The following is a 57,671-nucleotide window of genomic DNA, read 5'->3' as shown; positions in this document are numbered from 1 at the left end:
CCGGAGCGCGCGCCACCATGTTCAACACCGGCGCGAACGTGACCGCGAACCCCGGCCTGACCCGCGCCCAGCTGGCGGCCGGCATGTGGATCGGCAACCACAGCTGGGACCACCCGCACCTGACCACGCTGACCGCCGACGAGCAGGCCGCGCAGATCTCCCGGACCCAGGACGCCGTCAAGCAGGTCACCGGGGTGACACCTGCCCTGTTCCGGCCGCCCTACCTGGAGACCGACGACGCGCTGCGCGCGGTGGAACGCCGATACGGTCTGCGCGAGATCAACGCCGATGTCGACTCGCGGGACTGGGACGGCACGACAGTGGACCAGATCGTCACGAACGCCCGGGCGCTGCAGTCCGGCGGCGTGATCCTGATGCACGACTGGCCGCCGAACACCCTCGAGGCGGTGCCGCGGATCGTCGCCGAGCTGCGCGCCCGCGGGCTGTGCCCGGGACAGATCTCGCCCAGCACCGGCCGGGCCGTCGCGCCGGGGCCGGTCACCCCGGTGCTGCGCCAGGTGCACACCGCCGGGCGGGTGGCCGAGATCGGCACCGGGGTCGGCTACACCTGGCCCGGGGTGTACTTCGAGGGCCGATTCCGGGGCGACAGCGTCGGGCTCGCGCTCGACGACGCCGTCAACGACTACGACGTGCAGATCGACGGCGGGGCGCCGATCACCCTGGTGACTCCGGGCACAACCGTGCGCTGGATCGGCGGGCTGGGTCGGGGCGATCACACCGTACGCCTGGTGAAACGCACCGAAAGCCCCGCGAACCTCGCCGGTTTCGGCGGTCTCGTCGCCGGACCCGGCGGCCGGATCCTCACCGCACCCGCCGCCCGCGACCGGCAGATCGAGTTCATCGGTGATTCCTGGACCGCCGGGTACGGCGACATGTCCGGCAGCCGCGACTGCTCCGCGCCCGGCGCCCTGACCCGCGCCAGCAACGCCGACCAGGGATTCGCCGCGCGCACCGGGCGGGCGCTGAACGCCGACTACCGGATCAACGCGTGGTCCGGGATCGGCATGGTGCGCAACTACGCGGGGTCCAGCCCCGGCACCGACTACCGCACCTACTACGACCGCACCCTGCAGGCGGTGGACACCTCGACGCGCGATCGGCCCGCGTCGTGGCATCCGCGCACGGTGGTGATCGGGCTCGGCATCAACGACTTCTCCACACCGGTCGGCCCGGGCGAGAAGTGGGCCGGCGAGGCGGCGCTGGTCGCTGATTTCCAGGCCGGCTACCAGGGCTTCATCGACAAACTGCGCCAACGGTACGGTCCGGGGGCCGAACTGGTGCTGACCTATCCGGATCTGAGTTACACCACCACCGCGCTGGCCGAGTCGATCCAGCAGATCGTCCACGATCGGCAGGCGCGGGGGGATCGGCGGGTGCGGGCGTTGTACTACGACAACGGTGCGCTGGGACTGGACCTCCTCGGCTGCGACTGGCACCCGTCGCTGCACGACCACGAGATCCTGGCCGGCGTGCTGACGGCGTTCGTGCGGGGCCTCCGGCCTTGAGCCGGCCTTTTCTTCCCGCAACCCTGCGGCCTTGAGCCGGCCCCCGCCATCACCGCAACCCTGCGGGCTCCCGGCCTTGAGTCGGGCGCCTGCTCGGCGGGGCCGGGAGGGCAACCTTTTTCGTCGTCGCTCGGATCTTCGTCGTCGCTCGGATCTTTGCCGTCGCTCGGATCTTTGCCGTCGCTCGGATCTTTGCCGTCGTCCGGATCTTTGCCGTCGGCTCGCGGCCGCGGGTCGGCGGCGGCGGGTCGGCGGGTCGGCGGGTCAGGGCTGGATGTTCTCCAGGTCGGCCAGCAGGCTCGGGTGCTTCGGCTCCCAGCCGAGCGTCTCCCGGGTGTAGGCACTCGACGACGGCTGGTCGGCCGCGAAGATCACGCCGAGCGGACCATACGTCTCGGTCGGCACCGCCGCGACCGGCAAGCCCAGCCGGCGACCGATCACCGCGGCGATCTCGCGCACCTGGTCGCCCTCGTCGGCCACCGCGTGCCAGGCGGTGCCGGCCGGCGCCGTCTCCAGAACCAGCCGGAACAGCACGGCGGCGTCGAGCGCGTGCACGGCCGGCCAGCGCTGCGTGCCGTCGCCCGCATACCCGGACACGCCGGACTGACGCGCGATGCCGGTCAGCAGGCCGGCGAACCCGCCGTCACCCTCGTTGTGCACCGTGCGCGGCAGGCGCACGGACGCGGCCCGCACCCCACGCGCGGCCAGCTCGAGCACCGCGTTGACCGTGCGGCTGCGGCCACCGACCGGGCCGTCGGTCGGCAGCGGGTCGGTCTCGACGGAGAACCGGCCGGCGATCCACGGCGTGCCGGAAACCGTGACGAACGGCCGGTCGCTGCCGATCAGTGCGTCGCCCAGTGCCAGCTGGGCGGCGCTCTCCTCGGCGACCGCGTTCGCGACGGCCTCGGCGCTGCTGAAGTCGTTGCTGAAGGCCAGGTGGATCACGCCGTCGGCCTGGGCGGCGCCGGCGCGCAGGACGTCGAGGTCGGCGAGGCCGCCCCGGATCGTCTCGGCGCCGGCCTTCCCGGCCACCGCCGCGGAGGCGTCGGAACGGGCGAGCGCAAGGACGGTGTGACCGTTGCTGATCAGCTCAGCGACGACCGCGGAACCGATCAGACCGGTGCCGCCGGTGACGAAAACACGCATGGAACTCTCCCGCAAGTGATGGGACTCTTGTCCCATCACCGTAGCACTCTGACGGGACAAAAGTCCCGTCACCTATGATGAACCCATGGCACGGTGGGAACCAGGAGCACGCGAACGCCTCGTCTTGGCCGCTGTCGACCTCTTCACCGAGTTGGGCTACGACGCCACCACCGTCGCCCAGATCGCCGAGCGCGCCGGCGTCGGCAAGAGCACCTTCTTCCGGCACTTCGCCGACAAACGCGAGCTGCTGGTCGCCGGGCAGGAGACGCTGAGCCTGCTGCTCGCCGAGGGCATCGCCGAGGCACCCGCCGGCGCCAGCCCGCTCGAGGCCGTCGCGGCCGGGCTGGAGCGCGCGGCGGGCACGATGGGCCCGATGAACCGCGAGCTGGCCCCCCGGCTGAAGGCGGCCGTCGCGGCCAGCACCGAGCTGCAGGAACGGGACGCCCTCAAGAGCGTCGGCCTGGCGCACGCGATGACCACCGCACTGGTCGCCCGGGGCGTGCCCGGTGCGACCGCGGCGCTCGCCGGGGAGATGGGTGTGCTCGCGTTCAAGCGCGGCTTCGCCGAGTGGTCCGAGGGCGACCGCGACACCTCGGACGACCTCGCGCGGCTCACCCTGGCCGCCCTGAACGACCTACGAGCCGCCAGCGCCACACTGGGCTGACCGCGCGCCCCGCGCCACCCGTGTTGACCGCGCCGCCCGCGCGTCCCGTGGCTGAGCGCGCCGCCCGTCCTGAGCACGCTGAGCGCGCGCCCCGCGCTGAGCGCGCGCCCCGCGCTGAGCGCGCGCCCCGCGCTGAGCGCGCGCTGCTTGCTGAGCGCGCCGCTTGCGGACCGCTGGCCGCGCGCCGGGTGCCTGGCTGGGTCTCAGGGGTGTGTCGGGGGTGTTGAGACACCCCTGAGACCCAGCCGCCCCGCGCGCCTCGGGTGGCGGTTGGGCGTGGCAGCCGCACCGGGATGCGGAACCGGGGCGGCGTCGGGCGGTCCCGGCGGATTTTGTCGTACCGCTCCGGTATCAAGGTCATAGCAACAGCGATACCGACGAAACGAGTGCCTGATGTCTACCCAGCCCGAGATCGCCCCCGTCGTCGACGCGGCCCACGCCGAGCCGTTCGACGCCGCCGAGCACTATCACGCGGCGATCGAGCAGATCCGGGCTGCCGCGTCGGCTTATTACCAGGGCACCGACCTCGCCATGGACGACGCGACCTACGACGCACTGCTCGCCCGGCTCACCGCGACCGAAAGTGCACAGCCCAGCTGGGTGGCGGCCGACTCACCCACCGAGGTGGTCGCGGCCGGCGGCGGCGTGGTCGGCGACGTCGAGCACAGCACCCCGATGCTGAGCCTGGCAAACGTGTTCGACGAGGAGGAGCTGCGCACCTGGGCGGCCCGCCTCGACAAGGTGCTCGGCCGGCCCGCCGCGGGCTACACGGTCGAGCCGAAGATCGACGGCATGGCCATCGCCGCACGGTATGTGGACGGCGAGCTGGTCCAGGTCGCGACGCGCGGTGACGGGCGCGCCGGTGAGGACGTGACCGCGCAGGCGCGGTCGGTCGCCGGGCTGCCGGCCGCGCTGGGACGGCCGGTGACGGTCGAGGTGCGCGGCGAGGTCTTCATGACCGACGAGGACTTCGCGCGGGCGAACGAGCTGCGGACCGGTCACGGCGGCGCGCCGTTCGCCAACCCCCGCAACGCCGCTGCCGGTACTCTCCGCGCGCAGGACCGGGCTTATGTCGCCCCATTGTCCTTCCTTGCGTACGCGGTGCACGACCTCCCCGACGGCGAGGGCCTGACGCACAGTGCCGCGATGGCCGCGATCGCCGAGCTGGGCGTCTCCACCACCGGTGGCTCGGCGGCCGGCATGGCGAGCTGCACGACGGTCGACGAGCTGGTCGCCGCGATCACCGGGCTGGGCACGCTGCGCGACAAGCTCGGCTTCGACATCGACGGCGTGGTGATCAAGGCGGATTCCCCTGCGGATCGGGACGCGGCCGGGTCGTCCAGCCGGGCGCCGCGCTGGGCCATCGCGTACAAATTCCCCGCCGACACCCGCACCAGCAAACTGCTCGGCATCGACGTGCAGGTGGGCCGTACCGGGGTGATCACACCGGTCGCGGTGATCCAGGCGGTGCAGGTCGGCGGCGTGACGGTCACCTCCGCCACCCTGCACAACTTCGACGACCTGGTCCGGCGGGACGTCCGGGTCGGCGACACGGTGTTCGTCCGGCGGGCCGGCGAGGTGATCCCGGAGATCACCGGGGCGAAACTCGACGAGCGGGCGGAGGATTCCGTGCCGTTCGAGGCACCGTCGCACTGCCCGCGCTGCGGTGGCGAGATCGACCGCAGCCAGAAGCGCTGGCGCTGTGTGCAGGGCCGGGCGTGCGGCGCGACCGAGTCGCTCGCCTATTTCGCGGCTCGCGACTCGATGGACATCGAAGGCCTCGGCGACAAGGTGATCCGTGCCCTGGTCACGGCCGGCATGGTCACCGACCCGGCCGACCTCTACTCCCTGGACCTGGAGGCAGTCACCCAGCTCGACCGGATGGGCGCGACCTCGGCCACGAAGTTGCTCGCCAACATCGAGGGCTCGAAGACGCAGGCGCTGTCCCGGGTGCTGACCGGTCTCGGCGTCCGGATGACCGGCCGGTCGATGTCGCGCCGGCTGGCCCGGCACTTCGCCTCGATGGAGGCGCTCTGCACGGCGACCGTCGAGCAGCTGCAGGAGGTCGAAGCGGTCGGGCCAGAGCGAGCCGCGACCATCGCCGCCGAACTGGCCGACCTGGCGCCGGTGATCGCCAAGCTGACCGAGCGCGGGATCAACATGCTCGAGCCCGGCGTGGTGCCCTACGCCGAGCGGATGGCAGCGGCCGCCGACGCGGCAGCTGTCGCCATCGGGGAGCTGCTGCCGTTGCAGAAACCGGACGGCGCGCCGATGACCGTGGTGGTCACCGGTTCGGTGCCGGGCTTGACCCGCAACGAGGGCAACGAGGCGGTCGAGAAACTCGGCGGCAAGTCCTCCGGCTCGGTGTCCAAGCGGACCGACCTGGTGGTGGTCGGCGACGGCGCCGGTTCCAAGGCGGCCAAGGCCGAGGAGCTGGGCCTGCGCATCATGCCGTCGGACCGCTTCGCGGCGCTGCTGGCCGCCCACGAAGCCGGCGACTCCCCCACCCTCGACAACTTCTGACCGCCCAGCCGCAATCCGCGCACGGCCACGGGCGGGGCCGCGGGCGGGGCCGCCACCCACGCACCCACGCACCCACGCACCCACGCACCCACGCACCCACGCACCCACGCACCCACGCACCCACGCACCCACGCACCGGCTCAGGATCGGTCACCCTCCGGCCCTACCGTCACCGGCCCGGGACCACCGTTCACCGAACGGCAACCGCCCGCCTCAAGCCCCCGGCTGGCGCTCACGGTCGCCTCAGCCCCTCCCCGCCCCGCCCCGCCCCGCCCCGACAGCCTTCACCACCAGCCACCGCCCGAACCCAGCCGGCGCCATCTGGCCGCCCGGACTTCAGCTGGCGCTGAGGGCTGTCTCCCCACCGCCGAGACAACCCTCACCACCAGCCCACCGCACCCAGCTGGCGCTGAGGGCTGCCTCCCGCCGTTTTGACAGCCCTCACCGCCAGCCGACCGCACCCAGCTGGCGCTGAGGGTCGCCTCCCGCCCGTTTTGACAGCCCTCACCCCCAGCTGGGCGGCGCGATCGCGTGCGGGCCGTTGCGGCCGGGGGGGTGCGGCGGGGCGGGGGCTGGTCCGCAAAGGCGGATCGAGCGAGGCTGCCGTCCCGGGGCGGGCGGCGCGAGCACGCAATCCGGGACCGCGGACCACCACCGCCCCCAGACGGGCGGCGCGAGCACGCAAACCCGGACCGCGGACCACCACCGCCCCAGACGGGCGACACGAACACGCAAACCCGGACCGCGGACCACCACCGCCCCCAGACGGGCGCGGTCGGGCGGTGCGGCGATGCGGGCGCGGTGCGGGCGGGCGCGGTGCGGGCGGGCGCGGCGCGGGCAGCGCGGTGCGGGCATCCGCGGGCGGGCGCGGTGCGGGCGGGCATCCGCGGGCGGCAGCGGTGCAGGCGGGCATGGGCGGGCGGCGCGGTGGGGGCGGGCATGGGCGGGCGGGTGCGGTGTGGGTGGGGGGCTGGTGGGGGTCAGGCTGTGGCGCGGAGGAGGAAGTAGCGGCCCAGGGAGCGGCGGCCCTGGGAACGGCCGGTCTCCGTGGGGGAGGACAGGCCGGCTTCGCGCATCGTGGTGATGAGGTGCTCCGGGGTGTGGCCGGCCAGCCGGGGGTGGTGGTGGCGGGACGAGCCCTGGCCCGGTGACCCGTCGGCGTCGAGGACGTGCAGTTCGCCGCCGGGGCGGAGGACGCGGCGGGCCTCGCGCATCGCGGCGAGCTGTTGGGCCGGGTCGAGGTGGTGCAGCATGTAGGACGAGAGGACCCGGTCGACGGACGCGTCCGGGACCGGCAGCTCGTCGGCGTACGCAAGATCCCACCGCGCCTCGACGCCCCGCCTCGCGCCCTTGCGGCGGGCCTTGCGCAGCGCGGCCGGATCGGGGTCGATGCCCTGCAGGATCGCGCCGGGGACGCGGCGGCCGAGCGCCAGCAACAGGTCGCCGGGGCCGCAGCCGATCTCGAGGACCCGGTGGCCGGGTTGCACGGCGGCCCGGTCCAGCAGCTCACCGTGCACGCGTCGCAGGCCGGCGACGCGGGTGAAGGGCTCGTAGAGGAACAGCATCCAGTGCCGGCCCATCGCCGGGATGTACGGGCGGGCGGTCTCGGTCACGACAGGCTCCCTAAACAGACGAGGTTGATCGGACGAAATTCGGTCGTACGCTCAGCGTCATGCAGGACGGCAGCGCGGACATCGCCGGATCCGTGGCAGGGATAGGACATTCTTCGGTGCCGCATGCCCGCCCGACGCGGATGGCGCGGCGCACCGCGCAGGGCGTGCCGGTGGCGGTCTTCCAGCGCGGGCCCGGTGTCCCGCCGGTGGCCGTCTCGCACCTGCCCGACGAGCCGCTGACCGCGGAGGTGCTGCCCGGGCGGCAGACGCACACCCACGACTTCCTGGTGCTCTACTACGCGCACCGGGCCACCGGCACGTTCCTCATCGATGACCGGATCTGGTCAGTCACCGACGGCGACCTGTTCGTGATCGCGCCCGGTCAGGTGCTGTCGTTCCCGGCCGGCCCGGCGAACGTCGTCGCGGACGGCTGGGTGGTGTTCTTCCCGGCCGACGCGCTCCGGACCGGCGCGTACGCGTCCTGGCGCGCCCATCCGCTGCTGTTCCCGTTCGCTCGGGGCGCCGACCGGGCGCAGCGGCTGCGCATCCCGCCCGCGGCCCGGGCCGCCTGGGTGGCGCGGCTCGTCGAGTTCGACGCCGAGCTGCGGGCCCGCCGGGACGGCTACCGGGAGGCCGCGCTCGCGCACCTGACGCTGCTGCTGGTCGCGGTCGCCCGGATGTCCACCGACGTGGCCGGTGAGCTGCGCTCGGCCGACGAGCCGCTGCTCGCCGCGGTCTTCGACGTGATCGAGCAACGCTTTTCCGAGCCGATCTCGCTGGCCGACGTCGCCGGTGCGCTCGCGCTCACCCCGGGGCATCTGACCACCGTGGTGCGCCGGAAGACCGGCCGGACCGTGCAGCAGTGGCTCAGCGAGCGCCGCATGCAGGAGGCAAGGCGCCTGCTGACCGAAACTGATCTAACCGTGGCGGCGGTCGGCCGGCGGGTCGGCTATCCGGACGCCAGTTACTTCATCAGGCGTTTCCGGGCCGATCACGAGGCGACTCCGGCTCAGTGGCGCCAGGCGGCCGACTGACCGGGCGCGAGTCGCGCTCCAGGCCGCCCACCGGGCGCGAGCCGCGCTCCAAGCCGCTCACCGGGCGCGCCTCACGCTCCGGGTCGCTGACCGGGCGCGAGTCGCCGGCCGGAGCGCCGGGCCGCCGAGTGAGCTGCCGCAGCTCACGCAGCTCACGCTCGGTGGTGGCCGGCTGCTGGACCAGCCGGCGCACCTCGCGCAGCTCGCGCCGGACCTCCCGCAGTTCGCGGGCGATCTCCCGGCGGCCACGACCGCGGCGACGGGACCGCAGGAAGCCGCGGATGCCCTCACGGAAGACCGAGACCGTGACGAACGTCGGGATCGCCGCGAAGACCAGGGCGGCGATCGCCGGGATCACCATCGTCCAGTCGTCGGTGGTCCAGGCGACCTCGGCGTCCGGTCCGCTGACGATCGCCGGGACCCGGAAGCCGGGTTTCTCCGCCAGATGGGGTTCGATACGGACGTTGTCGACGCGCAGCCCGCCACCGGTGAAGACACCGTGGCACTCCCAGCCGGAGTCCCTGGCCTTGTGCTCCTCGACCCAGCGGCAGCCGGCCAGCGGCGCCACCGTGCCGCGCTCACCGGCCAGGTACGCCTCGGCCCGGTCGAGAGCACTGCCGCCGATCAGGATCGCGACCGCCCCGCCGGCCATCAGCAGCCAGAACCCGGCGAAGAACAGGGTCCACCACGAGAACCATCGACTCACGTCGACACGATAGCGGGGCGGCGCACGGACGCTAGGCCTCGGTGAGCACCCCGTCGGTCTCGGAGTACTCGCTGCCGGTCTGCGGGCAGACCCAGACCCCGTCGCCCTTCGCCGCCAGCGGGTGACCGGCCTTGCCCACCCAGCCGATCCGCCGGGCCGGGACCCCCACGACCAGGGCGAAGTCCGGTACGTCCTTGGTCACCACGGCACCGGCCGCGACCAGCGCCCACCGGCCCACGGTCACCGGCGCGATGCAGACCGCCCGCGCGCCGATCGACGCGCCGTCACCGATGGTCACGCCGACCGCGGTCCAGTCGTCGCCGGACTTGAGCCGCCCGTCCGGGGTGACCGCGCGCGGGTACTCGTCGTTGGTGAGCACCGCGGCCGGGCCGACGAAGACACCGTCGCCGAGCCTGGCCGGCTCGTAGACCAGCGCGTGGTTCTGCAGCTTGACGTTGTCGCCGATGGTCACGCCGGGGCCGACGTACGCGCCGCGGCCGATGTTGCAGTTGCGGCCGAGCTGGGCGTCCTCGCGGATCTGGGCGAGGTGCCAGACCCGGGTGCCGGCGCCGACGGTGGCACGCGGGTCGAGGTCGGCGGTGGGCGCCACGGTCACGCCGTCGGGTGTTGCGTCGGTCATCGGTAGCCTTTCACCGGTCGCCACGGACGTGGCGATGAGAGATCCGGGCCAGGGTAGACACAAACCGCACCGGGCGATGTCAGCTAGACGACCTGGTCGCTCGAAGTGACCACTCGTCGGCCCGAACCTTGACCGTCAGGGGGACCGGAGCGTCCGAACGGATCGCGTTGCCCTTCGCCTCCGCCGGAAATCTGTCTGTGATCTAGCGGTCTTCCTAAGGGGATCGATAGCTTCCCAGGGGTTTGTGAAGCCGAGCTCGCTTCACACACTGCTGAACGCCCGCTCACCCGCACAGAAGAAACGGAAGTCTGTTGACTCCCTCGCCGAACGCGTCCGAGCCGATCGGGATCGCCGTCATCGGGGCCGGCTACTGGGGCCCCAACCTCGTCCGCAACTTCCAGGGCAGCCCGCAGTTCCGGCTGCGGTGGCTCTGCGACCTCGACGTCGAACGGGCCAAGAAGGTCCTCGGCGGTTACTCGACCGTGCAGGTCACGGCCGACCTGGAGCAGGTGCTCGCCGACCCGGAGGTCCAGGCCGTCGCGATCGCCACCCCGGCCGGCACCCACCTGAAGGTGGCGCTCGCCGCGCTGCGGGCCGGCAAGCACGTGCTCGTCGAGAAGCCCCTGGCGGCCACCTACGAGGAGGGCCGCCAGCTCGTCGAGGAGGCCGACGCCCGCGGCCTGACCCTGATGTGCGACCACACCTACTGCTACACCCCGGCCGTGCTGCGGGTCCGGGAGCTGCTGCACTCCGGGGAACTCGGCGAATTGCTGTTCCTCGATTCCGTACGCATCAATCTCGGTCTGGTGCAGCGCGACATCGACGTGCTCTGGGACCTCGCGCCGCACGATCTCTCGATCCTCGATTTTGTGCTGCCCGAAGGGGTCACGCCGGTGGCCGTTGCGGCGCACGGCGCGGACGGGATCGGCGCCGGGCGGGCCTGCGTGGCCTATCTCACTCTGCAGTTGAGCAACGGCGCGATCGCGCACATCCACGTGAACTGGCTGTCCCCGGTCAAGATCCGCACGGCCATCTTCGGTGGGTCGAAACGGACACTGGTCTGGGACGACCTGAACCCCAGCCAGCGGCTGGCCGTCTACGACCGCGGTGTCGACGTCTCGTCACCGGAGGAGCTCGGCGACGAGCAGCGCCGGGACGCGATGATCTCCTACCGGTCCGGTGACATGGTCGCGCCGGCGCTGGCCGAGCGTGAGGCCCTGCGCACCATGGTCGACGAATATGCTCGGGCGATCACCACCAAGACGCCCGCCCTCACCGACGGCCGCTCCGGCCTGCGCGTGCTGGAACTGCTGCAGACCGCCTCGCGGAGCCTGGCCGAGGGCGGCACGATGATCAAGCTCAACGAAGGGCACATGGCGTGACGGCTGTATCGATCGAGGGCACTCGCGCCCTGGTCACCGGCGGTGCCGGCACCATCGGCTCGCACGTGGTCGACGAACTCATCCGCGGCGGCGCCGCCGAGATCGTCATCCTGGACAACTTCGTCCGTGGCCGCCGGGAGAACCTGGCCTGGGCGCTGGAGAACGGCCCGGTCACGCTGGTCGAGGGCGACATCCGCGACCGCGACCTGGTGCGCGAGGTGACGGCCGGCAAGGACCTGGTGTTCCACCTGGCCGCGATCCGCATCACGCAGTGCGCCGAGGAGCCCCGGCTGGCCAACGAGGTGCTTGTCGACGGCACGTTCAACGTGATCGAGGCGGCCGCCGAGGCGGGCGTCAAGAAGCTGATCGCGTCGTCGTCGGCGTCGGTCTACGGCCTGGCCGAGGAATTCCCGACCACCGAGCGTCACCACTCGTACAACAACGACACGTTCTACGGCGCGGCCAAGGCGTTCAACGAGGCCACCCTGCGCAGCTTCAAGGCGATGAAGGACCTGGACTACGTCGCCCTGCGGTACTTCAACGTGTACGGCCCGCGGATGGACATCTTCGGCCTCTACACCGAGGTGCTGATCCGCTGGATGGAGCGCATCGAGTCGGGCACTCCCCCGCTGATCCTCGGCGACGGCCTGCAGACCATGGACTTCGTGCACGTGGCGGACATCGCCCGCGCCAACATCCTGGCCGCCACCGCCGACGTGACCGACGACGTCTTCAACATCGCCAGCGGCGAGGAGACCAGCCTCAAGGAGCTGGCCGCGGCGCTCAGCGCGGCGATGAAGTCGGACCTGGTCCCGGAGCACGGCCCGGCCCGCGGCGTCAACGGCGTGACCCGTCGTCTCGCCGAGACCGGCTACGCGGCCGAGAAGATCGGCTTCCGCGCCGAGATCGGCCTGCACGAGGGCCTCGAGGGCCTCGTCGACTGGTGGCGGTCGTCCAAGTGATCCCGGTGATGATCCCCATGCTCGGGGAGGAAGAGGCCCAGGCGGCCGCGGACGCGGTCCGCTCCGGCTGGGTCGCACAGGGCCCGCGGGTCGCCCAGTTCGAGAAGGAGTTCGCGGCCGCGGTCGGCGCCGGTCACGGTGTCGCGGTCAGCTCCTGCACGACCGGGCTGCACCTGGCCCTGGTGGTCAACGACATCAAGCCCGGCGACGAGGTGATCGTGCCGTCGCTGTCGTTCATCGCCACCGCCAACGCGGTCCGCTACGTCGGCGCCACCCCGATCTTCGCCGACGTCGACCTGGCCACCGGCAACCTCACGGTGGAGACCGTCGACGCGGTCCGCACCGAGCGGACCCGGGCGGTCATCGCGGTGCACCAGGGCGGCGTTCCGTTCGACACCGTGGCGCTGCGTAAGGCCGCGGAGGGCTGGGGCCTCGCGCTGGTCGAGGACGCCGCGTGTGCGGCGGGTTCCACGGCGTACGGGCAGCCGGCCGGCACCGGGGCGGCGATCGCGGCGTGGTCGTTCCACCCGCGCAAGCTGATCACCACCGGCGAGGGTGGCATGGTGACCGTGGACGACCCCGAGCTGGCGGTCCGGCTGCGCCGGCTGCGCGAGCACGGGATGAACGTCTCGGCCGCCGACCGGCACGCCAGCAAGCAGCCGGTGCTCGAGGCGTACCTGGAGACCGCCTACAACTACCGGATGACCGACATCCAGGCCGCCGTCGGGCTGGTGCAGCTCACCCGGCTGGCCGGTCTGGTCGAGCAGCGCCGGGCGTTCGCCGCGCGGTACCAGGAGCTGCTCGCGGACATCGACGGCCTGGTGCCGGTCCGCGACCCGGCCTACGGGCAGAGCAACTTCCAGTCGTTCTGGGTGCTGCTCGACGGTTTCCGGGTGAGCCGCGACGAGGTGCTCACCGAGCTGGCCGCCAAGGGCGTGTCGGCGCGGCGCGGCATCATGGCCGCGCACCTGGAGCCGGCGTACGCGGACGTGACCCCGGTCGCGCTGCCGGTCACCGAGCGGATCACCCAGGAGTCGCTGATCCTGCCGCTGCACCACAAGTTGACCGAGGACGATCAGGACCACATCGTCGGCGTCCTGCGGGAGCTGGCCGGCCGGTGAAGGAACTCGTCATCGTCGGAGCGGGCGGTTTCGCCCGGGAGACGGCCTCCGCGGCCGTCGCGGCGGGGTGGCAGGTGCGGGGGTTCGTCGACGACGACCCCGCCCTGCACGGCACCGTACGGTCCGGGTGGCCGATCCTGGGCCCGGTCGACAGCGTGCTCGAGATGACCACCCCGGTCGTGGTGTGCGTGGGCAATCCCACCAACTACACCACCCGGCGGCGGATCGTCGAACGGCTCGGCCTGCCCGAGCAGCGGTACGCCACGGTCGTCCACCCGAGTGCCGTGGTCGGTGCCCGCTGCGTGGTCGGCCGGGGCAGCGTGCTGCTGGCCGGCACGGTGCTGACCGCCGACGTCACGGTCGGGGCGCACGTCGCGGTCATGCCGCAGGTGGTGCTCACCCACGACGACCTGATCGGCGACTACGCCACGATCACCTCCGGCGTACGCGTCGGCGGCAGTGTGGTGCTGGAGACCGGCGCCTACGTGGGCGCCGGGGCATTGATCCGCGAGGGCGTGACCGTCGGCGCCTGGTCACAGATCGGCATGGGCTCCGTCGTGCTGCGCGACGTGCCGCCCGACGAGGTCTGGGTGGGCAGCCCGGCCCGTTTCCTGCGCAGCGCCAAGCTTGAGGAGTTGACGTCATGACCCGGATCCCGCTCGTCGACCTGGCCGCCGCCCACGCGGAGGTGGCCGAGGAGGTCGAGGCCGGTTTCAAGCGCATCATCGCGGAGACCGCCTTCATCGGCGGGCCCGAGGTGGCCGCGTTCGAGAAGGAGTACGCCGAGTTCTCCGGTGTCGAGCACTGCGTCGGGGTCGCGAACGGCACCGACGCGCTCGAGCTGGCGTTCCGCGCCGTCGGCGTGGGGCCGGGCACCGAGGTGATCCTGCCGGCCAACACGTTCATCGCGACGGCCGAGGCGGTGGCCCGGACCGGCGCCAAGGTCGTACTGGTGGATTGTGACCCTCGCACCTACCTGATCGACGTCGACGCCGCGCTCGCGGCAGTCACGCCGGCCACCAAGGCGATCGCGCCGGTCCACCTGTACGGCCAGCTCGCCCCGGTCGAGCAGCTGCGCGCCGGTCTGGCCGGCCGCGACGACATCGTGATCGTCGAGGACGCCGCCCAGTCGCAGGGCGCCACCCGGCACGGCGTCGGCTCCGGTGTCCACGGCATCGCCGCCACCAGCTTCTACCCGGGCAAGAACCTCGGCGCGTACGGCGACGCCGGCGCCGTCACCACCGCCTCGGCGGACTGGGCGACCACGGTGCGGACCCTGGGCAGCCACGGCGGCCTGCGCAAGTACCACCACGACCTGGTCGGGGTGAACAGCCGGCTGGACGGGCTGCAGGCGGTCGTGCTGCGGGCCAAGCTGGCCCGGCTGGCCGGCTGGAACGACCGTCGGCGGGCCGCCGCGGCCCGGTACGCCGAGCTGCTCGCCGGCTTCGACGACGTGGTGCTGCCGGCCACCCTCGACGGCAACGAGCACGTGTGGCACATCTTCTGCGTCCGGGTGCCCCGGCGCGACGAGGTGCTCGCGTCGTTGAACGCGGCCGGCGTCGGCGCGGCGATCCACTACCCGATCCCGGTCCACAAGACCGGCGCGTTCGCGTCGCTCGGCGGCTCCTTCCCGAATGCTGAGAAGGTGGCGCCGGAGATCCTGTCGCTTCCGATCTATCCGCAGATCACTGCGGACCAGCAGGAAGCGGTCGTGCAAGCGCTTTCCGTCGCGCTGCGCTGATCATGAATCGAATATGACAAATTAATTTGGGAACGATTGCCGACGCTGTCGGTCGGAATGTCCACCGGACATTTCCGACTGCACAGCGTCGCTGCATGTTTGCCCTGCGCAATGGGGTGATGGCCGACTGGCCGAAATGATGAAATCGCCTCCGTCGGTCGGTGATCCACAGCCTTTTCCAGCCGATGGACAGGACGAGCCCGTTTCGTTACCGTCGCCGTCAAAGTCGAAGATGATCTCGCTGCCCTGTACCCCGGGCACATCACTCTTGGCGGAGAGGCTGCTGCACCAGATGGAAACGCCACCAGGCCGCGATCGACGAGCATTCCCGGCCCTGCCCAGGATCACCTTCCGCAATCGCACGATCCGGACCGGGCAGGTCCTCGCCTCCGTCGCCACCTTGCTCGCCGCGGTCCTCGTCGGATCGCTGTACCACTCGTCCGCCGCGGTGGCCAGCTGCCAGCCCAACTCGATCGTCTGCGAGAACGGCCTGCCGGGCAGCCCGGCCAGCGAGTGGGACATCTACAAGTCCGGTGACTCGACGGTGCAGGGCTTCGCCACCGACATGAGCGTGAACGTCGGCGAGACGATCAACTTCAAGATCCGCGCCGAGCACGCGTACACGATCGACATCTACCGGCTCGGTTACTACGACAACGCCGGCGCCCGGAAGATCCAGTCACTGGACGGCACGTTCCCGGCGCAGAACCAGGACGTCAACTGCATCAGCAACGAGACCACGCTGATCTACGACTGCGGCACCTGGGGCGTCTCGGCCAACTGGGCGGTCCCGTCGAGCGCGGTCTCCGGCGTCTACTTCGCCCTGCTCAAGCGGACCGACACCGGCGGCGCCAGCCACGTCACGTTCGTGGTGCGCAACGACGCCAGCCACTCCGACGTCATCTTCAAGACCTCGGACGCCACCTGGCAGGCCTACAACCTGTACGGCGACGCGAACTTCTACAACGACGGCCCGAACGGCCGCGCGCGCAAGCTGAGCTACAACCGCCCGTTCGCGACCCGGTCGCACGAGAGCGGCCGTGACTTCCTGTTCAGCAACGAGTACCCGATGATCCGCTTCCTGGAGAAGAACGGGTACGACCTGACCTACACCACCGACGTGGACTCCGACCGTCGTGGCAGCCTGCTGAAGAACCACAAGACGTTCCTCTCCGTCGGCCACGACGAGTACTGGTCCGGCCCGCAGCGCGCCAACGTCGAGGCGGCCCGGGACGCCGGCACCAACCTCGCGTTCTTCAGCGGCAACGAGGTCTACTGGCGGACCCGCTGGGAGCCCAGCCAGGACGGCAGCAACACCGACTACCGCACCCTGGTCTGTTACAAGGAGACCTGGGACGACTCGCAGACCGACCCGACCGGTCAGTGGACCGGCACGTACCGGGACCCGCGATTCACTCCGCCGGCCACCGGTGGCGCCCAGCCGGAGAACGCGCTGACCGGCACGATCTTCATGGCGAACCACGACGACCTGGCCCTGGCCGTCCCGGCCGCGCAGGGCAAGAACCGGTTCTGGAACAACACCCAGGCCGCGACCCAGGGCGACGGCGACACCCTGACCCTGGCCCCGCACACCGTCGGGTACGAGTCCGACGAGGACCTCGACAACGGCTTCCGCCCGGCCGGCCTCATCCGGTTGTCCACCACTATCGGCGAGACCCCGCAGTACCTGCAGGATTTCGGCTACCAGGTTGCGGCGGGCACCACCGAGCACCACATGACGCTGTACCGGGCGTCCAGCGGCGCGCTGGTCTTCGGCGCCGGCACCATCCAGTACGCCTGGGCGCTGGACACCGAGCACGACAGTGAATGGGCCATCGAGCCGGTCGACAAGCGCCTGCAGCAGGCCACCGTCAACCTGCTGGCCGACATGGACGCGCAGCCGGCCACCCTGATGAGCGGGCTGTCCGCGGCCGCCAAGTCGACCGACTCGGTCGGCCCGACCACCACCATCACCACGCCGGACGCCGACACGTCGGTGGACAACGGCGCCGTGATCACCGTGAAGGGCACCGCGGCCGACAACGGCGGCGGCGTGGTCGGCGGCGTCGAGGTCTCCCTCGACAACGGCGGCACCTGGCACCCGGCGACCGGCACCACGAGCTGGTCGTACAAGGGGGTCGTGGTCGGCAGCGGCACGGCGACCGTCAAGGTGCGTGCCACCGACGACACCGCCAACATCGGCGCGGTCGCCGACCGGACCATCGCGCTGACCGGCTCCACCACGCTGTTCGGCAACGTCACGCCGGAACACCCGTCCAGCGGCGACAACGACCCGGTCGAGGTCGGCGTGAAGGTCATCCCGAAGGCCGACGGCCGGATCCGGGGTGTCCGCTTCTACAAGGGCGCCGGCAACACCGGCACGCACAAGGGCAGCCTGTGGACCGCGGGCGGCACGCAGATCGCCACCGGCACGTTCGAGGACGAGACCGCGTCCGGCTGGCAGACGCTGCTCTTCGACGACCCGGTGCCGGTGGACGCCGACACCACGTACGTGGCGTCCTACAGCGCGCCGAACGGCAACTACGCCGGCGAGTCCTGGGCGTTCATCTACCGCGGGCACACCGCGCTGCCGCTCGTCGCGCCGGGCAGCCACGAGGCGGAGGGCAACGGCGTCTTCGGCACCGTCGGTCACTTCCCGACGAGGACCTACAACGCCACCAACTACTACGTCGACGTGCTCTTCGACGAGGGCGCGGCCAACCCGGCCACGGTCACCGAGATCTCGCCGCAGGCCGACGCCGAGTACGTGGCGACCTCCTCGCTGATCACGGCCACCTTCAGCAAGACGGTCGACCCGGACAAGGTGAAGTTCACCGTCAAGAACGGCGCCACCACGATCGCCGGCGCGGTCAGCTACGACGCGGCCGCCAAGAAGGCGACGTTCACGCCGACGGCCACGCTGCCGGCCGGTCAGGAGATCACCGTCTCGGTGACCGCGACCGACACCACCGGCATCAAGATGACCTCGGCACGCGCCTGGAAGTTCACCACCAGCCCCGGTTCGGGCACGGTGAGCACCCTGTTCGCCAACGGCGACGCTCCGGCCACGGTGGCCACCGACGACGCACAGCCGGTCAGCCTCGGGGTGAAGTTCTCCGCGTCGGCCAACGGCTCGGTGGTCGGTGTCCGGTTCTACAAGGGACCGGGCAACACCGGCACGCACACCGGCAGCCTGTACCTGGCCACCGGTGGCGCGCCGATCGCCACGGCCACGTTCGCCGACGAGACCGCGACCGGCTGGCAGTACGTGTACTTCGCCACCCCGGTGCCGGTCACGGCCGGGACCACGTACGTCGCCTCGTACTACGCGCCGTTCGGCGACTACGCGGTCACCAGCCAGTACTTCAGCAGCGATCATGTGAACGCGCCGCTGACCGGGCCGGCCGGGGACAACGGGGTCTACGCGTACGGCTCGGACACGTTCCCGAGCGGCTCGTGGAAGAGCACCAACTACTGGGTGGACCCGCTCTTCGTGGCCGCCGGCGGTGGCACCACGCCCACCGACCCGACCCCGAGCCCGTCCACGTCGACGCCGCCGACCGGTGACGTCACCACCCTGCTCGGCGACACCGCGACCCCGGTGAACGCCGCCTGGGACGACCCGAACAAGGTCGAGCTCGGCATGACGTTCACCTCGGACGTGGCCGGCCAGGTCAAGGGTGTGCGCTTCTACAAGGGCAGCGGCAACACCGGCGCGCACACCGGCAGCCTCTGGCCGGCCGGTGGCGGCGCGGCGCTGGCCAGTGGGACGTTCGGCACCGAGAGCGCGTCCGGCTGGCAGACCCTGGTCTTCGACCAGCCGGTGTCGATCAACGCCAACACCCCGTACGTGGTCTCCTACCTGGCGCCGAACGGGCACTACGCGGTGACTCCGAACGGGCTGGCGACGGCGCTGACCAACGCACCGCTCAGGTCGGTGGCCAACGGGGGCCGGTACCAGTACGGCGGGGGCTTCCCGGGCAACGCGACGGCCGGGAACTACTGGGTGGACGTGCTGTTCACCGCCGGGACCGCGAGCACCACGCCCGCCGCCCCGTCCACCACACCCACCACCAGCGCCCCGGCGACGACGACCGCGCCCACCACGGCACCGACGACCACGGCACCGTCGCCGTCAGCGAGCGCTTCGCCGAGCGCGAGCACGAGCGCCACCGCCAGCCCGTCGGCGAGCGCGAGCTCAAACCCCGACAAAACGGTCCTCGGGGACACGTCGATCCCGGCCAACACCAGCTGGGACGACCCGAACGCCATCGAACTGGGGATGAAGTTCGTCTCCACCGTCGACGGCAAGGTCACCGGCGTGCGGTTCTTCAAGGGGGCCGGCAACACCGGTGAGCACACCGGCAGCCTCTGGGCGGCCACCGGCGGCACCACGCCGCTGGCCACCGGCACGTTCGCCGACGAGACGGCCTCCGGCTGGCAGATGCTGCGGTTCACCCACCCGGTGTCGATCACGGCGGGCACGCAGTACGTGGTCTCGTACTACGCCCCCAAGGGCAACTACGCGGTGACCGCGAACGGCCTGTCCGCCGAGATCACCAACCCGCCGCTGAAGTCGGTCGCCGGTGGCGGCCTCTACCAGTACGGCGGCGGCTTCCCGGCCAGTGCCGCGAACGGCAACTACTGGGTGGACGTCTTGTTCACCCCGGGCGGCTAAAAGGTAAGGCGGAACGGACCACGTGCCCCCGGCCACGCATCGGTAGCGTGTCCGGGGGCACGCGCGAAAGGCAGGAACACCACACATGTACGTCTCGCTGCGGGATCGACCCGGCTCTGACAAGGAACCGGAGTCCGGCAGCACCGTCCGGCGGGTCTCCTCGACCGTCATCCTGCTCGGCGTGGTCAGCATGCTCACCGACATCTCGTCGGAGAGCGTCTCCTCGATCCTGCCGCTCTACCTGACCGCCGTGGTCGGGCTCAGCCCGGTCGCCTACGGCTTCCTGGACGGCATGTACCAGGGCGTCAGCGCGCTGGTCCGGCTGGCCGGCGGGTACGCGGCCGACCGGCACGGCCAGCCCAAGTGGGTCGCGGTGCTCGGTTACGGCGCCTCCGCGCTCAGCCGGATCGCGCTGCTGCCCGCGGCCGGGTTCGCCGCGATCACCGCGGTGGTCACCGGCGACCGGCTCGGCAAGGGCCTGCGCACCGCGCCGCGGGACGCGCTGATCGCCGAGTCCACCGACCCGAAGATGCTCGGCCGGGCGTTCGGCGTGCACCGCACGCTGGACACCATCGGCGCCGCGATCGGGCCGCTCGTCGCGTTCGCCCTGCTGGCCGCGGTCCCCGGCGACTACGATTCGATCTTCGTGGTGTCGTTCGCGTTCGCCGTCGTCGGTGTCGCCGTACTCGTGCTGTTCGTACCGAATCTGCGGACCGCCGCGGCGAAGGCGCGTGTCGGGTTCCGCGTGGTGTTGCGTGAGGTCGGCGGCCGCAAGCTGCGCAAACCGCTGATCGCCGCGGCGGTGCTCGGTCTGCTGACCGTCGGCGACGGTTTCCTCTACCTGGCTCTGCAGGAGCGCGACGACTTCGCCGCCACCTACTTCCCGCTGCTCTACGTCGGCACCAACGTCGCCTACCTCGCCCTGGCCGTGCCGCTGGGCCGGCTCGCCGACCGGGTCGGCCGGGCCAAGGTCCTCGTGGCCGGGCACGGCGCGCTGCTGCTGAGCTACCTGCTCGCCGCGCTGCCGGCCGGCGGGCTCGGCCTGACCTTGACCACCCTGATGCTGCTCGGCGTCTTCTACGCGGCCACCGACGGCGTGCTGCCCGCCCTGATCAGCCGCCTGGTGTCCGAGGAGACCCGGGGCAGCGGGATCGCCGCCGCGCAGACCGTGGTGGCGCTGGCCCGGTTCGCGTCGTCGCTGCTGTTCGGCGTCTACTGGAGCCTGCAGGGCCCCAGCCAGTCGCTGCTGGTCTTCGGCGCGCTGCTGGCCCTCGCGGTGCCGGCCGCGGGCTGGCTGCTGCGCGGCATCGACCGGGCCCAGGTGGCCTGATGAACGTCAAGCAGCGCGGCATCGCGCTCGGTGTGATCCTGGTGCTCAGTGCGACCGGCGCCGCCGGGTACGTCTGGAAGTCCCACCAGGACCAGGCCCGCACGGTCGCCGAGGCGCCCGCCGTCGCGGCCGGCGGCGACCTGTCCGCGCTGCGCGCCCAGCCGCACCTGGTGTTCCGCAGCACCGCGCTCGGTGACGGCTACGGCCAGATCGCGGTGGTCCCGCTGACCGCGGCGGGTGGCCCGCGGGCGTTCACCGGCGTGGCCTGCGAGCGGGTCTACGCCACCGGCGCCGACACCATCTGCCTGGCGGCGAACCGGGGGCTGGTCACCACGTACAAGTCCCAGCTGCTCGACACGTCCTGGAAGCCGGTCCGCGACCTGCCGCTGACCGGGCTGCCCAGCCGCGCCCGGCTCTCCCGCGACGGCTCGCTGATCGCCACCACCACGTTCGTCTTCGGCGACTCCTACGCCAACCCCGGCCAGTTCTCCACCCGCACCATCGTGACCCGTACCGACGGCAAGGTGGTCGGCGACATCGAGAAGTTCACGCTCCGCGCCGACGGCAAGGTGATCACCGCCTCGGACAAGAACCTGTGGGGCGTCACGTTCGCCGACGACGACGGGTTCTATGCCACCGCGTCCTCCGGCGGCAAGACCTGGCTGGTCAAGGGCAGCCTCAAGGCCCGGACGGTCACCTCGGTGCACGGCGACGTCGAATGCCCGTCCCTCTCCCCCGACGGCACCCGGATCGCCTTCAAGAAACACGGCGACCTCCCGGCCGGCAAGTGGCGCCTGTCCGTTTACGATCTCCGCACCGGCACGGTCACCGAACTCGCCGAAACCCGCAGCATCGACGACCAGGCCGAGTGGCTCGACGACAAGACGGTCGTCTACGGCTTGCCCCGCGAGGGTGCCGGCTCCGCCTCCAGCGACGTCTGGCAGGTCCCGGCCGACGGCTCCGGCCAACCCCAGCTGCTGGTCCAGGACGCCTGGTCCCCCGCGGTAGTCCGAGGCTGACCGCTTCTCATCAGACCGCGCGCTGCTCCCGGTTCACCCCGAAACCCATGTGGTACGACTACGGAGCGCCCGTCCGCAGGCTACGAGCCGAGTCCCGCCCGTGAGGCCGACGCGACACCGCTCCCACTCCCGGCCGCAGCGCGCCTCCCGGCCGCCGGCTGGCTCTCAGGGGTGTCTCACCCTCGGTGAGACACCCCTGGGGACCAGCCAAGAACCAGGAGCAGACCGCTGTCCGGTGCGGGCAGCAGGCTGGCCGCCAGGGGTGTCTCAGCAGCGCTGAGACACCCCTGGGGACCAGCCAAGACCCGGGGGCGCGCTGCGGTCCGGGGTGGGCGCGGTCTGGCGCGAGACCGGCCCGGGGCGTGGCTTGTAGCCTGCGGTGGGGCGCTCGGTATTCGTACCGCATAAGGGTTGACCGGAAGTGGACGCCTGCCTGGACCTAGACGCCCTTGCGTTCCCAGCGGCGGCGGTTGATGTCGTTGCGGACTCGCCAGCGGACCGCGTTGGCGAAGAAGAGCGGGACGTAGGGCGAGGCCTTGGCGCCGATGCGCTGGCGGCGGAGCAGGCCGCGCCAGTGCGGGAGTTCCTTGGCGCGGGGGTAGGTCTCCAGGGCGAACGCGATGTACTCGTCGATCGGCTCGTCGCCGGTCAGGCCGCGGTCGAAGGCGTGGCAGGAGGCGTCCAGGGCCTCGATCGCCAGGGAGCGGCGGGCGGTCTCGTGCAGTTCGGCGCCGCGGGGCAGCTTACCGCCCGGGCCTTCGAAGAGGACGTCGAAGGCGACGCGGCGTTCGCGCAGGTCGAGCAGGCGGCCGGAGCCGGCGTTGACGCTCAGGCTGGCGCTGTGTTCGCGGTGCAGGGCCTGGTCCGGTCCGTTGATCCGGCCGACGTCGGCGACCGCGGCGGCCCGCATCCAGGCCTCCATGTCGCAGGCGTAGCGCATCCGGGTGTCCCACGGGCCCATCTCGGCATAGACGCTGGCCCGCACGATGGCTTCCGGGGTGGTGATGCAGTTGACGCCGAGCCGGCAGCGTTCGGCGATCCAGTCCTCGCCGGACCAGATCGACCACGACTCCACGTCCGTGCGGGGTTCCGGCGGCGTCTCGGTCTCGAAGTGCAGCGGGTGGCCGTAGACCAGGCCGACCTCGGGGAACCTGTCGAACAGGGCCACCGCGCGCTGGAACGAGCCGGTGGTGATCAGGTCGTCGGCGTCGAGCCGGACCACGAACTCGCCGGTCGCCACGGCCAGGCCGTCGTTGAACGCGACGCACGGGCCGTGGTTGGTCGGGTTGCGGACCAGCTTGACCCGGGGGTCGGCGGCGGCCATCTTCGCGGCCACCTCGGCGGTGTCGTCGGTCGAGAAGTCGTCGACCACGATCACCTCGGTCTCGACACCCTGCTGGGCGAGCACGCTGCCGACGCTCTGCGGCAGGAAGTGGCCGTAGTTGTAGGTCGGGATGACCACCGAGATCAGCGCGCCGCGGGCGGGCGTGGGCTCGGGCGTGGAGACCCGGGCGCGTTCGGTCAGCCGGCTCACAGCAGTTCCTCTTCTTTCTTCAATTCGCTCAGCGCGATCACCTGCGTGTCGGCCTCGGACAGGGGCTGGCGGCCGTAGAGCGCCTTCAGCTCCTTGACCAGACGCAGCAGCCAGCGGCCGAGCACCAGCAGGTACACCGCGAGCAGCGCGAGCAGCCCGACGACCAGCTTGGCCAGGGCGCTGTCCACCGTCTCGGCGGCGAAGTGTGCGGCCACCCCGGACGCGATCGCCGCGAGCAGCGGCAGCACGACCGGACGGACCAGCGGCTCCAGCGGCAGCCCGGCCGACCGGACCAGCACCACCAGATAGATCGGGGTGACCACCAGCAGCGACACCGCGACCTGGGCCACGCCGGCGCCGATGCCGTCGCCCCACATCACACCGAGGATCATCACCGGGGTGAGCACGGCCAGCCACACCAGTTGCAGGTGGAACAGCCGGTTCGTCTTCTCCAGCGCGACCAGCACGTCGGAGAAGAGCGAGATGATCACGCGGATCGAGCCGAAGATCGCCAGTACGCCCAGGATGGTCGCGGCCGGTGCCCACCGGTCCCCGTAGACCAGCGTGACCAGCGGGTGCGCGAGCACCACGCAGGCCGTGGTGACCGGGAACGACGCCGCGCACAGTGCCGACAGCGCGGCCGACACGTGCCGGGTGATCTCGGTGATGCCGCCCTTGACCCGGGCCAGCGCCGGGAGCGTGACGCTGTAGAGGATCACCGTGAACACGTTCGGCGGCCAGCTCGACACCGTGAACGCCAGGTTGTAATAGCCCAGCTGGGTGGCCCCGGCGAGCCGGCCGATCACCATGAAGTCGACGTTGGCCAGGGTGAAGCCGGCGATGTTCGCGCCGGCCAGCGGCATGCCGAAGCGCAGCAGGCGCTTGGCCTCCCGCTTGTCGAACCCGGGCCGGTAGTTCTTGGTCGAGACGATGAAGATCAGCACCGCCGAGGCGACCTGACCGGCGACCCGGGACCAGGCCAGCGCCATCACGCCGCCACCGTTGATCGCCAGGATCAGCAGCAGGCCGTTGGCGACCACGAAGCTGCTCACGTCGGTGATCATCTTGCGGCCCTGCTGGAAGTCCCGGGCCATCAGCGCGGCCGGCACCGCGGTCGGGCCGGCCAGCAGCAGCGGGATGGCCAGCACCCGCACCGCGTCGGCCGCCGCCGGAGCGCCCAGCGCACTGGAGATCCAGGGCGCGCTGAGGAACATCAGAACCGCCAGCGCACTGCTGCTGACGATCGCGATGGTGGCCACCGTGGGCCCGATCCGATCCGCGTTGTCGATCTCCCGGACCAGCGCGGTGCTGACCCCGAACTCGCTGAAGCTGATCACGATCTGGTAGACGGTGAGCGCCACCACGAACACACCGAACTCGTCCGGCGCGACCAGCCGGGCGATGACGATGCTGATCGCGAGCTGGCCGAGGCGCAGCAGCGCGGTGTTGGCCGCGCTCCAGAACGCCGCCTTCGCCAGCATCTTGCCGAGGCCACCGGTGGTGGAGCCGGTGGCGGTCTCGGCGCTCACAGGCCGTACCGGCGCCACCGGCGCCAGCGCACCTTGCCCTGCAGGTCGTCGAGGACCGCGGCCACGTGGTGCAGCGGCGCGCGACCCCGGCCGTTCTTGTGCCGGTCGATGCGCTTGGCGGTGGCCCGCCACAGCGCGGTGTCCTTGACCGAGCTGTCCGTCTCGGCGGCGAAGTCCATGAACTCCTTGGCCTGGGCGAACATCTTCTCGTCACCCCGGTCGTACGCCCGGCACGCCAGCACCAACGCGTCCTTGGCCAGCACCCGCCGCACGGCCGGCTCCAGCCGGTCCGGGTCGGGCAGGTGATCGCGGTGGTCGGCGAAGAGCACGTCGAACGCCTGACGACGCCCGGCCATGTCGGTGTAGACGCCGGCGTACTGCTCGATGTGCATGTTGTTGCCGTGCACCCGGTAGTACGCCTGGTCGGTGCCGTTGACCCGGCCGACCGACCCGCGGGTGGCCGCGGCCATCCACAGGTAGAAGTCGGCGGTGGCCGGCAGCCGGGCCTCGTACCCGCCGAGCTCGCGGTAGACCGAGGTGCGCATGACGACCTCGGGGCACATCACCACGTTGTGGCCGCGGCGGGTCAGCTCGGCCAGCCACTCCTCGCCGGACCACACCGACCAGGACCGTACGTCGGTCTTCGGCGGCGGCGGCTGCTCGTTGAAGTCCGGGCAGAAGCCGTAGACGAAACCGACCTCCGGGTGCGCCTCGAGCAGGGCACAGGCCCGGCCCAGCGCGCCCGGCGCCAGCAGGTCGTCGGCGGAGAGCAGCACCACGTAGTCACCGGTCGCGGCGTCCAGACCGGTGTTGTACGTCGCGATGTGCCGCTTGTTGACCTCGTTCGCGATCACCCGGATCCGGCTGTCGTCGGCGGCGAGCTTGTAGGCCACCTCGACGCTGCCGTCCGGTGACTTGTCGTCGACGATGATGATCTCGAGATCGACCTGGTCACCCTGGGACTGCACGCTCGCGACGCACTGCGGCAGGAAGTGACCGTAGTTGTAACAGGGGATCACCACCGAGACCGTGGGCCGGGTGGTCAACGGACGAGGGGCGGTACGCACGCTCATGGAGGATCAGGACAGCTTCTCGTCGACCAGCGCGGCGAGGGTGCCGAGGGTCTCGAAGGCGTCGGCGGTCACGTCGTCGTCGTCGATGGTGATGCTGAACTTCTCCTCGAGCGCGGCGACCAGCTCGAGCACGGCCATCGAGTCCAGCTCGGGCAGGCTGCCCAGCAGCTCGGTGCCGGCGCCGATGCTCGCGGCGCGATCCTCGATGCCCAGCACGGAGACCAGCACGGCCTTGGTGTCCTCGATCGTCGTACCGGTCAGTTCCATGCTCTTGCCTCCGGAGGCGGTGGGGGTCACAGGAGCACCTCGGCGGGCGCCGGGTGGCTGAGGAATGCGGTGGGGCTGGCGGTCAGGCCGTACGCGCCGGCCTGGTAGATCACGATGAGGTCGCCGACCGACGCCTCGGGCAGCGTCACGTTGTCGCCGAGCAGGTCCAGCGGGGTGCACAGCGAGCCGACCACGGTGACCGGCTCGACCGGCTCGGCGGCGACCCGGTTGGCCACCGCGATCGGGTAGTTGCGCCGGATCACCTGGCCGAAGTTGCCGGACGCGGCGAGCTGGTGGTGCATGCCGCCGTCGACGACCAGGTAGGTCTTGCCGCGCGACACCTTGCGGTCGACGACCCGGGTCACGTAGACGCCGGCCTCGCCGACCAGGTAACGACCGAGTTCGATCACTACCTGCGCGTCCGGCAGCCGGGGCGCGATCTCGTCGCTGATCAGCGTGTCCAGGTTCGCGCCGATCGCGGCCAGGTCCAGCGGCACGTCACGGTCGGTGTAGGGGATACCGAAACCCCCGCCGAGGTTCAGATAGCGGACCGCTTCCGGCGCGTCTTCGGCAAGACGCAAGAGCAGTTCCACGGTACGACGTTGAGCCTCGCAGATGATGTCCGCGCGCAGGTTCTGCGACCCGGCGAACACGTGGAAGCCCAGCACCTCGAGGTCGGTGCCGGCCAGATCCTTCAACAGTTCCGGCACCAGCTCCGCGTCGACACCGAACTGCTGGGGGCCACCGCCCATCCGCATGCCGGAGCCCTTGACCGCGAAGTCCGGGTTCACGCGTACGGCAACGCGGGGGCGGATGCCCAGCGACTCACCGGCGCGCGCCAGCCGGGCGGCCTCGTTCGCCGACTCCAGCTCGACGGTGACGCCGGCGGCGACCGCCTGGCGCAGCTCGGCGTCGGTCTTGCCGGGCCCGGCGAAGCTCACCTTGCTCGCCGGCATCGGGGTGTCCAGCGCGACCCGCATCTCCAGCGCCGAGGCCACGTCGAGCGCGTCGACCAGGCCGCTGAGCTGCTGCACCACGGCGGGCATCGGGTTGGCCTTGATGGCGTACTTGAGCTGCAGCGCGGCCGGCAGGGTGGCACGCAGCAGAGCGACCCGCTCGGTGATCAGCGCCCGGTCGTAGGCGAAGAACGGCGTGCTGCCGATCCGCTCGGCGAGCCGGCCGACCGGTACGCCACCGACGGCGAGCTCGCCGTCGATCTGCGCGAAGGCGGCGGCGGAGGGGTGCTGGGTCACGCGTTCAGCTCCTGACGTAGCAGGTTGCGGTCGAACTTGCCGTTCGGCGACCGGGGCAGTTCCGGGCGCACGATGACGTCCTTCGGCAGCATGTAGAGCGGGAGCTCCTTCTTCAGCAGCGCCTTGACCGCGGCCGGGTCCAGCTCGTCGGCGCCGGCCGGGCTGACGATCAGCACGATCCGCTGGCCGAGCTGCGGGTCGGGCACGCCCAGGGCGACCGCGTCGCGGATCAGGCCGGTGCCGTACGCGACCTCTTCCACCTCGGTCGGGCTGACCCGGTACCCGGACGTCTTGATCATCTCGTCGGCGCGGCCGACGAAGTAGAGGAAGCCCTCCTCGTCGCGCTTGACCGAGTCGCCGGAGAAGACCGCCAGCTCGGTGAGCAGCGCGCCACCGGCAACACCGGGCAGCGGCTTGAAGCGCTCCGCGGTGCGCGCCGGGTCGTTCCAGTAGCCCATCGCGACCAGGGCGCCGCGGTGCACCAGCTCGCCCTCCTCGCCCGGGTCGCACTCGGTGCCGTCCGGGCGCAGCACCAGGATCTCGGCGTTCGGGATCGCCTTGCCGATCGAGTCGGGGCGGCGGTCCACCTCGGCCGGGTCGAGGTAGGTGGAGCGGAACGCCTCGGTGAGGCCGTACATCAAAAACGGCTGCGCGGCCGGGAAGATCGCCCGCAGGCTGTCCAGGGTGGTCTTCGGCATCCGGCCGCCGGTGTTGGCGAAGAACCGCAGCTGCCCGCCGGACTCCGCCGTCCAGCTCTGCTCGACCAGCTGGATCCACAGCGGCGGCACACAGGTCAGGCCGGTCACCTGGTGTTTGGCGCAGAGCCGCACCACGTCCCGGGGCAGCAGGTAGTTGGTCAGCACCACGTGCGCGCCGACCGCGAACGTCGTGGTGAGCTGGCTGAACCCGGCGTCGAAGCTGAGCGGCAGCACCGAGAGGATCACGTCGTCCGCGGTCATCCGCAGGTACGAGCTGACGCTCTCCGCGCCGACCAGCACGTTGCGGTGCGAGAGCACCACGCCCTTGGGCTTGCCGGTGCTGCCGGAGGTGTAGAGGATTGCCGCCATGTCGACGTCGATCGCCGGGCTGGCCGGCAGCTCGCCGGTGGCCAGGTCCTCCCAGGCGGTCACGGTGTACGCGCCGCTCGCCGGCGCCTCGGCCGCGGTCCCGCCGACCAGCACCACCGAGCGCAGCGACGGGATCCGGTCGAGTTCCTCGCGCAGCGTCTCGAGGCGGTCGGCGCTGGTGACCAGGACCCGTACGTCGCAGTCGGCCAGGATGTAGCCGACCTGCTTGGCCCGCAGGATCGGGTTGACCGGCACGAACACGCCACCGGCCGCCGAGGTGCCGAAGATCGCGGTGACCGTCTCGATCCGCTTGTCCAGGTAGACCGCGACGCGCTCGCCGCGGGCCAGGCCGAGCCCGTGCAGGCCCGCGCCGGCGGCGCGCACGTCGTCCCACAACTGTGCGTAGGTCCGGGTGTCGTCGCGGAAGGTCAGCGCCGGGGCGTCGCCTGAGCGGCCGGCCGCGTCGGCCAGCAGGCCGTGCAGTTGCATGCGCATTTCGGGCATACCTTTTCTGGTGAGGGTGGAAACAGCGCGGCCGGTGTCACCAGCTCAGGCAGGTCAGCTCGCTGTAGAGATAGTCGATGTCGTGATCCTGGAGGTCGGCGCTGCGGAACATCTTGCGGCGCGGGGCGGCCAGCATCCGGGACAGCGGTGGTCGGTGCCCGATCACGCGCGGCTCGGCCAGCATCGCCGGGATCCCGTGCCGGAGCAGCAGGTGGCTTTGGAAGCGGCGCAGCATCGCGCGGAACAGCTCCGGGTCGCTGACGTGCAGGATCGACGCGAAGAACGGCAGGCCCTTGCGCCGGTCGGTGCGGAAGACCACGTAGCAGTACTTCCCGCCGCGGGTGAGCACCACGTGCCGCGCCGCGGCGGTGCCCGCGTGGTCCCGGTAGATCTGCAGGTCCGCGCCGGTCAGGGTGTTCTCCAGCACGGCCGGATCGGCGCTCACCCGCGCGCCCAGCGGCAGCGCCGGCCAGGGCAGGTTCGGTGTGACCGAGGTGGCGGTGTCCAGGAACGTGAAGCCGAGCCGGGTGTTCATCGGCACCACGGTGCCGCTCGGCGAGAGGTCGGTGAACTCGTACCCCGGCTGGCCGAGCAGCGCCTTGAGCAGCTTGAGGCTGTGGAACCGCTGCTCCGGCAGCACGCACCAGGCGCCGAGGTTGCAGAACTTGCGCACCTGGCCGCCGATGGTGCGCTCGGAGTAGAACGCGAGGTACGCGCCGACCACCCGGCCGTCGTCGTCGCGCAGCAGGAAGCCGTGGTTCGGCGCGGAGACCTTCCACGGCACCTGGACGGCACGTTCCCAGGCCTGCGCCGGGACGCGGGAGTTGAGGTGCTCGTGCAGGAAGCGGGCGACTGCGGGGATCTCGGCCGCGGTGATCGGGGCCAACTTCGCGGCCATCAGGCTTCCCGACGAATGAAGCCGATGTGGACGGTCAACGAGAACTCCCCTGATTTTTCCCTGGTTACCGGACCGGAAACCGACGTCTGCACGCGCGCCGCTGCGGGTGATGTCCCCGGCCCGGGCTGACCTTAGCGCCCCGCCGGCGCGGGCTGCCGCCACCGGACCGAATATTGCCACAGGCTCCGACCCACGCCGGTCCGGACCGCCACCCGCTCGGGCCGTCCGGTGCGCCGGTCCCGTGCGAACAGACGCTTGACAATGACCGCACCGACTTCCCCCGCTCCGCCGGTTCCCGCCAGGCGACGATATCCCGCGTCGCGGAACGGCCGGCATCCAAGTGGCGGATAGGCGTCAGACGCGGATTGAACCGGTGTGACAGCCGACACGACGATCGCCGTGAATCGCCGAGTACCTCGCGAGATGTCGCTTTCCGCTCTTTCGGCCGAGGGCCCACAGGCTCTTGACGTACGTATATTGTGCGATGCGGTCGGCAACGTACCGCGCGCGCATACGGCGGAGCCGGATTTATGAGGAGTCTTACCGCATGAAGCACCGTCGCAATTTATTCGGCGAAAATCCATCTCGCCGCGTCGTCGGCGGTTATCTGCTGCTCGCGATTGTCGTTCTGGGGTCCGCCGGATTCGCGGTGAATTCCTACTTCGGCGACAAGGGCACGCCCACCAGCCTCGACGCGCGGGACACCGCGGCACTGGCCCCCTCGGCGCAGCAGCCGCTGGGCGCCGGAGCGTCCGCGTCGGTGCTCCCGTCGGCGTCCGCGTCAGTGCCGCTGTCCCCCTCGGCCTCGGTGTCGGCGCCGGCCAGCTCGGCGACGCCCAAGGCCACCACGAAGAAGAGCACCACCAGCGCCGGCTCCGGCGGCCGCTGCGGCCTGCCGAAGTACCCGACGAAGTCCTGCACCGGCGTACCGTCCGGCTGGAAGCCGAAGACCACCGTCGGCGACCTGACCATCACCAAGTCCGGCACGGTCATCTCGGACTACCTGGTCACCGGCAGCATCGCGGTGAAGGCCGCGAACGTGCAGATCCGCCGCACCCGGGTCTACGGCACGATCGACAACTACATCTCCGACAAGGTCTACGGCGGCCTGCTGATCGCCGACACCGAGGTGGTCAACCCGCCCGGCCAGGAGTTCTCCGACAACAGCCAGTACGCGTTCGGCGTGGCCAACTACACCTGCCTGCGCTGCAAGGTGGTCAACCGGATGGAGGGCTGGCGGGTCGGCGCCGAGGGCGTCACCGGCTCCGGCACGGTCACCATCAAGGACTCGTTCGCCCAGCTGGCGATCCCGCCGGGCCTCTGCCAGACCGGTGACCCGCACGGCGACGGCATCCAGAGCTACGGCGGCCCGACCGTGAACATCGTGCACAACACGATCGACCAGCGGCTCGACGACTGCCCGACCGCGCCGATCTTCATCCCGGACCAGGGCAACGCGGGCGGCACCGTCGAGGACAACCTGCTGGCCGGCGGCGGCTACAGCATGCGCCTGACCGGTGGTTCGTTCCCGGTGGTCACCGGCAACAAGGTCGTCGAGAACACCCCCGGGTACGGCCCGGCCGAGGTCGACTGCAGCAAGGTCGGCGACTGGGGTGACAACGCGATGGTGACCTTCAACTTCGACACCGGCGCCATCATCAAGGAGAAGAAGAAGATCGGCGACTGCGGCTGATCCCGGCACGACGAAAGCGGCCCGGTAATGGTGGAGGTTCCACCTTTACCGGGCCGCTTTTCCTTATTTCTTGCTTAAGACTTACGACTGCGTGTGCACACCCGATGTCCGGATTGTTCGGGCCGGATGACTGAACCGCCAGACCACCCCGCAGAGGCCGACGAACAGGGCCACCGTGATGGAGAACGTCGTGTAGTACATCGAGTCGAACGTGCCACCGACCACGATCGCGACCACCTGCGCCGAGATGAGCGCGGCACACAGGTGCCGGTCCTCCTCGAGCTTGGAACGCCGCAGCGCGATGACCGCCAGGGTGATCGACGCGACGTGCACCAGCAGCAGCGCCAGCACACCGATCATGCCGCCGGTGACCAGCGTGTAGAGCCACTGGTTGTCCAGGATGGTGTCCCGCACCGGGTCGGCCAGCAGGGTCCGCGGACCGCGCCCGAGCCACGGCCGCTGGTCGAAGAAGTGCCCGACCATGGCGTAGTCGTTGGTGCGGCCGGCGATGCTCGGGTCGACACCGACGTTGAGGAACATCGCCTTCAGCGTGCCGAGCACACCCGGCTTGACCATCATGATCGAGACGATCGCGAAGACGCCGATGTACATGAACGTGTAGCGCATCCGCCAGGACCAGATCGGCACCATGATCAGCAGCGCGATGACGAGCGCCACGATGCCGGTCCGGGAGATCGACATCGGGTTCGCGATGGCCAGCAGGAAACCGCAGACCGCGGCCGCCCGGCGCTGGAACTTCGTCTTGGCGAACCGGGCGACGTGGATGGCGAACGGCACCATCATCGCCACCACGGCGCTGAACTCGATGTAGTGCGTGGTGGTGCCGGCGATCCGGAACTGCCCGGCGTCACCACGGTCGCTGAAGCCGGCCAGGCCGCCCTTGAGCTCCAGGCCGGGGATCACGAAGTACTGCGAGATGTCGAACTTCAGCACCGCCTGGACGATGCCGACCACGGCCATGAAGCCGGCGCAGTAGACCATCACCCGCAGCAGCCGGTTGAGCCGCTCCCAGTTCTGCACCCCGTCGGCCACGATCAGCGCCGCCCCGAGGAACTCGAACAGCTGCAGCATCGCGAAGTTCTGCGCGTTGGCCTCCTGCGTCGGCAGACCGCGCAACAGCCCCGCGATGTACGACAACAGGTTGGCGACCAGGTAGAACCCGAGGAACCAGCGGATCGGCTGCGGCCCGACCAGGAGCAGCCTAGGGCTGAGCCGGGCCAGGCACCACCAGGCGAACATCAGCATGGCCAGCAGCAGCGCCGGCCGGCCCGCGTAGGTCAGGTTCGGAACGATCAGCGTGCCCGGCATGACGTACAGCAGCACCAGCATGACCACCAGCACCGAGACGACGTCGATCGTCGTCCGGCGCCGGCGCGAGCCGTACGTGTGCTGCTCGAGCAGTGACGGCTCGAAGTCGACCGGGTGTGAGACGGCCGCCGAACTCAACGACGTTCGGCCTTCTTGTCGTCACGCTTCCCGCCGCCCCACGGGGGCAGGACGATCGTGGCGTCGGCCGGTGCCTGCTCGAGCCGCGGGTCGGCGGCCGGGCCGGAGCCCTGGTTCGAGCGGTACGTGCCGTCCGAGGAACCGCGGCGCTGCGCCGGAGCGCCGCCACCGTTGCCGTTGTTGTTGCCGTTGGCCGGCCGGGCCGGCTCGCTCTTGCCCGGCGCCGGGGTGGACCGGGGCGACTGCGTGGCGCGCGGGTGGATGACCGTCTGGGTCGCCTCGAAACTCGGCGGCACCGAGGTGCCGTTGCGCCCGTCCAGCGACGCGGCGCCGACCGCGGAACCCACCGTCTCCGGCTCGTCGTCCTCGTTGCGCCGGCGGGCCCGGGCACGCAGCAGCGCGTCCACGCCGATGGTGAAACCGGCGGTCAGCAGCAGACCGAGACCACCAGCGACCACCATGACCCGCATGATCTTGGAGTTCTTGACCGTGACCTCACTGCCGTCGTCGAGCTCCAGCATGGTGATGGTCTGGCTCTTGGCCACCCGCAGCGTCTCCTGACGCCGCGCGACCGCGTCGGCGATCGCCTTCTGCACGTACTGCACCGTCTGGGTCGCCTGCTCCGGCGAGTCGCCGACCGCCTCGATCCCGAACAGCGGCACCTGGTCGATGGTGACCGTGATGTTGTCGCTCAGCCCGTCCTTGACCATGTCCTCGAGGACCGACTTCTTGGTCACGTCGATGACGGTGGCGTTGGCCAGTGCCTCGTATCCGAGCTCCCACCAAGGGTTGTCGATCGGGTTCTTCGACCCGTCCTTGGCCGTGGTGCCCACCGGCGGAATGAACTGGATGTGCCCGACGGCGCTGTAGTCCGGTTTGACGGTCACGGCAGCGACACCGACGAGCACCAAGGTCACCAGGAGCATCGGGAGTGAGAGGTACCAACGCCGGAAGAGCAGCTTGGTCATGTCCCAGAGGTCCACACGTTCCCCTTGCCCTTTACCTGATGTATGTACTGAAAAGCCGGGGCCCAACGGCCGACCAGCGGGTAGAACCTAGTGGGCACCGCCCGGGTGGCGCCAGTGCCTACCGAGCGTGCGCGATGCAGGCCACCGACGATATGCGTCACAGTGACGCGGCAATATCGATAATAGGGTACTTCTCGTCACGGAACCGGTCGGCAATTGGACGCGCTCGCCGGTACGAACGGTGGTTGCCAGCCGCCATCTGGCCCGGAATGGTTGCGAGGCGGCCGAAACCGGCCGGAATCGAGACTCGTGGAGTACCGCCTGTTATGACGAATGCGATCGTCCGCCCGGTCCGCGAGGCCCTGCTACGCGCGGCGGGCAGCCGCGACCTGCGCCGGCGCACCCCGGCCGAGATCCGCTACGACGCGGCCGCGCCGGGCACCGACACCGTCTACTACCTGAGCCCGGACGCGAGCAGCCCGTCCGGCGGCATCCGGGTCATCTACCGGCACGTCGACCTGCTCAACGCCGCCGGCCTGAAGGCCGCGGTGCTGCACGAGAAGCCCGGCTTCCGGGTCGGCTGGTTCGCCAACGACACCCGGGTGCTGGCTGCCCGGGACGTGACGCTGGGCCGCAGCGACCTGCTGGTGGTGCCGGAGTTCTACGGCCCGGGCCTGGCCGCGCTGCCGCCCGGCGCCCGCAAGGTGATCTTCAATCAGAACGCGTACCAGACGTTCTCCCGGGTGCCGTTCGGGGCGACCGGGCCGGGGGCGCCGTATGCCGCGGTGGCCGGTCTGCAGGCGCTGCTGACCGTCTCCGAGGACAACGCAGCCCTGCTCAGGCACGCTTTCCCGGAGCTGCCGACGCACATCGCCCGGGTGGTGGTGGACGAGCGGGTCTTCCATCCCGGCAGCGCGCCGGCCGCACGGCGGATCGGGTACATGCCGCGGCGCCGGGCCGAGGAGCAGGAGCAGCTGCTGCACATCCTGCGCGCCCGGGGCGTGCTGGACGGCTGGGAGCTGGCCCCGATCGACGGGCTCAGCGAGGCGCAGACCGCCGAGGCGCTGCGCGGCTGCGCGGTCTTCCTGAGCTTCAGCGAACGGGAGGGTTTCGGCCTGCCGCCGGCCGAGGCGATGGCCAGCGGCGCCTACGTGGTGGGCTTCACCGGGCTGGCCGGGCGGGACTTCTTCGACCCGGCGTTCTGCACGCCGGTGGCCGAGGCCGACCTGCTGGCCTTCGCGGTCGCCGTCGAACAGACCCTGGGCCGGGACCCGGCGACGCTGGCCGCGGCCGGGCAGGCGGCGTCCAAGGAGATCCTCTCCCGCTATCACGAGGAGGGGCTGCGGGCCGACCTGCTCGCGTTCTACGCCACTCTGCGCTGACCCGATCGTCACCCGAAGCCACCGTCGCGCTCCCGCGGCGGTGGCTTTTTTGTGCCCCGGCGCTCCGTCCACACTCCACTGTCCGCATCAAGACAACCCCAAGATCACCGTACGTGACGTCGCCGCGACAATGCGCAATAACGTACATCATGGTCAATATCTACAGTGCATTCGCGGGGCATAACCGGCGCCCGGGAGGTGTCACCCAAAACGGGCATTAACCCTAATGTGGATCAAGATGACCGTCTAAGTGAAACGGACGATCTGAACTCGCCCGGTCAGCCGGTGTTCGCCGTCAGCGGCATCGGACACTGTTTCCTGCGAACCATTCGATCCAGGGGGCTAGACGAGACGATGCCAAGAAATCCGCACGTCACCATTCTCATCGCCAACTTGCCGGCCGAACGTGACCGTCGAGTCATCCGGGAGTGCCTGACGCTGGAGGCCAAGGGCTTCGACGTGACGGTCATCGCGCCGCGCGGTGACAAGAACCTGAAGGTGCTGCCGGGCAGCCGCAACACCCGGCTCAAGCCGTACCCGGTCAAGGTCTACGGTAGCGGGATCCTCACGTTCGGTGTCGAGTTCGGCTGGTCGTTCGCCTGCATCGCGACCCGGCTGATCGGCGAGATCTTCTCCGGCCGCGCGCACGCCGTCCAGGTCTGCAACCCGCCGGACGTCTACTGGCCGCTCGCCCTGGCGCTGCGCGCGATCGGCCGGCCCTGGGTGTTCGACCACCACGACCTGTGCCCGGAGGTCTACATCTCCCGCGGCGGCGAGCCCAACAAGTGGGTGCTGCGGATGCTCAACGCTCTGGAGTGGCTCACGCTACGCACCGCTACCGAGGTCGTCGCGACGAACGAGTCGTTCAAGGACAACGCGGTCCGCAAGGGTGTGCACCCGGACAAGGTGACCGTGGTCCGCAACGGCCCGTCGCTGAAGGAGATCGCCGTCGACGGCGACCCCGAGGAGATCATCGCCGAGGACGGCGTCCGCAAGATCGTCTACCTGGGCGTCTTCGGCCCGCAGGACAACGTCGAGGGCGTCGTGCTGGCCGCCGACGAGCTGATCAAGCTGCGCGGCCGGGGCGGCTGGAAGGTCGTGCTCGCCGGCGACGGCGAGAGCATGCAGTCGGTGGCCACCCTGATCGCCGAGCGCGGCCTGGAGGACGTGGTCGAGCTGACCGGCTGGCTCAACGGCGACCAGGTAGACGAGGTGCTGCGCTCGGCCACCATCGCGATCCAGCCGGACCTGCCGACCCGGATGAACCAGCTCTCCACGATGGCCAAGACCGTCGAGTACGTCGGCCGGGGCCTGCCCGTGGTCGCCGCCGACGGCATCGAGACCCGCCGCACCCTGGGCGACGCCGGCGCGTACGTGCCGACCGGTGCCCCGGCCGAGTTCGCCGGCATGCTCAACGAGCTGCTCGACGACCCGGACCGCCGCCGCCAGATGCGCAAGCTCGGCCGCGACCGGTTCCTCAGCAAGCTGTCCTGGGAGCACCAGGCCGGCCCGTACGCGGCGGTCTTCGAGCGGCTGCTCGCCAAGCGCCTGCGCGGCCGGGGCGCTGCACCGACCGCCCAGATCCCGCGCCAGCGCACCGGCTCCGACGCACCCGCCCGGGTGGACCAGCCGTGACCAGCATCGTCATCGCCGCACACAACGAGGCGGCGGTCATCGGCCGCTGCCTCGACGCCCTGCTCACCGGTGCGGCACCGGGCGAGTTCGACGTGACGGTGGTGGCCAACGGCTGCACCGACGACACCGTGGCCGCCGCCACCCGCCCCGGCGTACGCGTGCTCGACCTGGCCACGCCGGGCAAGGCGCACGCGCTCAACGCCGGCGACGAGGTGGCCGTCGGATTCCCGCGGATCTACCTGGACGCCGACATCGTGCTCAGCACCGCCGCGGTGCGCGCGCTGGGCGAGGCCCTCGACCGCGGGGCGCTGGCCGCCACCGTGGGCCGGCAGCTGGTGCTCGACGGGCGGCCGGTCGCGGTCCGCGCGTACTTCGCGGTGCACGGCCGGCTGCCGGTGTTCCGCGACGGGCTGTTCGGCCGCGGGGTGCTGGCCGTCTCCGCCGCCGGGCGGGCCCGGTTCGGCACGTTCCCCGAGCTGGTCGCGGACGACCTGTTCCTGGACTCGCAGTTCAGCCAGGCGGAGAAGGCGCACGTCACGGCGTACACCGCAAAGGTGGAAACCCCGCGGCGGACCGACGACCTGGTCACACGCCTGGTCCGAGTGCGCGGCGGGAACGCCGCGATGCGGGCCGCGGCCGAGCGCGGCGAGATCACCGTTCCGGTACGCCCGGCCGCCCGGCTCTCCTGGCTGCGCGACGTGGTGCTGCCGAAACCGTGGCTGGCACCGGCCGCCGTGGTCTACGTGGCGATCACGATGAAGGCGGCGCGTGCCGCTCAGCAGGCCGGCGACGGCGGCGCGGCGTGGGGCCGTGACGAATCGTCGCGGCAGGACTCCGCAGCTGATCCGGCGCCGAGGCGATAGGGACGACATGCAGAACGACACCGTCATCAACATCTGCTTCCACGGCATCGGTACGCCGCAGCGCGAGCTGGAGCCGGGCGAGGACCGGTACTGGATCAGCGAGGACCTCTACGCGGCGGTCCTGGACGAGATCCGCGAGTGGCCCTCGGTCCGGATCAGCTTCGACGACGGCAACGCCTCGGACGCCGAGCTCGGCCTGCCCGGTCTGGTCGAGCGCGGCCTGACCGCGGAGTTCTTCGTGCTGGCCAGCCGGCTCGACGCGGCCGGCAGCCTGAGCACCGAGCAGATCCACGCGCTGCAGGGCGCGGGCATGGCGATCGGCACCCACGGTATGTGGCACAAGCCGTGGCGCGGCATGGACGCGGCGACCAGTGACGTCGAGCTGGTCACCGCCCGCGACCAGATCGCCGCGGTCACCGGCACCCCGGTCACCACCGCGGCCTGCCCGCTCGGCCGGTACGACCGGCAGCTGCTCACCCGGATGCGCGCGCTCGGCTACACCCGGGTGTTCACCAGCGACCGCCGCAAGGCCCGGGCGAACGCCTGGCTGCAGCCGCGTTACAGCGTGCGCCGCGACGACACCCCGGCGTCGCTGCGCGCCGAGGCCCTGGTCGGGCCGGGCGTGCTGAGCAAGCTCAAGCTGGAAGCCGTCGGCGCCGTCAAGCGCCTGCGATAGCCGAAAGAGAAGCGCCCGGAGCCTGTGGCCCCGGGCGCTTCTTCGTTACTTCTTCGGCCGATGCACCGTGTGCGGTCCCGGCGCCTCGCGCATCCGGGCCGGGCTCACCAGCGCCCGCGCCGCCATCTTGCTCGGCTCCTTGCCCAGAGCCGCCCGGCTCGCCTCGCGCAGCAGCAGCGCCGCCCAGAACGCGCTGGCCGCTACCTTCCCGCGCCGGCGGCCGTAGAGGCGCACCTTGTTGAGGGTCAGCAGCGTCCACAGCCCCGGCGACACCTTGGAGTCCCCCTCCAGGTGCACCGCGCGGGCGGCCGGCGTGAACCTGGTGGCGAACCCGGCGTCGCGGGCCCGCAGCGCGAAGTCGGTCTCCTCCGAGTAGAGGAAGAACGACTCGTCCCAGGGCGCCACCCGGTTCCAGCACTCGGCGCTGATCAGCACCGTGGAACCCTCGGCCCAGTCGGTCAGGCGCTCGTCGGCGTAGAGCCGCTCGTCGGTGACCATCTCGCCGAACGCCGGGTAGCGCCCGGCCCGGACCGCGCCGAGCAGCGCGTCGCCGAGCACCCGGAACGTGCCGGGCTCGCGGCGCATGGTGTGGATCAGGCGGTCGTCGCCGTCGACCAGCAACGGCACGGCGATGCCGGTGCCGTCCTTGCGCAGCACCTCGAGCAGGGTGGTGATGCAGCCGGGGGTGAGCCGGACATCCGGGTTGAGCACCAGGACCGCGCTGAACGGGCCGGCCTTGGCGACCGCCGCGTTGATGCCCGCGGCGTACCCGGCGTTGCGGCCCATCTCGACCACCGTGGCGTCCGGCGCCAACCGGCGCACCGCGCCCACCGAGTCGTCGGCGGAGGCGTTGTCGGCGACGGTGAGATGCCAGCCGACCCCGGCCAGGCCGGGTCCGAGCGAAGCGATGAGGTCCGGCAGCAACCGCTCGCTGTTGTAGGTGACGACGACTACAGCCACCGTCTCGGGCGTAGCTGTATCGGGCGTGCTGTCCAACTTGTTCTCCCAGTCTCGCGGACGGACCCATCCTGCCGTCCCCCTCGCCTGGCCGGTACGGCCGGACGGTCGTGACCAGGCATCCCGGCCCGCCTGTCGATGACCGAACGGGCCGAGTGATCCGCCTCTTCGGCCGCTGACCTGCGCCGACAGGATTGAAAACGTTCCCGTCGCAGGCAGTTGTCAGATATCCGGCAGCCGTATCAGATCATCGATGTAGATGATCCGGTCGATAACTTGCGCCTTAAACGGATGCCGGCCTCGCGGCCGGGAAGGCGGTTCCTGTGCGTAAACCCTGGCCCTTCTCACCGCGAACGCTGCTGGCCCTCGTGCTGGTGGCTACGGCACTCACCGTCCTGCCCGGATCACCGGCCTCCGCCGACCCGTGCGCTCCCCTGGTCAACCCGATCGCGTGTGAGAACACCAAGACCGGCACCCCGCGCGCCACCTGGGACGTGTCCGGCGCCGGCAGCACCGCGGTGCAGGGCTTCGCCACCCAGATGAGCGTGAACACCGGCGAGACGATCAGCTTCAAGGTGAAGTCGACGGCGACGTCGTACCGCCTGGACATCTACCGGATGGGCTACTACGCCGGCAACGGCGCACGGCTGGTCGCCACGGTCAACCCGGTCGGCCCGCAGACCCAGCCGAACTGCATCAGCAGCGCCTCGACCGGGCTGGTCGACTGCGGCAACTGGGCGGTCTCGGCGTCCTGGGCGGTGCCGGCCACCGCGGTCTCCGGCATCTACTTCGCTCGCCTGGTGCGCACCGACGGCACCGCCGGGGCCAGCCACATCGTGTTCGTGGTGCGTGACGACGCCAGCCACTCCGGGCTGCTCCTCCAGACCTCGGACACCACCTGGCAGGCCTACAACCAGTACGGCGGCAACAGCCTCTACGTCGGCTCGCCGGCCGGCCGGGCGTACAAGGTGAGCTACAACCGCCCGGTCACCACCCGCGGCACCGGCCCCGAGGACGCGGTCTTCAACGCCGAGTACCCGATGGTGCGCTGGCTCGAGGCGAACGGCTACGACGTCAGCTACACCTCCGGCGTCGACTCGGACGCCCGCGGCCCACTGATCAAGAACCACAAGACGTTCCTCTCGGTCGGCCACGACGAGTACTGGTCCGGCAAGCAGCGCGCCAACGTCGAGGCCGCCCGGGACGCCGGCGTGAACCTGGCGTTCTTCAGCGGCAACGAGGTGTTCTGGAAGACCCGTTGGGAGACCTCGGTGGACGGCTCGGGCACGCCGTACCGGACCCTCGTCGCGTACAAGGAGACGCACGCCAACGCGAAGATCGACCCGACCGCGGAGTGGACCGGCAGCTGGCGTGACCCGCGGTTCAGCCCGCCCGCCGACGGCGGCCGCCCGGAGAACAACCTCACCGGTACGGTCTTCGAGGTCAACGAGGGCACCGTCAACCTCAAGGTGCCCGCCGACGACGGCAAGATGCGGTTCTGGCGCGGCACCACGGTCGCCACCCAGGCCGCCGGGGCCACCGCCACCCTGGGCACCGGCACCCTCGGTTACGAGTGGGACGAGGACGCCGACAACGGGTTCCGCCCGCGCGGCGCGATCCGCCTCTCCACCACCACCGCGTCCGGCCTGGACGTGCTGCAGGACTACGGCAGCACGTACGCCACCGGCAGCGCCACCCATCGCCTCACCCTCTACCGGGCGCCCAGCGGCGCACTGGTCTTCGGCGGCGGCACCGTGCAGTGGTCGTGGGGTCTGGACAGCGACCACGACCGGGGTTCCGGCGCGGCCAGCGTCCCGATGCGCCAGGCCACCGTCAACCTCTTCGCCGACATGGGCGTGCAGCCGGCCACCCTGCAGACCGGTCTGACCGCCGCCACCGCCTCCACCGACACGGTCGCGCCGGTCGCCGTGATCACCGCGCCGGCCGCCGGGGCCACCGTGGCCGCGGGCGCACCGGTCACCGTGTCCGGCACCGCCACCGACACCGGCGGGCTGGTCGGCGGCGTCGAGGTCAGCACCGACGACGGCGTCACCTGGCACCCGGCGAACGGACGGGCCACCTGGAGCTACTCCTGGACGCCGCGCGGCGCCGGGGCCACCGTCCTCCGGGTCCGGGCCTCCGACGACAGCGCGAACGTCGGCGCCGACACCACCCGGGCGGTCACCGTGGGCGCCCGCACCTGCCCGTGCACGATCTGGGACGCCGCGGCCACCCCGTCGACCCCGGCCGACCCGGACACCAGCGGCACCGAGGTCGGCACGAAGTTCCGCGCCGACGCGGCCGGTCAGGTCACCGCGATCCGGTTCTACAAGGGCAGCGGCAACACCGGTACGCACGTCGGGCACCTGTGGAACGCGGCCGGCACCCTGCTCTCCACGGTCACGTTCAGCGGCGAGTCGGCGAGCGGCTGGCAGCAGGCGAACCTGGCCACCCCGGTGACCCTCACCGCGGGCGCCACCTACGTGGTCTCCTACTACGCCCCGGTCGGCCGGTATGCCGGCGACACCGGCTACTTCGCCACCGAGGGCGTGGACAGCGTCCCGCTGCACGCCCTGCGGGACGGCGTCGACGGGGTCAACGGCGTGTACCGGCTCGGCACCGGGTTCCCGACGCTGGCCTGGCAGTCCGCGAACTACTGGGTCGACGTGGTGTTCACCCCGGGCGGGACCGCTCCGGACACCACCGCGCCGACGGTGACCGCGCGTACCCCGGCTTCCGGGGCGACCGGGGTCAGCTCCACCAGCGCGGTGACCGCCACGTTCAGCGAGCCGGTCTCGAACGCGGCGGTGACCACGAGCGTCGCCGGAACCACGTCCTATGACGCGGGCAGCCGGACGGTCACGTTCCAGCCGGCCGCCGCGCTCGCCGCGTCGACCAGCTACACGGTCACCGTCAGCGGGGCGAAGGACACCGCGGGCAACGTCATGACCAGCACGTCCTGGTCGTTCACCACCGCGGCGAGCACCCCGCCGCCGACCGGGTGTCCCTGCTCGGTCTGGGCGACCACCGCGGTGCCGGGCACCCCGGCGGACTCGGACACCTCGGCCGTCGAGGTCGGCATGCGGTTCCGTGCCGACGCGACCGGCAAGGTCACCGGGGTCCGGTTCTACAAGGGCAGCGGCAACACCGGTACGCACGTCGGTCACCTGTGGACCGCGACCGGCACCCTGCTCGGCACGGTGAGCTTCAGCGGCGAGAGTGCGACCGGCTGGCAGACCGCCACGTTCGCCACGCCCGTCGCGGTCACCGCGAACACCACCTACGTCGTGTCGTACTACGCGCCGGTCGGTCGCTACGCCGGCGACGGCGGCTACTTCGCGACCGCGGGGGTCGACAACGGCCCGCTGCACGCGCTGCGTGACGGCGCGGACGGCGCCAACGGCGTCTACCGGTACGGAACCGGCGGCGGATTCCCGGACAGCACCTGGAACTCCGCCAATTACTGGGTCGACGTCGTGTTCACCCCCGGCACCTGAGGAGCAACCGAGCGTGTACGAACCAACCCCCCGGTCGCGGAGGGCGTGGCTGCCCTTCGCGATCTGCCTGGCCCTGATAGCCGCCCTGCTCACCCCGGGCTCGCCGGCTCAGGCCGCGACGTGCCCGTGCACGATCTGGCCGGCCACCGCCACGCCCGGCACCGCCGCCGACCCCGACCCGTCCGCGATCGAGGTCGGCGTGAAGTTCCGCTCCGACGTCGCCGGTTCGATCACCGGGGTGCGGTTCTACAAGGGCGCCGGCAACACCGGCACCCACATCGGTCACCTGTGGACCGCGGCCGGGGCCAACCTCGGCACCGTCACGTTCACCGGTGAGACCGCGACCGGCTGGCAGAGCGCCACGTTCGCCACCCCGATCGCGATCACCGCGAACACCACGTACGTCGCGTCGTACTACGCGCCGGTCGGCCGCTACGCCGGTGACGACGGCACGTTCGCCGCGGCCGGGGTGGACAACGCCCCGCTGCACGCGCTGCGCGACGGCGAGGACGGCGCCAACGGCGTCTACCGGTACGGCACCGGCGGGGGCTTCCCGTCGAACACGTACCAGTCCGCCAACTACTGGGTCGACGTCACGTTCACCACGTCGGCGGCCGACACCACGCCGCCGGCGGTCACCGCGACCAGCCCGGCCAACGGCGCGACCGGTGTCGCCACGACGGCCGGGGTCAGCGCCACCTTCACCGAGCCGGTGACCACCGCCGCGATCGCCATCCCCGGGGTCGCCGGCGCCACCAGCTACAACTCGGCGACCCGGACGGTCACCTTCCAGCCGTCGGCGCCGCTCGCCGCGTCGACCGCGTACACCGCGACGGTCAGCGGGGCCAAGGACGCCGCGGGCAACTCGATGACCGCGGTGACGTTCTCGTTCACCACCGCGGCGGTCGGCGGGTCGGGCTGCCCGTGCACCATCTGGGCGTCCACCGCCACGCCGGCCACCCCCGCGGTCAGCGACAACAACGCGGTCGAGGTCGGTGTCCGGTTCCGCAGCACCACGGCCGGGTTCATCACCGGGCTGCGGTTCTACAAGGGACTCGGCAACACCGGGACGCACACCGGCTCGCTCTGGTCGAACACCGGCACCCGGCTGGCGACCGTGACGTTCACCGGGGAGAGCGCGACCGGCTGGCAGAGCGCCACGCTGGCCGGTCCGGTGGCGGTCACGGCGAACACCACGTACGTGGCGTCGTACCACACCGACAGCGGCTTCTACGCGGCCTCGGCGAACGGCTTCACCGCCGCGGTGGCCCGGGGGCCGCTGACCGCGCTGGCCAACGGCACCGACGGCGGCAACGGGGTGTACCGCTACGGCGCGACCGCGTTCCCGACCAGCACGTACCAGTCGACGAACTACTGGGTCGACGTCACGTTCGACACCACCGCCGTCGACTCGACCCCGCCGACGGTGATCTCCCGCGCGCCGCTGGCCGGTGCCGCGGGTGTGCCGGTCTCCGGTGCGATCACCGCGACGTTCAGCGAGCCGGCCACCGCCGTCACCATCGCCGTGACCGGTCCGTCCGGCGCGGTCGCCGGTGCCACCGCCTACGACAGCGCGACGAGCACCGCCCGGTTCACCCCGACGGCCGCATTGGCCACCTCGACGGCGTACACCGCGACGGTCAGCGGTGGCCGGGACGCGGCCGGCAACGTGATGACGCCGGTCACTTGGTCGTTCACCACCGCCGCGCCGCCTCCCCCGGCACCGGACCAAGGCCCGGGCGGCCCGATTCTCCTCATCAAGCCGGCCGCCAGCAGCTTCACCCCGTTCATCGCCGAGGTGCTGCGCAACGAGGGGCTCAACGAGTTCGCCACCGCCGACCTGACCGCGGTCACCGCGACCACGCTCAACCAGTACGACGTGGTGCTCCTCGGCGCGACCCCGCTGACCGCCGCGCAGGTCAGCATGTTCACCACCTGGGTGAACGCCGGCGGCAACCTGATCACCTTCCGGCCGGACAAGCAGCTGGCCGGTCTGCTCGGGCTGACCGCCACCACGGCCACCCTCGCCGAGGGCTACCTGAAGGTGGACACCGCGTCCTCCCCGGGTGCCGGCATCACCGGTGAGACGATCCAGTACCACGGCACCGCCGACCGGTACACGCTCTCCGGTGCCCGCGCGGTCGCGACGCTGTACTCCAGCGCCACGGCGGCCACCACCAGCCCGGCGGTCTCACTGGCCGACGTCGGCACGGCCGGCGGGCAGGCCGCGGCGTTCAGCTTCGACTTCGCCCAGTCGCTGGTCTTGACCCGGCAGGGCAACCCGGCCTGGGAGAAGCAGGAACGCGACGGGACCGCGCCGATCCGCTCCGACGACCTGTACTACGGCGGCAGCGGCACCACGGACTGGGTGAACCTGGCCAAGGTGGCCATCCCGCAGGCCGACGAGCAGCAGCGGCTGCTGGCCAACCTGATCGGCGCGATGAACCTGGACCGCAAGCCGCTGCCCAAGTTCTGGTACTTCCCGCGCAGCCTCAAGGCCGTGGTGGTCGCCACCGGTGACGACCACGCGACCGGCGGCACCGCGGGACGGTTCGACCAGTACGCGGCGAACAGCCCGGCCGGGTGTGTCGTCGACAACTGGGAGTGCCCGAGGTTCACCTCGTACATCTTCCCGAGCACGCCGCTGACCAACGGCCAGGCGACGAGTTACCAGTCGCGGGGCTTCGAGGTCGGGCTGCACGTGAACACGAACTGCGCCGACTGGACCACGTCGTCGCTGGCCGGGTTCTACGCCGACCAGCTGGCCACCTGGAAGTCCAAGTACAGCGGGGTGACCGCGCCGGTCACCAACCGTACGCACTGCATCGTCTGGTCGGACTGGTCGACGCAGGCCTCCACCGAGGGCGCGAACGGCATCCGCCTGGACACCAACTACTACTACTGGCCGGGCCCGTGGGTGGCCGACCGTCCGGGCTTCATGACCGGCTCCGGGATGCCGATGCGGTTCGCCGACAAGACCGGTGCGCTGATCGACGTGTACCAGGCGGCGACGCAGATGACCGACGAGTCGGCGCAGAGCTATCCGTACACGGTGGACACTCTGCTGGACGCGGCGCTCGGGCCGGACGGCCGCTACGGGGCGTTCACCGCGAACATGCACACCGACGCGTCGACGACGTTCGACAGCGACGAGGTGCTCGACTCGGCGCTGCGGCACGGCGTACCGGTGGTCACCGCTCGTCAGCTGCTCACCTGGCTGGACGGGCGCAACGGGTCGTCGTACAGCGCGACGTCGTGGTCCGGTGACACGCTGTCGTTCACGGTGAACGTGGGCGCCGGCGCGAACGGGCTGACCGGCATGGTGCCGACGCTCGGCACCGGCGGCCGCACACTCACCACGCTGACCCGGGCCGGCGTCGCCGTCCCGTTCACCCGCACCACGATCAAGGGCGTCGAGTACGCGATGTACACGGCGGCGCCGGGCACCTACGCGGCGACCTACGGCACCGCGCCGGCCGCCGCGCCGGCGATCACCGCGACCACGCTGAAGGTCGCCGCCACGTCGGCCGGCGTCACGGTGGCCGGCACGGTCCCGGGCAGCACCGAGGTCCAGTACGGCACCTCGGCGACCAGCCTCACCGCGAAGGTGGTGGACGGCACGCAGGCCGCCCGCCGCACGGTCACGCTCGGCAACCTGAAGCCCGGCACCGCGTACTGGTACCGGGTCAAGGTCACCGCGCCGTCCGGCCGCACCACGCTCTCCGCGGTGAAGCGACTCGACACCCCGAGGACCGACCGCCGCAAGCCCGCCCTGTCTGCGCCTGAGGTCACCGCCCGCCCGGACGGCACCGCCCAGGTCAGCTGGCGTGCCGACGAGTCCGCGGCCGGCACACTGCTGGTCGGCACGAAGGCCGGCGCGCTCGCCGCGTGGCCCGGCACGACCACCGGCACCCGGCAGAGCGCGGTGGTGACCCAGCTGAAGCCGGGCACCACCTACCACTACCGGATCCGCAGCGTCGACGCCTCCGGCAACGTCACCACCTGGCCGAAACTGACCAGCCCGCCGGCGACCTTCGTGTCGTCCGCGGTCGGTGTCGCCGACTTCACCGCACCGCAGCTGCGCACCGGCACGGAGTCACACACCGTGGTCACCGCCGACGGTATCCGGCTCACCGCCGGCAGTCGCTCCGGCAGCCACGTGTCGCGGGTCCTGGACGCGCAGCAGATGGTCACCTGGGACCGCCTGAGCTACCAGGCAAGCGTCCCAGCAGGGACGACCCTCAAGGTCTACGTCCGCACCGGTAGCACCACCACACCGGACGGCACGTGGTCCGGGTGGGCCGCGGTCAAGCAGGGCGGCCAGGTCAAGGGCGGTTCCCGCTACGCCCAGTACCGCGTCGAACTGACCCGCTCCGGCACCGCCAGCCCGGTCCTGCAGGGCGTGGGCATCACCTCGAACGGCAGACCCCTGGAAGTCCACTCCGAGAAGTAGTCCGCTCCCGATCAGCCACCCCGCCGGCCCTTCCGGCGGGGTGGTTCTCTTTCTGCCAGATCAAAATCATGGGATACGAATACGGAGCGCCCCGCCGCAGGCTACAAGCCGAGTCCCCGGGCGGCCTCGCGCGACACCGCTCCCCCTCCGGACCGCAGCGCGCCTCCGGGTAGCGGCTGGGCCTCAGGGGTGTCTCGCGTACCGCGAGACACCCCTGAGAGCCAGCCAGAACCTCGGGCCGCGCCGCGGCCTTGCGTGGTCACGGTCTCGTGCGCCGGCCGCGGAGGGCGCCGGTCTCGGCGAAACGCCGCGAGCACCAGCCGGAGTGTTCGGCTGGTGCTCGGGGGTGTCTCCGCGCCGCCCGGGGGCGGGAGGCGCGGAGTGATCGTGAGTGGCATCGGTGTCGCGCGAGACCACCACGTGACGTGGCTTGTAGCCTACGGACTAGCGCTCGGTATTCGTACCAAATAGGACGGCCTCAAGACCGGCCTACCGGAACGTCACGGACGGCCGAGAGCCCGGTATTCCCAACCCGCGGCCCGCCACTCGGCGGGGACCAGGGCGTGCCGGCCATCGACGATCTTCGTCTGGCGGGCGACCGCGCCGATCACCTCCGGCGAGATGTCGCGGAACTCGTTCCACTCGGTGAGCAGCACGACCACGTCGGCGTCGCGGGCCGCGTCCAGAGCGTTGACGGCATAGGTCAGCTCCGGGTGCACCCGGCGGGCGTTGTCCATCGCGGCCGGGTCGTAGACGACCACGTGTGCGCCCATCCGGTGCAGCGACGCGGCCACGTCGAGCGCCGGCGCGTCCCGGATGTCGTCCGAATTCGGTTTGAAGGCGGCACCGAGCGCGGCCACCTTCTTGCCCTCGACGACCCCGCCGCACAGCTCGACGACCAGGTCGACGGTGCGGGCGCGGCGACGGCGGTTGATGCCGTCGATCTCGCGCAGGAAGCCGACCGCCTGGCCGACGCCGAGCTCCTCGGCCCGGTGCGCGAACGCCCGGATGTCCTTGGGCAGGCAGCCGCCGCCGAAGCCGAGGCCGGGGCGCAGGAACTTGCCGCCGATCCGCTCGTCGTAGGCCAACGCCTCGGCCAGGTCGTGCACGTCCGCGCCGGTCGCCTCGCAGATCTCGGCCATCGCGTTGATGTAGGAGATCTTCGTGGCCAGGAACGAGTTCGCGGCCACCTTGACCAGCTCGGCGGTCTTCAGGTCGGTGACCTTGACCGGTACGCCCTGCGCGAGCACCGGCTCGAACGCGGCCCGCAGCTGCTCCTCGGCCCACGCCGTGGTGACGCCGAAGACCATCCGGTCGGGCTTCATGGTGTCGTCGACCGCGAAGCCCTCGCGCAGGAACTCCGGGTTCCAGGCCAGTTCCACGTCGGTGCCGGCCGGCGCCAGCTCGTGCAGCAGCCCGGCGAGCCGGTCCGCGGTGCCGACCGGGACGGTGGACTTGCCGACCACCAGCGTGCGGCGGGTGAGGTGGGGGGCGAGGCTGGTGACGGCCGCGTCGACATACGTCATGTCGGCCGCCTCGGAGTCCTTCTGCTGCGGGGTGCCCACGCAGATGAAGTGGACGTCACCGAACTCGGCGGCCTCCTGGAAGCTGGTGCTGAAGCGCAGCCGGCCGGACTCCAGGGCCTTGGTGAGCAGCTCGGGCAGGCCGGGTTCGAAGAACGGCACCTCCCCCGACGCCAGCTTCTCGATCTTCATGGTGTCGACGTCGACGCCGAGCACCTCGTAGCCCATGACGGCCATACAGATCGCATGGGTGGCGCCGAGATAGCCGGTGCCGATCACGGTGAGGCGCATCAGTAAGCCCCCGAACTGCGCACCACGGCGCTGACGGTACGGAAAAGGATGGCGAGGTCCATGGCGAGTGACCAGTTCTCGACGTAGGTGAGGTCGAGCCGGATCGACTCCTCCCAGGACAGGTCGGAGCGGCCGGACACCTGCCACAGGCCGGTGAGTCCGGGTTTGACCACGAGCCGGCGGAGCATGTCGGACGGGTATCCGGCGACTTCCCGGGCCAGCGGCGGCCGCGGCCCGACGAGCGACATGTCGCCCTTCAGGACGTTGATCAGTTGGGGCAGTTCGTCCACCGAGAAGCGGCGCAGCCAGTTGCCGACCGGGGTGATCCGCGGGTCTTCCTTGATCTTGAAGAGCCCGCCGTCGTGCTCGTTGTGCTTCTCCAGCTCGGCGAGCCGGGCCTCGGCGTCGACCACCATGGTGCGGAACTTGTAGAGCATGAACGTCTTGCCGTCCTTGCCCACCCGCTCCTGCTTGAAGATCGCCGGTCCGCGGCCGCCCTTGCCGAACATCACCAGGGCGGACACCAGCAGCAGCGCCGGCGAGAGCACCGCGAGCAGGATGATCGCGCCGACCCGGTCGAAGCTGGCTTTGAGGAACCGGGCGCTGCCCTTCAGCTTGGGGTGCTCGACGTGCAGCATCGGCAGGCCGTCGACCGGGCGGATGGTGGTCCGGTCCCCGGCCACGTCGACCAGCGTGCTGGCCACGATCAGGTCGATCTCGTCGCGTTCCAGCTGCCAGGCGAGCCGGCGCAGGGCCGGGCCGTCGATCTCCGGGCAGGCCAGCACGATGACGGTGTCCGCGTCGGCCCGGGTCACCGCCGAGTTGACCGTGTCGAACGTGCCGTACACCGGAGGCATGCCGGCGGCGAAGGTCTTCGGGGTCGGTGCGACCGGCAGGACCGCGCCGATCACGCCGAGACCGTGGTACCGCTCGCGGCGCAGGCGCCGGGTCATGTCGGAGACCGCGGCCTCGTGGCCGACCAGCAGCACCCGGTGCAGCCGGGCGCCACGGCCCCAGGACCGGTGCAGGCGCTGCCTATACAGGTATCGCGCACCCAGGTCAACGACGATGGCCAGCGGTAGGGCGATACTCACATACCCTCGCGCAAGCCTCAGGTCGAAGGCGAAGGAGACGATAGCCAGAGCAGCCATCAACGCCACACCGGAACGGAAGACTCGGGCGTACTCGTCGGTGCCGACGAACAGATGGCGCGGTTCGTAGGCGCGGTTTGCCGAGAGGCACACGATCCAGGCGAGCGGCAGCACGGCCGTCAGCAGGATGTAGCCCCTCATGTTCGGTTCGTCACCGTCCGGGCCGAACCGCAGGACCAGAGCCCAGCAGGCGGCGCCGAGCGCGACGGCGTAGTCGATCAGGTACAGCATCCGGGCATACCGGTTCTGCCAACCCGCACGCGTCTCGCCGGCACGTTTTCCCCGTCTGGCCTGGAGTGCTCTATCACTCAGGTCGACGGTCGCCAGCGATTCGATTGTCTGCACGCCTCTGCCCCCATTGGCTGCGGTCAATCCATTACATAACTTTAACGGCGAAACCGGACAAGCCGGTCACACCACGTGCCGGGCACCTTCGGTGCTCGACGGTGTTCAGTGGGTCACACGCTGGAGACCCACCGGACACATGAGACAGACTGCTGAACTGCACCTGGTTTGCGCTACACCTTTCCGTACACCGCGAATAGCGATTCGGATGAGGTGGAAACGAAAACCACGGGAGTCGTTCAGTCCGGGCCTGTCCGCATTACGGGACTCGCATACTACGGCGATCGAGGCAGGTCAATCGTCCACATCCGACTATTGACTGTCATCAAAACGACGCATTGTTTCGACATAGTCACGGCATGTGTCGTACTGGGGTAGCAGACCGGCCTCCAGCGCTTCGGACAGTGACGGCGCCGTCGCATCCTTCGGGGACAGCAACGGCGTCTGCACCGGCCACGCGATGGCCAGGGACGGATCGAGCGGGTTGATCCCGTGCTCGTGCCCCGGACGGTACGTGGCCGAACAGAGGTACGCCACCGTAGCGCCCTCGGTCAGCGAACAGAAGGCGTGTCCCAGACCTTCCGCGAGGTAGACGGCCTTGCGCTCCCGATCGTCGAGCGGAACAGCCTCCCACTGACCGAAAGTGGGTGAGCCGACCCGGATGTCCACGATCACATCCACGATCGATCCGGAGACACACGTCACGTACTTCGCCTGCCCGGGCGGCACGTCGGCGAAGTGCACGCCGCGCACCACCCCCTGGGCCGAGGTGGACAGGTTCGCCTGGGCCAGATCGAGCGGATGCCCCACCGCGGCGGCCAGGTGGTCGAAGCGGTACCACTCCAGGAACGTGCCACGGTCGTCGCCGTGCTGCGCCGGCGTGATCTCCCAGGCGCCCTCGATGGCCAGCGGCCGGATCTTCATCGGGCGCCACCGAACGGGCCGGTCTCCAGCAGCTGCTCCAGGTAGACCCCGTAACCGCTCTTGAGCAGCGGCTGGGCCACCTCGCGCAGCTGGTCGTCGGTGATGAAGCCGAGTCGCCAGGCGGCCTCCTCGACACAGCCGATCTTCAGGCCCTGGCGTTCCTCGATCACCCGCACGTACTCCGACGCCTGGACCATCGACTGGAACGTGCCGGTGTCCAGCCAGACCGTGCCCCGATCCAGAACGGTCACGTCCAGCTGCCCGCGGCGCAAGTACTCCTCGTTCACCGCGGTGATCTCCAACTCGCCTCGGGCACTCGGCACCAGGTTCTCCGCGATCTTCACCACGTCGGCATCGTAGAAGTACAGACCCGGGACGACATAGGTCGACTTCGGCTTGTCCGGTTTCTCCTCGATGGATCGCGCCTTGCCGGACTCGTCGAACTCGACCACGCCGTAGCGCTCCGGGTCCGACACCGGGTAGGCGAACACCCGCCCGCCGACCGGCCGGGTGAACTTCGCGAGCTGCCGGCCGAGGCCGACGCCGTGGAAGATGTTGTCACCCAGGATCAGCGCGACCGGCTCGTCGCCGATGAAATCCGCGCCGATTCGGAATGCCTGGGCGATGCCGTCCGGTTTCGGCTGAGCCGCATAGGAAAGCTCGAGTCCGAAACGGCTTCCGTCACCCAGCAGCCGCTGGAATTGTGGTTGGTCCTCGGGTGTGGTGATGACCAGGATCTCCCGAATACCGGCGGAGACGAGTGTGGTCAACGGGTAGTACACCATCGGTTTGTCAAAAATTGGCATGAGCTGTTTCGACATGGCCATGGTGATGGGCCACAACCGGGAGCCGGTGCCACCGGCCAGGAGAATTCCGCGCACCGAGGCAGAGTAATCACAGCAGAAGCGGTAGTACACTCGCCCGTTGTGCAGATTTTCGTGACCGGGGGCGCAGGCTTCATCGGTTCGGCCTATGTCCGAGCCGTACTAAAGGATGAATTCGCTGGTGCGGTCGGCGCCAAGGTGACCGTCCTGGACCTGTTGTCCTATTCGGGCAACCTCGCCAATTTACCCATGACAGATTCCCGACTGCGGTTCGTGCAGGGCGACATCACCGATGCCGCACTGCTGCGTGACCTGCTGCCGGGCCATGACGCGGTGGTGCATTTCGCCGCCGAATCACACGTCGACCGCTCGATCAGCGGGGCCGTGCCGTTCGTCACCACGAACGTACTCGGCACCCAGATCCTGCTGGACGCGGCGCGGGAGGCCGGCGTCGGCCGGTTCCTGCACGTCTCCACCGACGAGGTGTACGGGTCGATCAGCGAGGGCTCCTGGACCGAGACGTGGCCGCTGGACCCGAACTCGCCGTACGCGGCGTCGAAGGCCTCCTCCGACCTGCTCGCGCTCGCCGCGCACCGCACGCACGGCATGGACGTGGTGGTCACCCGCTGCTCCAACAACTACGGCACGCACCAGTTCCCGGAGAAGGTCATCCCGCTGTTCGTCAGCAACCTGCTGGACGGCAAGCAGGTCCCGCTCTACGGCGACGGCGGCAACATCCGCGACTGGCTCCATGTCACCGACCACGTCCGCGGCATCCAGCTCGCCCTGGACAAGGGCCGGGCCGGCGAGGTCTACAACATCGGCGGCGGCACCGAGCTGTCCAACCGTGAGCTGACCGGCATGCTGCTCGACGCGTGCGGCGCGGGCTGGGACATGGTCCGCCCGGTCGAGGACCGCAAGGGCCACGACCGGCGGTACTCCCTGGACATCACCAAGATCAGCAAAGAGCTCGGCTACACCCCGCAGGTCACCCTGGAGCAGGGCCTGGCCGACACGGTCACCTGGTACCGGGAGAACCGCGCCTGGTGGGAGCCGCTCAAGGCCCGGGCCGGCCTCTGATGCGCTGGTTGATCACCGGCGCCGGTGGAATGCTCGGCCAGGACCTCCAGACGGTTCTGGACGGCTCGGACGTCATCGCGGCCACCCGTGCTGACCTGGACATCACTGACGCGACGGCGGTCCGGGACGCGGTTTCCGACGCCGACGTCGTGATCAACGCGGCCGCCTGGACCGACGTCGACGGCGCGGAGGCCGCCGAGGAGGCCGCCACCGCGATCAACGGGCACGGCGTCCGCAATCTCGCGGAGGCGGCCGGCAAACGGCTGATCCACATCTCGACCGACTACGTCTTCGACGGCGCGGCCACCTCGCCGTATCCGGAGGACGCGGCGCGGGCACCGCTGAACGCTTACGGCCGCGGCAAGGCGGTGGGCGAGGAGGCTGTGCTGGCGGCGGGTGGTTTCGTGGTCAGAACAGCTTGGTTGTACGGCGAGCACGGCCCCAATTTCGTCCGCACCATGCTGCGCCTGGCCGCCGAGCGCGACACCCTCGACGTGGTCGACGACCAGCAGGGCCCGCCCACCTGGTCGTACGCCCTGGCCCAGCAGCTGGTCGCGCTCGCCCGGGCCGGCGCGGCACCGGGTGTCTACCACGGCACCGCGGCCGGCTCGACCACGTGGTTCGGCCTGGCCCAGGCCACGTTCGCCGAGGCCGGCCTGGACCCGTCGCGGGTCCGGCCGACCACGAGCGACCGCTTCGTCCGCCCGGCGCCGCGGCCGTCGTACAGCGTCCTCGGCCACGGACGCTGGGCGGGGAGCGGCGTCGCTCCCCTGCCCGACTGGCGCACGTCACTGAGCGAGGCGATGCCGGCTCTGCTCAAGCAGGGCTGACGCTCACCCCAGCTCGGCGAGCCAGTCATCGAACGTCTGCGTGCCCCGGATGCCCGGGCCGGCAGGGAGATTGCCCCCGGTGGCCATCGCCTTGCCGGCCTTTCCCGGCATCGGGACCCCGAGCACCAGCTTGCGCGGGCCGTGCCGCTTGGCGACCTGCCGCACCAGGTCGGCCATCTGCAGCGGCTCCGGCCCGGCGATCTCCGGTGCCTGCCCGCGCGGCTCACCCTCGGCCAGCCGGACCAGCTCGGCAGCCACCTCCCGGGCCGCGACCGGCTGGCTGAGCATCTTCGGCACCACCGCGATCGGCCCGCCCATCCGGGTCAGCGACTGCAGCGCGAACTCGTGGAACTGCGCGGCCCGCAGCACGGTGGCCGGCACGGCACCGGCCAGCGCCACCTTCTCCTGGTTGAGTTTCGCCTGGTAGTAGCCCCACTCGACACGGTCAACCCCGATGATCGAGAGCAGCACGTGGTGCTTGACCCCGGCTCGCTTCCCGGCGTCCTGCAGCGTCCGGGTGACGGTCTCGAAGAACCGGGTCGCCACGCCGCCGTTCACCGTCTCGATGTTCGACACGTCGATCACCACGTCGGCCCCGCGCAGCGCCTCGTCCAGGCCCGCCCCGGTGGTCAGGTCTACCCCGCGGGACCGGGCGATCACCACGACGTCGTGCCCGGCCTTCTCGGCCTCCGCCACCACCAGCTCGCCGACCCAGCCGGTACCACCGGCCACCGCCATCCGCATGACATCTCCCTCGTACCGTTCCGCTTCCGGGACATGGACGATCCGGCCACCGCGAATGTGACAGCCTGCGTGATCATGGTCGGGTGGAGATCACTACCTGGTATCTCGAACAGTCCGATCCGGCCCAGATCCGCCGCGGCAGCGCCCCCGCCGTACCGGTGGAGGTCGTCCGCGCCGAGCTGCCCTCCCCGGAGCTGAGCCGCTTCCTCTACACCGCCGTCGGCGGCGACTGGTCCTGGACCGATCGCCTGGCCTGGACCTGGCAGCAGTGGCAGGACCACCTGAACCGCCCCGGCCTGGAGACGTGGGTCGCCTACGTCCAGGGCACCCCGGCCGGCTACGCCGAACTCGACGGCACCCACCCCGGCGAGGTCGAGATCGTCTATTTCGGCCTGCTCCCCGGCTTCACCGGCCGGCGCCTCGGCGGCCACCTGCTCGCCACCGCCCTGGAGAAGTCCTGGTCCCTGGGCACCCGGCTGCCCACCCCCACCCCGGTCCAGCGAGTCTGGCTGCACACCTGCAGCCTGGACGGCCCCACCGCCCTGTCCAACTACCAGGCCCGAGGCCTGACCCTCTACCGAACAGAAACCGAGACGGCCGAGGTCCCCACCGAACAACCCGGCCCCTGGCCCAACGCCCACCGCCCCCACTAACCCCCACGCCCCCCCGCAACGTCGGAGTGGCGGCCGTTGTATTCGTGTGCAGTTGGTGGCGCCGTCGTCGCGGGCCGGCATATTCGGACGCTCGGTGTTATTCGACGGCCGGCGTGGGCGCTCGATGCCGACGGGGCGGCAGAGGTCCGCGCTCGATGCCGGTAGGACGGTAGGGATCCGCGCTCGAGGCCGGTGGGGCGGCAGAAACCCGCGCTCAATGCCGGCGGGGCGGCAGGGGTCCGCGCTCGACGCCGGCGGGGCGGCAGAAACCCGCGCTCAATGCCGGTGGGGCGGCAGGGGTCCGCGGCGGGTCGGGTTCAGGGGCGGTGGTGGTCCGCGGTCGGGTTGTGCGTGCGTTTACCGACCCCGGGCGGGCGGCAGGCGCACGCGATCTGGAAGTGCGGACTCCGGCCGCCCTTCCCAGGGGACATCCGATCGGGCGTCGTGCACCGTCGCCGCCGGGGTGTGCGGGACGGGTAGCCCGCGCTCATCGTGCCCGGCATTCCCGCAGGTAGGCATCATGCGGGATCTGTTGCACCCCGGGCCCGGAGCGCACGACCGTGCACTCCCCGGCACCCGGTGTCACCCGCGCCACCGCCCGGACCGCCCGCACGCTCGGCGTTGCCGGCTGGCCCTCAGGGGTGCCTCGACGTGCTCGAGACAACCCTCAACACCAGCCCGCAGCACGGCTGGTCCTCAGGGGTGCCTGGCCGGGCTCGAGACAACCCTCAACACCAGCTCGCGCGGCACGGCTGGTCGTCAGGGGTGCCTCGAGGGCGGGGAGGCACCCCTGAGGGCCAGCCGGGAAACGGAACGTGCGCCGGGCCGGTGAGCACGTCACGGCCGTCGTCGTTCCACCCGTGCCAGCAGGCCGGCCATCTGCTCCTCCGAGGCCGGGGAGCGGATCTCGACGGTCACCCCCTCAGGCGTTCACCGGTGCGGGGACGCGATCGCCTCACCCCGTGCGGACCGCACCGACCCCCGCCCCGACCGCCACCTCGAAACGTTCCATGGCGACATTCTGACCAAGCCCGATCCGACCTTTTGTTTACTGCTACGTCAAATGAGAGAAAAATTGTGCTAGAAGTAGCATCATCCGGTATGTGGGTGAGGAGCTGTTGTACCAGAGTGACCGGACGCAGGTCACCCGCCGCACCCCACCCGGCGGCCCCAGCCTGATCACCAAGCGCGCCACCGGTCCCGGCGCCACCCGCCGCGTCGAGCACGAACGGGCCGTCCTGGAGCGACTCGCCGGGCTGCCCGGCGTTCCGCGTCTCGCGACACACCAACTCCGGCACAGCGTGGTCCTCGAGGACGACGGCGGCGCACCGCCACCCGGCGGGCCGATGCCACCGGCCGATCTGGTCCGCACCGCGCACGCCCTGGCCACCACGCTCGCCGGGGTGCACCGCGCCGGGGTGCTGCACCGCGACATCACCCCGGCCAACATCCTGCTGACCCCGGACGCTCCCCCACTGCTGATCGATTTCGACCTGGCCCTGCCC

General features: G+C 70.9%; 42 protein-coding genes (1 of these 42 running past the window's edge). 23 read left to right on the top strand and 19 right to left on the bottom strand.

The window, feature by feature from the left end; all coding sequences use genetic code 11:
- A protein-coding gene (locus Apa02nite_RS39395; RefSeq protein ID WP_203829595.1) for a polysaccharide deacetylase family protein crosses the window boundary here: on the top strand, positions 1 to 1,526 show its 3' portion. The gene continues 205 nt to the left of window position 1, outside the view; only the last 1,526 of its 1,731 coding nucleotides appear in the window; its start codon lies off the left edge, out of view; it ends in the stop codon at positions 1,524 to 1,526.
- A 264-nt stretch (positions 1,527 to 1,790) separates the two neighbouring features.
- Here Apa02nite_RS39395 and Apa02nite_RS39390 read toward each other — a convergent pair whose 3' ends face one another.
- Entirely contained in the window at positions 1,791 to 2,672 is an 882-nt protein-coding gene (locus Apa02nite_RS39390) for an SDR family oxidoreductase (protein WP_203829594.1), read from the bottom strand.
- A gap of 85 nt (positions 2,673 to 2,757) precedes the next feature.
- Between Apa02nite_RS39390 and Apa02nite_RS39385 the strand changes: the two genes are divergently transcribed.
- Together Apa02nite_RS39385 and ligA are read left to right on the top strand one after the other, a co-directional pair.
- Positions 2,758 to 3,336 carry a TetR/AcrR family transcriptional regulator gene (locus tag Apa02nite_RS39385; RefSeq protein ID WP_203829593.1) on the top strand — a complete coding sequence of 193 codons (579 nt, stop codon included), beginning with the start codon at positions 2,758 to 2,760 and terminating at the stop codon, positions 3,334 to 3,336.
- Positions 3,337 to 3,729: 393 nt separating this feature from the next.
- A complete protein-coding gene (gene ligA, locus Apa02nite_RS39380) occupies positions 3,730 to 5,859 on the top strand; it encodes an NAD-dependent DNA ligase LigA (protein WP_203829592.1) in 2,130 nt (709 codons plus the stop codon).
- 980 nt (positions 5,860 to 6,839) lie between these two features.
- Here ligA and Apa02nite_RS39375 read toward each other — a convergent pair.
- On the bottom strand, positions 6,840 to 7,439 hold the full coding sequence (locus tag Apa02nite_RS39375; RefSeq protein WP_373873088.1) for a class I SAM-dependent methyltransferase: 600 nt from the start codon (positions 7,437 to 7,439) through the stop codon (positions 6,840 to 6,842).
- Between the two features lie 197 nt (positions 7,440 to 7,636).
- Between Apa02nite_RS39375 and Apa02nite_RS39370 the strand changes: the two genes are divergently transcribed.
- Complete coding sequence (locus Apa02nite_RS39370) at positions 7,637 to 8,506, top strand: helix-turn-helix transcriptional regulator (RefSeq protein ID WP_373873087.1); 870 nt, start codon at positions 7,637 to 7,639, stop codon at positions 8,504 to 8,506.
- Here the strand turns inward: Apa02nite_RS39370 and Apa02nite_RS39365 are convergent.
- Positions 8,445 to 9,212, bottom strand: a complete 768-nt coding sequence (locus tag Apa02nite_RS39365) for a hypothetical protein (protein WP_203829590.1) — start codon at positions 9,210 to 9,212, stop codon at positions 8,445 to 8,447. The two genes, Apa02nite_RS39370 and Apa02nite_RS39365, sit on opposite strands and share 62 nt — an antisense overlap.
- A 31-nt stretch (positions 9,213 to 9,243) precedes the next feature.
- Entirely contained in the window at positions 9,244 to 9,852 is a 609-nt protein-coding gene (locus Apa02nite_RS39360) for an acyltransferase (RefSeq protein ID WP_203829589.1), read from the bottom strand.
- A 311-nt stretch (positions 9,853 to 10,163) separates the two neighbouring features.
- Between Apa02nite_RS39360 and Apa02nite_RS39355 the strand changes: the two genes are divergently transcribed.
- From Apa02nite_RS39355 to Apa02nite_RS39320, 8 genes are all read left to right on the top strand, one after another.
- Entirely contained in the window at positions 10,164 to 11,234 is a 1,071-nt protein-coding gene (locus Apa02nite_RS39355; RefSeq protein ID WP_203829588.1) for a Gfo/Idh/MocA family protein, read from the top strand.
- A complete protein-coding gene (locus Apa02nite_RS39350; protein ID WP_067686516.1) occupies positions 11,231 to 12,196 on the top strand; it encodes an NAD-dependent epimerase/dehydratase family protein in 966 nt (321 codons plus the stop codon). Before Apa02nite_RS39355 ends, Apa02nite_RS39350 begins: the two co-directional genes overlap by 4 nt.
- Before the next feature lie 8 nt (positions 12,197 to 12,204).
- Positions 12,205 to 13,317 carry a DegT/DnrJ/EryC1/StrS family aminotransferase gene (locus Apa02nite_RS39345; RefSeq protein ID WP_203829587.1) on the top strand — a complete coding sequence of 371 codons (1,113 nt, stop codon included), beginning with the start codon at positions 12,205 to 12,207 and terminating at the stop codon, positions 13,315 to 13,317.
- On the top strand, positions 13,314 to 13,964 hold the full coding sequence (locus Apa02nite_RS39340) for an acetyltransferase (RefSeq protein ID WP_203829586.1): 651 nt from the start codon (positions 13,314 to 13,316) through the stop codon (positions 13,962 to 13,964). The genes Apa02nite_RS39345 and Apa02nite_RS39340 overlap by 4 nt, the downstream gene beginning before the upstream one ends.
- The gene (locus tag Apa02nite_RS39335; protein WP_203829585.1) at positions 13,961 to 15,058 is read left to right on the top strand and encodes a DegT/DnrJ/EryC1/StrS family aminotransferase; all 1,098 of its coding nucleotides are present in this window, start codon (positions 13,961 to 13,963) and stop codon (positions 15,056 to 15,058) included. The genes Apa02nite_RS39340 and Apa02nite_RS39335 overlap by 4 nt, the downstream gene beginning before the upstream one ends.
- 292 nt (positions 15,059 to 15,350) lie before the next feature.
- On the top strand, positions 15,351 to 19,736 hold the full coding sequence (locus tag Apa02nite_RS39330) for a DUF4082 domain-containing protein (protein WP_203829584.1): 4,386 nt from the start codon (positions 15,351 to 15,353) through the stop codon (positions 19,734 to 19,736).
- Between the two features lie 85 nt (positions 19,737 to 19,821).
- The gene (locus Apa02nite_RS39325; RefSeq protein ID WP_203829583.1) at positions 19,822 to 21,066 is read left to right on the top strand and encodes an MFS transporter; all 1,245 of its coding nucleotides are present in this window, start codon (positions 19,822 to 19,824) and stop codon (positions 21,064 to 21,066) included.
- Complete coding sequence (locus tag Apa02nite_RS39320) at positions 21,066 to 22,085, top strand: TolB family protein (protein WP_203829582.1); 1,020 nt, start codon at positions 21,066 to 21,068, stop codon at positions 22,083 to 22,085. The genes Apa02nite_RS39325 and Apa02nite_RS39320 overlap by 1 nt, the downstream gene beginning before the upstream one ends.
- Positions 22,086 to 22,524: 439 nt before the next feature.
- On the opposite strand, the gene Apa02nite_RS39315 is transcribed toward Apa02nite_RS39320, so the two are convergent.
- Genes Apa02nite_RS39315 through Apa02nite_RS39285 form a run of 7 tightly spaced genes read right to left on the bottom strand, consistent with a single transcriptional unit; the run spans position 22,525 to position 30,210 of the window.
- On the bottom strand, positions 22,525 to 23,619 hold the full coding sequence (locus Apa02nite_RS39315; RefSeq protein WP_203829581.1) for a glycosyltransferase family 2 protein: 1,095 nt from the start codon (positions 23,617 to 23,619) through the stop codon (positions 22,525 to 22,527).
- Positions 23,616 to 25,148 (bottom strand): lipopolysaccharide biosynthesis protein, encoded by a 1,533-nt coding sequence (locus Apa02nite_RS39310; protein WP_203829580.1) that lies wholly within the window; start codon positions 25,146 to 25,148, stop codon positions 23,616 to 23,618. The genes Apa02nite_RS39315 and Apa02nite_RS39310 overlap by 4 nt, the downstream gene beginning before the upstream one ends.
- Positions 25,145 to 26,221 (bottom strand): glycosyltransferase family 2 protein, encoded by a 1,077-nt coding sequence (locus Apa02nite_RS39305; RefSeq protein WP_067686499.1) that lies wholly within the window; start codon positions 26,219 to 26,221, stop codon positions 25,145 to 25,147. Before Apa02nite_RS39305 ends, Apa02nite_RS39310 begins: the two co-directional genes overlap by 4 nt.
- Before the next feature lie 6 nt (positions 26,222 to 26,227).
- On the bottom strand, positions 26,228 to 26,518 hold the full coding sequence (locus tag Apa02nite_RS39300; protein WP_203829579.1) for an acyl carrier protein: 291 nt from the start codon (positions 26,516 to 26,518) through the stop codon (positions 26,228 to 26,230).
- Positions 26,515 to 27,741 carry a pyridoxal-dependent decarboxylase, exosortase A system-associated gene (locus tag Apa02nite_RS39295; protein WP_239164856.1) on the bottom strand — a complete coding sequence of 409 codons (1,227 nt, stop codon included), beginning with the start codon at positions 27,739 to 27,741 and terminating at the stop codon, positions 26,515 to 26,517. The genes Apa02nite_RS39300 and Apa02nite_RS39295 overlap by 4 nt, the downstream gene beginning before the upstream one ends.
- Complete coding sequence (locus tag Apa02nite_RS39290) at positions 27,738 to 29,303, bottom strand: acyl-CoA ligase (AMP-forming), exosortase A system-associated (RefSeq protein WP_239164855.1); 1,566 nt, start codon at positions 29,301 to 29,303, stop codon at positions 27,738 to 27,740. The genes Apa02nite_RS39295 and Apa02nite_RS39290 overlap by 4 nt, the downstream gene beginning before the upstream one ends.
- Before the next feature lie 46 nt (positions 29,304 to 29,349).
- Complete coding sequence (locus Apa02nite_RS39285; RefSeq protein ID WP_203829577.1) at positions 29,350 to 30,210, bottom strand: hypothetical protein; 861 nt, start codon at positions 30,208 to 30,210, stop codon at positions 29,350 to 29,352.
- A gap of 649 nt (positions 30,211 to 30,859) precedes the next feature.
- Between Apa02nite_RS39285 and Apa02nite_RS39280 the strand changes: the two genes are divergently transcribed.
- The gene (locus Apa02nite_RS39280) at positions 30,860 to 31,903 is read left to right on the top strand and encodes a hypothetical protein (RefSeq protein ID WP_203829576.1); all 1,044 of its coding nucleotides are present in this window, start codon (positions 30,860 to 30,862) and stop codon (positions 31,901 to 31,903) included.
- A gap of 81 nt (positions 31,904 to 31,984) precedes the next feature.
- Here the strand turns inward: Apa02nite_RS39280 and Apa02nite_RS39275 are convergent, their stop codons facing one another.
- Both Apa02nite_RS39275 and Apa02nite_RS39270 read right to left on the bottom strand, forming a co-directional pair.
- Positions 31,985 to 33,370: an O-antigen ligase family protein gene (locus tag Apa02nite_RS39275; protein WP_067686487.1), complete on the bottom strand. Its 1,386-nt coding sequence runs from the start codon at positions 33,368 to 33,370 to the stop codon at positions 31,985 to 31,987.
- The gene (locus Apa02nite_RS39270) at positions 33,367 to 34,353 is read right to left on the bottom strand and encodes a hypothetical protein (RefSeq protein WP_203829575.1); all 987 of its coding nucleotides are present in this window, start codon (positions 34,351 to 34,353) and stop codon (positions 33,367 to 33,369) included. The genes Apa02nite_RS39275 and Apa02nite_RS39270 overlap by 4 nt, the downstream gene beginning before the upstream one ends.
- Positions 34,354 to 34,664: 311 nt before the next feature.
- On the opposite strand from Apa02nite_RS39270, the gene Apa02nite_RS39265 reads away from it, so the two are divergent.
- The 4 genes from Apa02nite_RS39265 to Apa02nite_RS39250 all read left to right on the top strand — a co-directional run bounded on the left by Apa02nite_RS39265 (position 34,665) and on the right by Apa02nite_RS39250 (position 38,894).
- Positions 34,665 to 35,720, top strand: coding sequence for a glycosyltransferase (locus tag Apa02nite_RS39265; protein WP_203829574.1), 1,056 nt, complete (start codon positions 34,665 to 34,667; stop codon positions 35,718 to 35,720).
- Between the two features lie 393 nt (positions 35,721 to 36,113).
- Positions 36,114 to 37,355 carry a glycosyltransferase family 4 protein gene (locus tag Apa02nite_RS39260; protein ID WP_239164854.1) on the top strand — a complete coding sequence of 414 codons (1,242 nt, stop codon included), beginning with the start codon at positions 36,114 to 36,116 and terminating at the stop codon, positions 37,353 to 37,355.
- Positions 37,352 to 38,218: a glycosyltransferase gene (locus Apa02nite_RS39255; protein ID WP_203829572.1), complete on the top strand. Its 867-nt coding sequence runs from the start codon at positions 37,352 to 37,354 to the stop codon at positions 38,216 to 38,218. Before Apa02nite_RS39260 ends, Apa02nite_RS39255 begins: the two co-directional genes overlap by 4 nt.
- Positions 38,219 to 38,225: 7 nt before the next feature.
- The gene (locus Apa02nite_RS39250) at positions 38,226 to 38,894 is read left to right on the top strand and encodes a polysaccharide deacetylase family protein (RefSeq protein ID WP_203829571.1); all 669 of its coding nucleotides are present in this window, start codon (positions 38,226 to 38,228) and stop codon (positions 38,892 to 38,894) included.
- 45 nt (positions 38,895 to 38,939) lie between these two features.
- Here the strand turns inward: Apa02nite_RS39250 and Apa02nite_RS39245 are convergent, their stop codons facing one another.
- Positions 38,940 to 39,854 (bottom strand): glycosyltransferase family 2 protein, encoded by a 915-nt coding sequence (locus tag Apa02nite_RS39245; RefSeq protein WP_232343956.1) that lies wholly within the window; start codon positions 39,852 to 39,854, stop codon positions 38,940 to 38,942.
- 371 nt (positions 39,855 to 40,225) lie between these two features.
- Here Apa02nite_RS39245 and Apa02nite_RS39240 point away from each other — a divergent pair, with 371 nt between their 5' ends.
- A complete protein-coding gene (locus Apa02nite_RS39240) occupies positions 40,226 to 43,348 on the top strand; it encodes a N,N-dimethylformamidase beta subunit family domain-containing protein (RefSeq protein ID WP_203829570.1) in 3,123 nt (1,040 codons plus the stop codon).
- Positions 43,349 to 43,361: 13 nt separating this feature from the next.
- The gene (locus tag Apa02nite_RS39235) at positions 43,362 to 47,801 is read left to right on the top strand and encodes a DUF4082 domain-containing protein (protein ID WP_203829569.1); all 4,440 of its coding nucleotides are present in this window, start codon (positions 43,362 to 43,364) and stop codon (positions 47,799 to 47,801) included.
- A gap of 500 nt (positions 47,802 to 48,301) precedes the next feature.
- Here the strand turns inward: Apa02nite_RS39235 and Apa02nite_RS39230 are convergent, their stop codons facing one another.
- The 4 genes from Apa02nite_RS39230 to rfbA all read right to left on the bottom strand — a co-directional run bounded on the left by Apa02nite_RS39230 (position 48,302) and on the right by rfbA (position 52,916).
- The gene (locus Apa02nite_RS39230; protein WP_203829568.1) at positions 48,302 to 49,615 is read right to left on the bottom strand and encodes a UDP-glucose dehydrogenase family protein; all 1,314 of its coding nucleotides are present in this window, start codon (positions 49,613 to 49,615) and stop codon (positions 48,302 to 48,304) included.
- Positions 49,615 to 50,997, bottom strand: a complete 1,383-nt coding sequence (locus Apa02nite_RS39225; protein WP_307872024.1) for a sugar transferase — start codon at positions 50,995 to 50,997, stop codon at positions 49,615 to 49,617. The genes Apa02nite_RS39230 and Apa02nite_RS39225 overlap by 1 nt, the downstream gene beginning before the upstream one ends.
- Positions 50,998 to 51,423: 426 nt before the next feature.
- On the bottom strand, positions 51,424 to 52,035 hold the full coding sequence (locus Apa02nite_RS39220) for a dTDP-4-dehydrorhamnose 3,5-epimerase family protein (RefSeq protein WP_067686446.1): 612 nt from the start codon (positions 52,033 to 52,035) through the stop codon (positions 51,424 to 51,426).
- Positions 52,032 to 52,916: a glucose-1-phosphate thymidylyltransferase RfbA gene (gene rfbA, locus Apa02nite_RS39215; protein ID WP_067686723.1), complete on the bottom strand. Its 885-nt coding sequence runs from the start codon at positions 52,914 to 52,916 to the stop codon at positions 52,032 to 52,034. The genes Apa02nite_RS39220 and rfbA overlap by 4 nt, the downstream gene beginning before the upstream one ends.
- Positions 52,917 to 52,961: 45 nt before the next feature.
- Here rfbA and rfbB point away from each other — a divergent pair, with 45 nt between their 5' ends.
- Both rfbB and rfbD read left to right on the top strand, forming a co-directional pair.
- On the top strand, positions 52,962 to 53,939 hold the full coding sequence (gene rfbB / locus Apa02nite_RS39210; protein WP_203829566.1) for a dTDP-glucose 4,6-dehydratase: 978 nt from the start codon (positions 52,962 to 52,964) through the stop codon (positions 53,937 to 53,939).
- Entirely contained in the window at positions 53,939 to 54,769 is an 831-nt protein-coding gene (gene rfbD / locus Apa02nite_RS39205) for a dTDP-4-dehydrorhamnose reductase (RefSeq protein WP_203829565.1), read from the top strand. The genes rfbB and rfbD overlap by 1 nt, the downstream gene beginning before the upstream one ends.
- Positions 54,770 to 54,772: 3 nt before the next feature.
- On the opposite strand, the gene Apa02nite_RS52075 is transcribed toward rfbD, so the two are convergent.
- Positions 54,773 to 55,513 carry an SDR family oxidoreductase gene (locus tag Apa02nite_RS52075; RefSeq protein ID WP_203829564.1) on the bottom strand — a complete coding sequence of 247 codons (741 nt, stop codon included), beginning with the start codon at positions 55,511 to 55,513 and terminating at the stop codon, positions 54,773 to 54,775.
- A gap of 83 nt (positions 55,514 to 55,596) precedes the next feature.
- Between Apa02nite_RS52075 and Apa02nite_RS39195 the strand changes: the two genes are divergently transcribed.
- Both Apa02nite_RS39195 and Apa02nite_RS39190 read left to right on the top strand, forming a co-directional pair.
- Positions 55,597 to 56,166, top strand: coding sequence for a GNAT family N-acetyltransferase (locus Apa02nite_RS39195; RefSeq protein ID WP_203829563.1), 570 nt, complete (start codon positions 55,597 to 55,599; stop codon positions 56,164 to 56,166).
- A 1,103-nt stretch (positions 56,167 to 57,269) separates the two neighbouring features.
- The coding region (locus Apa02nite_RS39190; RefSeq protein ID WP_307872023.1) for a serine/threonine-protein kinase at positions 57,270 to 57,671 on the top strand (402 nt) is incomplete at its 3' end.

The organism is Actinoplanes palleronii (genome assembly GCF_016862315.1).
Taxonomy (GTDB): domain Bacteria; phylum Actinomycetota; class Actinomycetes; order Mycobacteriales; family Micromonosporaceae; genus Actinoplanes; species Actinoplanes palleronii.
This window is presented reverse-complemented; position numbering and strand designations above follow the sequence as displayed.

Excerpts from the sequence above, each read along its gene's own strand:
- Apa02nite_RS39230 (WP_203829568.1), bottom strand. The coding sequence starts at position 49,615 with ATGCGCCTCACCGTGATCGGCACCGGCTATCTCGGCGCCACCCATGCG.
- Apa02nite_RS39220 (WP_067686446.1), bottom strand. The coding sequence starts at position 52,035 with ATGAAGATCCGGCCGCTGGCCATCGAGGGCGCCTGGGAGATCACGCCG.
- Apa02nite_RS39290 (WP_239164855.1), bottom strand. The coding sequence starts at position 29,303 with ATGCGCATGCAACTGCACGGCCTGCTGGCCGACGCGGCCGGCCGCTCA.
- Apa02nite_RS39360 (WP_203829589.1), bottom strand. The coding sequence starts at position 9,852 with ATGACCGACGCAACACCCGACGGCGTGACCGTGGCGCCCACCGCCGAC.
- Apa02nite_RS39385 (WP_203829593.1), top strand. The coding sequence starts at position 2,758 with ATGGCACGGTGGGAACCAGGAGCACGCGAACGCCTCGTCTTGGCCGCT.
- Apa02nite_RS39335 (WP_203829585.1), top strand. The coding sequence starts at position 13,961 with ATGACCCGGATCCCGCTCGTCGACCTGGCCGCCGCCCACGCGGAGGTG.
- Apa02nite_RS39390 (WP_203829594.1), bottom strand. The coding sequence starts at position 2,672 with ATGCGTGTTTTCGTCACCGGCGGCACCGGTCTGATCGGTTCCGCGGTC.
- Apa02nite_RS39320 (WP_203829582.1), top strand. The coding sequence starts at position 21,066 with ATGAACGTCAAGCAGCGCGGCATCGCGCTCGGTGTGATCCTGGTGCTC.
- Apa02nite_RS39225 (WP_307872024.1), bottom strand. The coding sequence starts at position 50,997 with ATGCTGTACCTGATCGACTACGCCGTCGCGCTCGGCGCCGCCTGCTGG.
- Apa02nite_RS39305 (WP_067686499.1), bottom strand. The coding sequence starts at position 26,221 with ATGAGCGTGCGTACCGCCCCTCGTCCGTTGACCACCCGGCCCACGGTC.
- Apa02nite_RS39250 (WP_203829571.1), top strand. The coding sequence starts at position 38,226 with ATGCAGAACGACACCGTCATCAACATCTGCTTCCACGGCATCGGTACG.
- Apa02nite_RS39345 (WP_203829587.1), top strand. The coding sequence starts at position 12,205 with ATGATCCCCATGCTCGGGGAGGAAGAGGCCCAGGCGGCCGCGGACGCG.
- Apa02nite_RS39330 (WP_203829584.1), top strand. The coding sequence starts at position 15,351 with ATGGAAACGCCACCAGGCCGCGATCGACGAGCATTCCCGGCCCTGCCC.
- Apa02nite_RS39375 (WP_373873088.1), bottom strand. The coding sequence starts at position 7,439 with ATGGGCCGGCACTGGATGCTGTTCCTCTACGAGCCCTTCACCCGCGTC.
- Apa02nite_RS39285 (WP_203829577.1), bottom strand. The coding sequence starts at position 30,210 with ATGGCCGCGAAGTTGGCCCCGATCACCGCGGCCGAGATCCCCGCAGTC.
- Apa02nite_RS39265 (WP_203829574.1), top strand. The coding sequence starts at position 34,665 with ATGACGAATGCGATCGTCCGCCCGGTCCGCGAGGCCCTGCTACGCGCG.
- ligA (WP_203829592.1), top strand. The coding sequence starts at position 3,730 with ATGTCTACCCAGCCCGAGATCGCCCCCGTCGTCGACGCGGCCCACGCC.
- Apa02nite_RS52075 (WP_203829564.1), bottom strand. The coding sequence starts at position 55,513 with ATGCGGATGGCGGTGGCCGGTGGTACCGGCTGGGTCGGCGAGCTGGTG.
- rfbD (WP_203829565.1), top strand. The coding sequence starts at position 53,939 with ATGCGCTGGTTGATCACCGGCGCCGGTGGAATGCTCGGCCAGGACCTC.
- Apa02nite_RS39325 (WP_203829583.1), top strand. The coding sequence starts at position 19,822 with ATGTACGTCTCGCTGCGGGATCGACCCGGCTCTGACAAGGAACCGGAG.